This is a genomic window from Micromonospora sp. URMC 107, assembly GCF_051386315.1.
GTDB lineage: Bacteria > Actinomycetota > Actinomycetes > Mycobacteriales > Micromonosporaceae > Micromonospora.
Genome location: NZ_JBPQTK010000010.1, coordinates 1 through 57671, shown reverse-complemented (window position 1 = coordinate 57671; position 57671 = coordinate 1). Strand labels below are relative to the sequence as shown.

The window sequence follows — 57671 nt, the reverse complement described above, 5'->3', positions numbered from 1 at the left end:
GGTGTGTCATCGGCGCGTCGCCGGCCGTGGTGGTGGGTGCGCTCATCGCGCGGCCTCCAGGTTGTCGTGGTGTCCGAGGGCGGTCTCGATGTCGCGGGTGAACCGGCCGAGCGCGGCGGCGAGAGCCGCCACCTCCGCGGGGGTCCAGTCGGCGAGCGCGGTGTCGAGGATCCGGCCGTACCAGTCGTAGGTGTCGGTCAGGGCGGCCCGCCCGGCCGGGGTTACGGTCAGCAGGCTGGCCCGCTTGTCGGCGGGGTCGGCCCGCCGCTCGACCAGGCCGTGGCTGACGAGCGAGGCGACGGCGCGGCTGACGGTCGACGGGTCCAGCCCGCTGCGGGCAGCCAGCTCGCGGGCGTGACAGTCGGCGGGCAGCTTCTCGATCTGCATGAGCAGGCCGGCGAGGCCGACCGGCACGGCCGGCCGGACGTCGGCCCGGTGCCGTTTGATCAGCCGTACGCTCCTGATCAGCTCGGACAGCCTCGTACCGAGCTCGCGGCCGACAGTCTCCACGCCGCCCTCCCCTGCCGCAGATGGTTGCCGCACACAAGCATCTGCCGATCTTGCTCAATGTGCAAGTTTGCGCGATGAGAACTGAGTCACCGCCCCGTAGGCTGTCGCCCATGGAGGAGACCACCGGGCTGCGCGAGCGCAAGAAGGCGGCCACCCGCCTCGCCCTGCACGAGGCGGCCCTGCGCCTCGCCACCGAGTACGGGCTCGACCGGGTGACCGTGGAGGCCATCGCCGACGCCGCGAACGTCTCCCGCCGGACGTTCTCCAACTACTTCTCCAGCAAGGAGGAGGCCGTCTTCCACGGCGACGCCGTACGGCTGCGCCGGCTGCTGGAGCTGGTCCGCCGGCAGCCGACCGACGCGCCGCCGTGGGCCGCGCTGAGCGGGGCCGCCGAACGCCTCGCCGTCGAGGCGTACGGCAACGCGCCGCCCTCCTGGCTGGTCCGCCGCCGACAGCTACGCGGCCACCCGGGCCTCGTCGCGCACCAGATCGCGGCCTACACCACCATCGAGCGCGAACTCGCCGACGACATCGCCCAGCGGCTGACCGGCCCCGACCGGGCACTGCGGGCCCGCGTCCTGACGGCGACCTTCCTGGCCTCCCTGCGCGTCGCCATCCAGCACTGGATCGACCACCCCGACGGGCCGCTGCTCGACGTCCTCCTGACCGCGCTCGCCGAGGCCGGCTCCGCCGCGCCCGCGCCACCCGCGGCCCGCTGACGCCCGACGGCGTCGCCGAGGAGGAGGTCGACCGCCGCCACGCGACGCTGCCCGAGGGCGGCACGGTGCACATGCCCCTGGGCAACCACGGTTTCAGCCGCAGGTTCGGCTGGACCGACGACCGCTTCGGTGTCTCCTGGCAGCCAACCTCGCCTGGCGCGCTGGCCACGGACCGACGCGGCGACGCGGGGCGCAGGACCCCGGAACCCCGGCGTCGGCCGCCCACGTCCCCAGGCGACCTGTTGCTATGGTCCCACCATGCACCCGACAGGTCGCGTGTGGACGGCGGGCGGAATCGAGCTGGTGTCGCGCTTCCCCGTCGACGACCTGGAGCTCAGCGCCCTCCACGCCCGGGCCTTCGGTGGCGCTGTTGGGCAGGTGACGCCGTGGGGCGAGCGGCTGGAGCGGCACGCGCTGACGTGGGTCGGCGCCTTCGACGTCGGCCGCCTGGTGGGCTTCGTCCAGGTCTGCTGGGACGGCGGGGCGCACGCCTTCCTGCTCGACACGGCGGTGGACCCCGGGTGGCAGCACAGGGGGATCGGCGCGGGCCTGGTCCGGGCTGCGGCCGACGACGCTGCGGCTGCGGGCTGCGAGTGGCTGCACGTCGACTTCGAGGCGCACCTGGAGCCGTTCTACCTCGAGCGGTGCGGGTTCCGCCCCACGTCCGCGGGCCTGCTGCGACTGCCCGGCCGTCAGCGCGCCGAGGGGGCATAGCCAGCCGAGCGCCTGCGCGGCCACCGTCGGGCGGGGTCGCCGGTCGGCCGGCGGCCCCGCCCGCGAAGTCAGCAGGGGCTCCTGACACCAACGCCCGGGGCGACCGAATTCGCCGGGGCGGAACGGAGCCCGGAGGGACAGTCAGCCGACCACTTCCGCACGGCGCGGCCTTCTGCCAACCTGATATCCATCACTTTCGATGTCAGGAGTGCCCGTGTCGTTCTCTCGCCGTGCGACAGCCGCCCTCGCCGCGGTCGCCCTGCCCATGGTCACCGCGCTCACCGTCGGCCTCGCCGCCGCACCCGCCCACGCCGCCGCCTCCACCTACACCGCGCTCGGCGACTCGTACGCCTCGGGCACCGGCACCCGGGAGTACTACTCCGACAGCGGCTCGTGCCAACGCTCCCGGCACTCCTACCCGGTCCTGGGCGCCGCCCGGCTCGGCGCCACCCTCACCTTCCCGGCCTGCGCCGGCGCGACGGTCTCCGGCGTGCTGAACGGGCAACTGGGCAGCCTGAACGCCTCGACGACCTACGTCACGGTGACCGCCGGCGGCAACGACATCGGCTGGTCGTCGGTGATCGTGCAGTGCGCGCTGCCCTGGCCCGCCACCTGCTGGTCCCAGATCGACGACGCGGAGAACCAGATCCGCAACATCCTGCCGGGGCGGCTGGACCAGCTCTACTCCCGGATCCGGACCCTCGCCCCGAACGCCCGGGTCGCGGTGGTCGGCTACCCGAGGCTGTTCAACGGCGAGGAGTGCAACCTCATCGCCAGGATCTCCCCCGGCGAACAGGCCGAGCTGAACGCCGCCGCCGACCTGCTCGCGACGACCATCCGGAGCCGAGCGGTCGCCCACGGCTTCACCTTCGCCGACGCCCGGGGCCCGTTCACCGGCCATGCCGTCAGCGACGACGTCGAATGGCTCAACGGCACCTCGAACCCGCTCGGCGAGTCGTACCACCCCAACCGGGCCGGCCACGTCGGGTACGCCGGCATGGTGCAGGCCGCCTTCAGCGGCGCCACGGCCCGGCGGTCCTGACCGCGCGCGACCCCGTCGGACGCCTGAGCGTCGGCCCTGACGCCGCCTGGGCGGCGTCGGGGCCGACGCTCAGGACGACGCCTCGACCTGGCCGTCGTAGGCGATGCTGCGCCACAGGTCGAACTGGCGGTCGTTGCCGGCCAGGGGGTTGCCGGCCAGCGCGACGCCGGCGTGCGTGCGGGACGGACCGTCCCCCTGGTAGATCGAGGTCGACCGGCTGGACGGCATCAGCCACGGGGGCGACCAGGACCTGGCTCTCGACCTCGACGCCCGGGCCTTCCTCGACGGCCTGAGCACCGACGTGCCGATCCCGGCCGCCGAGGTCGCGGGCCCGACGCCGGCGCCGTGATCCGCCGTCGGCCCGCAAGCCCCGTGCCGACCGGGGTGGCTGTCGAGAGGCGCCCGGCTCAGCTGGTGGCGAGGAGCGCCAGGTAGCGCTCCGCGGCGTCGGGCGTCATGAACCAGTCCTGGAAGTCGTTCGGGTCGGAGAATCCGTTGGCGAAGCGACGGGCGATCGTCGGATTGGTGGACGCCGCACCCAGGATCTGTTGCACGTGCGGCGGCAGCGGCTGGAGCATCGCGTTGGTCCAGGCGGTGACCGCCTGCCCGGCGCCCGCCCAGAACCGTTCGAAGGTCTGGGTCATCCACTGCCCGTCGAAGGGCCGGTCACCCCGTTCCAGGATGGACCCGAGGTACGAGGAGGCGCACTTCGCCGCGGTGTTGCTGCCCTGGCCGGTGATCGGATCGTTGGCGACCACGACGTCCGCCATGCCCAGCACGAGGCCACCCGAGGGCAGCTCCGCCACCGGGCGGCGCACGGTCGGGGTGTACCGGCCCGACAGGGTGGCCCGCCCGTCCGTCAGCTCGACGTCGGCGCACCGCTCGTGGATCCAGGGCGTGTACTGCCGCACCAGCTCGAGGGTCAGCTTGAGATGCTCCGCCGGATCGAGCCGCTCCTTCCACAGGTCGAGCGGGCCGTCGGGCACCGCCTCCCAGAAGAGGATCTCGCATGGCCCGGACAGGGTCAGCCCCGGGATGACGAACAGCTCCCCCAGTCCCGGCACCGCGTTGAAACTGACGTGCGGCACCGGCCACAGCGGGTCCGGCGTCATGCCGTGCACGTAGGCGACGGCGAGCCCTCGCTGGGGCGCGGTGTACACCGACCGTTGCGGGTCCCGGTCGAAGACGCCCACCAGGTCGCCCTTGCCGGCCGCGACGATGGTCAGGTCGTAGCGGCCGAGCCGGGTCAGCCCGTCCAGGTCCGCGGTCGTCACGCCCTGGTAGTGGACGGTGCCGCCGCGCTGCTCGAACAGCTCCAGCCAGGCGGCCATCTTCAGCCGCTGGTCGGTGCTCTGCGCGTAGCGGTCCAAGGGGCAGGGGATGCGCAGCGCGCGTTGGCCGGGCGGGGCCGACAGGGACACGTGCAGCCCTTCGATGCGCGGCGACTGCTCCTGCCACAGGTTCAGCCCGTACTGGCGTTCGGTGTCCAGGGCCGCCGCGAACATGGCCTGGGTGCTCATCACCCAGCCACGCCGGATCTCATCAGGCGTACGGGCCGACATGATGGTGACGTCGTACCCTTCGGCGAGCAGGCTCAGGCCGAGCTGCAGCCCGGACTGGCCCGCTCCCACGATAAGAACTCTGCGCATGTGATGCCTCCAGGTATGTGAGCTACCGGACCGCCAGCGCGCCCGGGACCGGGCCGGTGGTGCGCGTCATGGTGTGTTCGACGACCGCCAACAGCGCCCTGGCGACCGACGAGGGTTCGCGCGCGTCGCAGGTGATCAGCGGGATCTCGGCGGAGAGCGTGAGGGCCTCTCGGACGTCCTCCAGACGGTGCGCCAGCGCGCCGTCGAACAGGTTGACGCAGACCACGAACGGCACGTCGCTGTCCTGCTCGAAGTAGTTCACCGCCGGGAACGACGCCTCCAGGTTCCGCGTGTCGGCCAGGACCAGCGCGCCGACCGCTCCCCGGCAGAGGTCGTCCCACATCGGCCAGAACCGTGGCTGGCCGGGCGTGCCGAACAGATAGAGCACCAGGTCCGGGCCGATCGTCAGCCGGCCGAAGTCCATTGCCACGGTGGTGGTCGTCTTGTCGATCCCCGGGTCCAGTCGGTCCACCGTCTCGCTCGCCGCCGTCATCCACGCCTCGGTGTTGATCGGGGGGATCTCCGAGATGGACTGGACGCAGGTCGTCTTGCCGACCCCGAACCCGCCGGCGATGACGATCTTCGCGGAGGTCACCAGGGGGCTGTCAGGCAAGCTGGCGAAGGCCATCGCGCAGTCTCTCCAGGAGGCGGTCGTCAAACGGGGAGGTGTAGGGGTCGGCGTGGATCCGCAGCCGGTCCGTGGCGGCGAGGTCGTCGATGACCACGCGGGTCACGCCCAACGACGTGCCGCACACCGCCGAGAGTTCGGCGACGGACCGCATGTTCCTGGCCTGCTCGTAGAGCGTGCGCGCCTCCGGCAGCAGACCGGAGGCGAAGACGGCGTCGTAGTACGGCACCGACACCAGGGTGTGCACCAGCAGGGGTTGCCGGGTGCGGGTGCGCCCGCCGGTCAAGACGTAGGGCCGCACCTTCCAGTACGTGGTGGGCACGTTCGCTCCCTTGGCTGCGGACACTAGCGGGGTGGCTGGCTGGCGGTGAGGCGGTGCAGCTCGTTGCGGATCTGCGGGGTGAGCACGTGCCCGACGGCCCCCACGAACTGCGCCATGTGGTAGGAGACGACCCGTAGGTCGCAGCCCGCGGCGGCGGCCACGGTCAGCCCCGCCGACTCGCCGACCCGCATGAACATCAGGTGCCCGCGCGGCAGCCGGACCGTCAGGTACTCCGACGCGCCGAGGTCGAGCAGGTCGGCGCTGCGGTCGGCCATGCTGAGCAGTCCCGCGGTCAACGCGGCGAGCTGGTCACCCAGGTCCCGGGAGATCCCGCGGGAGGCCGCGAGCTGCAGACCGTCGAGGGACACGATCAACGCATGGGTGACGCCGGGCACCTCGTCGGCGAACTGGCTCACCAGCCACGCGAAGTCCTGATGGCCTGGAAGGCCGGCCTGCGGCCCGCCGCCGCTGTTCGGGTAGGTCATGGCAGATGTCCTCGGGGTTGCGTGCTCGTGGGTGCCTGCGCGTCGGCGATTCCGGCCGCGAAGGCCGCCGTCTCGTCCGGCCAGCTGTCGCGGTCCGACGGGGACGCCCGTCGCGGTGGCGCTTCGGGCCCCGGCGGCCGGCTTCCGCCGCCGAGCTGCCCGTCCGCGCGCACGCTCGCGCGTACGCGTCGGGGAAGGCCCCCGGCGGCCGGCTGCCGTGCGGCAGGGCCACGGCTGTCGCCGGTCGGCTGGCCGTGCACGAGCGTCAGGCGCGACGCGGGCGACTGCGCGCCGCGGTCGGCCGGCGCCTGCGCCGCTGTCGGACGGGTGCCGTCCTGCGCCGGCGGCCGATCGGTCGGCGACCCCGGCCGCTGCGCGTCGAAGGGTGGGGAGGCGGCCGGTCCCGGTCGGGTCGCGGGCGTCATTTCGCACAGCAGCGCCCCGGGAACCAGCACGGTCGCGGTGGTGCCGCCCGAGGGCCGGTTGGTGAGGCTGACCCGTAGCTGGTGGGCGCGGGCGAGATACGAGACGACGACGAGGCCCAGGTGCGCCGCGGGGTTGGCCGCGGCCGGCGCGGAGGCGTTGCCGGCGAGCATGGCGTTGAGCGCCCCGAGCTGGTCGGGCTTGACGCCGACGCCGGCGTCCTCGAGGCGGAGCAGCACGCCGCCGGCCTCGGTGACGTACGCGGAGACGATCACCGAGGAGGTGGGCGGTGAGAAGCGGGTCGCGTTGTCCAGCAGTTCGGTGAGCACCCGGATCACGTCGTCGGCGGCGAACTCCACGATCCCGAGGCTCACCACGTGCCCGACCCGGATCCGGGGGTAGTGCTCGACTGCCGAGCTCGCGGCCCGGATCACGTCCACCAGCGCGACCTTCTGCGGGTCGGCGTCCTCGACGCGTCGACCCAACAGGACCTGCAGGTTCTCCGCGTGGCGGCGGATACGGGTGTTCGCGTGGTCGATGCGGTAGAGCCTCTCGAGCCGCTCCGGATCCTGCTCGTCGGCCTCCACGGCCTCCAGGTGACTGCCCATCTGGTAAGCGGAGGCGAGGATGCGCAGCGCGAACTGCTCGCAGATCGCCGGCCACAGGTTCTCCACCTGATCCGGTGTGGACGACGGTCGCCGCGGTGGCGGCGCCTCCTCCCGGGCGAGCGCCCACTGCGCGACCGTCGGGTCCAGCCAGCGAGCCATCCGCTGCCGCCAGGTCACCCGGGCAGGGCTGCTGGGATGCGGCGTTGTCATTACGTCGTGCTTCACGAACTTCCCGACCTATCGGTTTTCACGCGTTCTGACACGATGCAGCAGTCAACCATCGTCTTCGACCGATCGCAACGTTTGCGAGGGAAGTTGGGTACGTTTTCACATTCGGCGAGACGGGGCCGCCCCGCCGGCCGACCGACCATCATCGACTCGCTGTCTAGAGCGGCGGCGCGGCCATCAACGTCACACCGGGTCCGCCCGGCGTACCGGCCCGCGGTGAGCCGGTGCCGGTTCTCGTACCAGAAGCCCCGGTTGACGCAGTACCGGTAGGCCACGTCGTCGGGCAGCTCGGCCAGGGGCTGCTGCGCGTCGAGGTCGAAGATGTTGTCCCAGTAGACCTCGCCAGGTGGCGCAGCGGCACCCCCGCCGGGCCCGTGCGGCGGGCGGTCTCCAGGAGGGTGGGATAGACCGACCGCATCGCCTCGTACGACCAGGAGGTGCGCTCGCCGCCCGTGCGGGCCGTGCAGCGGTGGCAGGCGCAGCTGCCGTAGCCCGGATGGGCGACGCCGTCCGCTGACGGTGCTCGCCATCAACATGGGCCTGGGCGACGTCACGCTCGGCGCGGTGTTCGCGTTCAGGCACCGTCGGCGCCGCCGGAGCGGTCGACGTCCGCCGGCTGGTCGGACAGCCGCTGGTAGCGCTGCACCGCGAGCAGGACCGCCAGCTGACCGAGCGCGCTGACGGCGGCGGCGAACTGGTCGAGGTAGAACACCAGCAGGTTCACCACGCTCAGCGAGGTGACCAGGCCGGCCCGGGCGATCTCCACGGCTCGGCGAGCCACCCCCCGCAGCAGCAGCCCGGCGGCCACGACGAGCGCGGTTCCCACGCAGGCGTCCAGCAGCGCCCGGACGAGCAGGAGCAGGACCCCGCGGCGGTCCTGGATGTCGACGCGGGCGAACTCGTTGGCGGTGGCGAGCACCCCTCCGGTGGTTCCGTCACGCAGGTCGACGGCGACCGCGACGATCGTGGTGAGGTCGCTGAGGGTGACGAAGCCCAGTAGCCCGAGTGCCACGACCAGCCCGACGCGCAGCCGAGGCCGGGTCAACGACCGAGCCACCCGCGCCCGCACGGCGACCGCGATCCGGGAGATCCGTCCGGACCGCTGCTCGTGCGGCGGCAGCACCCCGGGCCCGGTCAACTCCAGCAGCGCCGCAGCCAGCGGCCGCAGCCGGTCGCCGTCCGGGCTCTCGGCGGCGGTGCCGAGCCATCGCCGCAGCTGCGCCCGGTCCCGTTCGCCGAGTCTCCCGTCGACGGCCTCGCCGAGCAGCTCCAGCGCGGCGTGCAGTTGCGCGCGGGTGCCCTCGACCCGCGTGCTCCGGGCGCGCACGTACAGCCACACGGCGATGAGGAAGGCCGCGTAGGCGATGGGCGCGGCGGCCGGGAAGAAGTAGTCGTTGTCGGCGGTGATGAACTTGCCGACCTCGTCGATGAAGAGCCCTGTGCCGATCCCGGCCAGCAGCGCCGCCCAGAACAGCGCGGCCCGGTTGACGACGAGCAGCGGGACGAGCGAGGCGACGAACAACGACAGGCCACCCCACAGGGCGTGCGAGATGTGCAACGTACCGCCGCCGACCTGCGGATAACCGGTCAGCGCCAGGAACGCGCGGGTACCGAGCACCGCGCCGCCGAACCCGATCAGCATCGCCAGCATGTAGCGCTCCGCGTCCAGTCGCGCCACCAGGCGCCGAGACGACCGACGGTGACGCCGCCGGTGGGACGGGATGCTCATGTGGACAGCAAACACCCGACCGCCGGGTGCCGGTGGCACCTCCGCCAAACGCGGGCGTCAGCCGCCGTGCCGTGTTGCGCGCCGCGGCGTTGGGCGCGGGCGCCCATGACCGTGGGCGGGGTGCTGATTCCCGCAACCGCGCGCCGCACCGACGATCCACAACCCGTCGCATACCCGGTCACCGACACCTGGGAGGGCCACCTCCGTCGCGGTTCGCTCGGCGGCATCGACTACGGCATGGCCGTGGACACGGCACTGCCCGCCTGCGGCGCCGGCACCATCCAGAAGCTGGCGGGGACCTCCCGCGCGGGAGGTCCCGCGGCGACCGCGGTGATCCAGGTGGCGTCCACGGTTCGACAGCGGTCCTTGCCGCCCTTCGCCCGATCGGATGACGGCGGCTCCGCCGGCCTCAGCGGCGGGCGCCGCCGGGCCGACCTCGGCCGGTTCCGGTGGCCCGGTGGCCGACGCGCGGAGCCCGTACCACCGCGGCGTTGCCCGCCCCGGGGCGGAAGTCCCGCGCCGCGCCGGCGACCAGCTCGTCGGGATCGCTGCCGAGCGCCTGCCGAATGTGCGGCGGAACCAGCTCCGACGTCGCCACCGCCATCCGCACCTGCACCGAGCGGTCGTCGACCAGGCGTCGCAGGTCCGCGTCGTCGAGCTCGACCGCGAGCACGAGCGCGGCGCGGACGTCCGCCACGGGATCCTGGGCGAGTGCGCTGCGCTGGGCGGCGGTGGTCCGCGGGTTGCGAGCGAGTCCCTTGCGTACGCGCGCCGTGCGATCGGCCATCAGGGCGGTGATCACGTCGGGGTCGTGGGTGTGGGTGGCGAGTCGTTCCCGTACCTCGGGTGAGACGTCGTCGACCAGCCGCGCGGCCAGCTCGGGCTCCAGTTCGCGCGTCTCGGCGAGGAGACCGCGAAGCTCCTTGTCGGGAGCCTGCGCCATGACCCGGCGAACCGACTCGTCGCAGGCCGGATTGCCGGCGACCGCCCAGCGGACCCACCGGTCGGCGTCCTTGACGAGCAGCAGGAGATTGCCGACCGAGGTCGAGGGGTTTCTCGCCACGGCCTCCCGGACGTGACGATCATGATCCCGGGCCAACGGCCGCAGCGCCTGCGCGGGCGCGTCGGTACGGGTCGCGACCGCCTTGCGGACCTCGGCCGACGGATCGGACGCCAGGTCGATGAGGGTCATCTGTGGCGTGGTGGGGTCCTGCGCGACGGCGAGCCGCGCGTCGACGCTGCCACCCGTCGCATCGTCCGCGGCGGCACCTGACGCACTGTGACGGTCGGGTCCGCCGACGTCCTGCTGTTTCCCCATGGGCGCCATCATGTCACGGGCCACGCCGTGGACCGGCCGGGCCGGGTCGGCCGCCCAGGGGTGATCGACACCACCACCTGGGCGGCCGAGGAACTCGACGGCGGTGCCGTGGCAGCCGGTACGACGGCCAGACGCCTCAGCTCCCGGTGCGGCTGGCCCGGCCCACGCCGATCCGCCGTTCGGCGCCGGTCAGTTCTTGGCCTTCGCGTAGTCGAAGAGGTCGGCGACGTCCTCGTCGAAGTACGGGCCGTACATGTTGCCGGAGAACTTGTACGAGGCCACCGAGTTCACGTACCCGAAGCCCTGGGAGTTGTTCCAGGCCCGCAGGAACGGCCCGCCGCTGGTGCCCTCGTTCAGCGGGCAGTCCACGAGCTTGACGCGCTGCGTTCCGGCGGCCTGCGTCGTGCTCTGGCAGTAGTGCTGCCACCTGCCGTCGAACGGCGCGGCGCCGGGATAGCCGAGCAGGGTGACGGCGACGCTGCGGGGGTAGTTGAAGCTGATGCCCTCCCCGCCGGTGACGTCCACCAGTCGTTTGCCGTTGCGCGGCCACACGGTGACGAAACCGTAGTCCCACCACAGGATGTCGTGGTTGACCCAGCCCTTGGTGGAGGTCATGCTCCGGGCGCTCCACAGCCCCCAACTCGACGGGCCGTCGGCGTAGTTCGGGGCGAAGACCCAGTTGGTGTACCAGTTGTCGGAGCCGTCGCCGGGGTGCAGGCAGTGCCCGGCGGTGGAGACCAGGTTCGCCTTGGCCGTGTTGACCGCGCTGGCGGAGCAGAAGTGGTCCCCTCCGTCGACGTCGGTGAAGAAGACCCGCCCGACTCCGGGCGAGGGATTGACGGACTGGATCCCCGCCCCGGCGGAGGCGTTCCGGGCCGAGACCGATGCACCGGGGGTCGCCGTGCCCGTGCCGCGCGGACCGATCGGCTCCGCGCCCGAGCGCGGTTCGCCGACCCGGCCCGGCCGGTCCTCGGCCTCCCCGGCCAACTCCTCCCCGCCCACCGGCGGATCCAGCGGCGTCGCGGATCGCATCCGCTCCGGCGTCCAGTACGCGTCGGCCAGGGCCTGCGCGGCCGCCGCGTCCCGGATCGGCCGGCCGTGGAACGTCGCCTCCGCCTCAGAAGGGATCCCGTTCGGCGTGGTCGTGCTCGCCTGTGCCGGCGTGCCGACCAGAGCGAGCCCGCAGAGCATGGCGGTGGCCGCCGAGATGATGCCGTAACGCCTTCGCACCCGATCCTCCTTAGGAGCCGGCCCGGGTGGCCATCCGCCACGGGGGCCCGGCACAGGTGACGCTAGGGCGCTGACCCGCCGCCGGGCAGTTGTCTGTCGGCATTGATCCACAGACATGTATCTGCTTGCGGCCGGACGTGCCCCTTCGGCAGGACCGGTCACCGCGTCACGGGCAGGGCGTCCGCGCGCAGACGTCGATGACCTTGCCGGTGAGCAGGAACACCGCCTTCTGTTTCTGGGCTCCGGCCTGGGCGCGCGGGAACTCGTGCGAGTCGTCGCCGTACTCCGGCCCGGCCGGGGCGAGGTTGGTCGGCGGTGGCGCGTACGCCGCGCCGCTGTTCCAGACCACGATCGCCGAGCCGGCGTACGGGTAGCTGCGGATCGGCGCGATGCCCCAGTACGGCCGCACGTCCGGTGACCAGCCGTCGGCGAGCGCGGGGGTGTGCAGGCGGGCGCCGATCGTGCGCGCCTGCACCTCCGCCGCGGCGGGGGAAACCTGCTGGTCGCCGAAGGCCACGTGCATCAGCACCCGGTGCGCCGGGGTCCCCGGCAACGGCCGGTCGGTCATGTGCTGGGCGTACCCGTTGGCCTCGGACCGGTCCCACAGCATCTGCAGCAGCGCGAGAATCAATTGCTGGTCGGCCTTGTCCGGGTAGTGGCCGTCCATGATCGTCTGGAACGGGGTGAAGGCCACGCTGCGTTGCAGCAGCGTGGAGTAGTTCATCCCCGGCACGCCGAGCACCGACCGGGTCCAGTCCTGTGCGATGGCGGTGAGCGCGCCGCCGTTGATGCCGCCCTGGCTGTTGCCGTCGTAGTGCAGCCCGCCGGCCACGTCGATCAGCGGCCGTGCGGCGGCGTCCCGGAACGCCGGGTGGGCGGCGAACCCGCCCGGGTGGATCATCGCCCGGCCCAGGAAGAGGAAGTTCAGGAAGCTCTGCTGCAACCGGTCCACCACCGAGGGAAAGGCACTGAGGCCGGTGAAGGCGCCGGCCACGTAGGGCACGTCGGCGGCGGCCATGCCGATCCAGCTGGTCGCGCAGAAGGTGAAGTCGTACGTGTGCGACATCGTCCTGACGTTGCCGGCGTTGATCTCGGTCGGCCTGCCGAGCAGGCCGTGGCCGTAGAGCGAGAGGTGCGCCGGCTTCGCGGCGGAGGCACTGCGCGGGATGTTGCAGACGAAGTCCGCCGCCACCGTCGCGCCGGACGGCGTGGGCAGCGCGTCCGGCGTCGGTGGCGTCCTGCCGCCGCCGGCCGGCCCGTAGTGCAGCCGGGAGCCGGGCCCGCCGTCGCCGGTCAGGTAGGACGGCACGTCGACGGTGCCCGTCACCTGCCGGGCGATCAGCGGCTCCTGCTCCGGCGGGTAGTCGGTCACCTTGTTGACGGTGAACGACGGTGCGGCGCGGCCGAGGGCGGCGAACGCGCCGTCCCGGACGGCCAGCATCCGCCCGGTCAGACCGTGCCGGCTGGCCACGGTGAAGTCCCAGGCGAGGTAGAGGCTGTGCCGCTGGACGCCGGCCCTGGTCAGGTCGGCGAGGATCCGCTTCATCTGCGGGACACGGCGGTCCCGATGGTCGAGGCCGGCACCGGTCACGTACGCCGTGAAGCCCTTCGGCGCCGGGATGAGCGCTCCGGTGCCGTCGCGCAGGCCGCGCAGGCCGACGACGTACCGGGTGCCCTCGGTCAGCGCCACCGCCGGCCGGATGATCAGCAGTTGCCGGTCCGGCTGGCCGGCCGCGTGCGCGTCCGGCTCGGCCCAGTACGGCGTGCGCCTGCCGGTCCGGGCGTCGAGCAGCACGATCGGCGCGTCCGGCGCCAGCGAGCGGCCGATGTCGGTGACCGGCGCGATCCCGGTCGCCGCGGCGTCGAGGCCGGGCACGCGGACCAGGATCGGCGAGCCGGGACTGAACCCGTCCTGCCGGTTCCATTCCGTCGGGTCGATCGGGTTCCCCCGCGCGTTGGCGGGCATCGCGGAGGCCGCGAGCCGCACCCGCTTGCCGGTCGGGCTGCTCCGATCCGGCACGGTGAAGTAGTCGTTCGGAAACGGCAGCAGGCACGCCGTCGGGTCGATCGGGTCGCAGGCCCGGTGCCCGGCCGGTGCGGGAGCCGCCGGCGGCGCCGCGGCTGCGGCCGCACCCAGGAGGACGGCGCCTGCGGTCACCAGCACGGACACGGCGAGACGGAGCCGTCGGGGTGTGGACACGCGCATCTCCTCCGGCACTGGACGGTCGTCCGGCGCAGGGGCCGACGACGGTGGTGGAGCGTGGCCTTCTTCCTACGCCCGTCGATGGATCCCGGCAAGGGGGCGGCCCGTCCTGATCCCGCGTCGGCAACGAGGTGCGGGAGCGCGCCGCCCCCACACCTGCGAGGTGACGCCTACAGCGCGAGCATCGCCGCGGCGACCTCGTCGGCGGCCGCCTCGGGGATCGCGGTCGCGGCCCGTTCGAGCACGAGCAGCCGCGCGCCAGGGATCTCGCGCGCGAGCGCCTCGCCGTTGCCGACCGGGAAGAACGGGTCGCGACGACCGTGCACCACGAGCGTCGGTGTCGCGAGTTCGGGCAGGCGCTCGCGCCAGCGCGGCTCACAGTCGAGCCTGGAGAACACCATGCCCAACTGGTTGGCCAGATGGACCGCGGGCTCCGTGCCCGGCGTACGGTCGAAGATGCGCTCGGCGGTCGCGCGCGCCGCGGCGGGGTCGTTGCCGAGGATCTCTGCGCCGGCGGTGGCGAACTCGGCCACGGCGGCGCGGTCCGACCAGTCGGGCGTCGGGAGCGCGAACCGCCGGGCCAGCGTCGCCGCGTCGTGGTCGGGCAGGTCGTCGTCGACCGGGCCCGGCGCGACGGGCCGCGTCCCGACGAGGGTGAGTGCCGAGAACGCCTCCGGGTGGTCGAGCGCGGCGACCTGGGCGACCATCCCGCCGACGCCGATGCCCGCCAGGTGCGCCGGCCGGTGGTCGAGGCCGCGGGCGAGCGCGGCGGCGTCGGCGGCGAGGTCGCGCAGCGTGTACGCCGGCGCCTCGGGGTCGACGGTCGTCGACGCGCCGGAGTCGCGCAGGTCGTAGCGCACGACGTGACGCCCGCCGCGCGCGAGCGCCGCGCAGAGCGCGTCGGGCCAGGAGAGCATGGTCGTGCCTCCCGCCAGCAGTACGAGGGGTGCCGCCGGATCGCCGAAGTGCTCGACCCCGAGCGTCACGCCGTCGGGCGTACGGAACGAGTGGGCCGTCGAGTGCATCGTCAACCTCCAGGACACTGCGTCGCTGCGGCACACGCTACGCGCGCAACGTCGTCCGCCGCCTCGACACCAGCGCCGACTCAGGGATCCAACAAAGATCAGGACCGCTGTCGGTCGAAGTCGGTGATCGTACTGCTGCTCGACACGAGCCTGCCGTACGTCGTCAGCCCGCAGGACCCTTCATGCATGCGCGCCCCGGACACCGAACTTACTGTGGGGTGGCGGTGAAGAGCCGCAGCCGGTCGGCCCGGGCCTGCGGCGGCGTCGAGGTGTCGTGTCCGCAGGGGTATTCGCGCCACTCCTTGGGTTCGGCGGCCGCGTGGAACAATCGCAGCCCTTCCGACACGTAGACGACCTCGTCGCCGCTGCCGTGCTGGAACAGCAGCCGCCGGGCGCCCGGTACCGCGACGTAGGATACTGGCTCGTAGCGGTGCATGAACTCCACGTAGGCGTCGGCTACCGGATCGTTCTGCGGCAGGCTGGCGGCGGCGACGCGCTGGAGGGTGCCCGAGCCGTAGGACGCGAGGGCCAGCGCGAAGAGGCGCGGCTCCACCGCACTGAGGATGGCACCCAGATGCGCGCCGCCGCTGTGCCCGAAGTAGCAGAGCCGGTCGGCCCGCTCGGTCAGCAGGTCGAGGCCGCGGAGCTGGGTCAGCACCGCGGTCCGCATGGCGTCGGCCGAGGCCCGCTGGTCGCCGTGCGGCGGCAGTCGGTAGGCCGTCAGCAGCGCGGTCATGCCACGCTCGGCCATGCTGGTGGCCTCGTCGACGAAGAAGTGCCGACCGTCGTCGGTACCGCCGTGGGCGAGGATCACTCCGGTGCCGTTCGGCCTGGCCGGGACGATGAGGGTGGCGCGGGCGCGGCCACCGGCGCCGTGGTCGTAGGTGAGTTCGCTGATGGTGAGGTCCCCGGTCACCACGTGGCGGTGGCGTTCGACCTCGAGTGGGGCGTCGCGGTCATAGTCGAACGCAGCCGTCTCCATGCACCCTCCTCGACCGGCGCGGCCTCCGTGGAGCCGTACGTTCGCACGGCAGCCGGGATCGGCCAATCGAAATTCGGGCGGCTGACCGTGCCGCGACGAAGAGGGCCGGTTCAACCCACCGCTCGCCATGAACCGCTCGAACGCTGCCGGCAGAGCAAGGCCGTGCCGCGCGAGACGTCGGTTGAGCGCGTCGAGACCACCGATGGACACCGGATCTGGTGGCATGTAGAACGACCCGGGCCCCGCCGCCTCGGGAGTCAGCCAGTCGAAAGTCCCGTTGAGCAGCCGTTCGGGCAGCGGCGGTAGCTTGCCGTACGTCTCGTCGTTGTAGACCTCACCCAGCCCATACGGCCCCCGCCCGGTCGCTGCCCATGCGCGCGAGAACCTCACCGCTCACCTCCATCGCGCGCTGCCAGGTCGTGAGCCATTCTGGGCAGTGTGCCAGTAGCGGCGGATCTCTGAGGAGGGCCGGGGTCCAAGGCGAAGCCCGACGTCTTCGAGGCAGCCTCGCAAAGAACCACGTCGGGCTGCCGACGACCTGAGCGGGCACTCGACGGGTCCGACCAGTCAGAACGGGGCGTCCACCGGGAGTCGACGCACCTGTGTCAGGTAGGGGTCCAGCTCTCCCACCTCGAACCGGCAGGTGCCGATGACGTGCCAGAACTGACCGCCCGGATCACCATCCAGCTTGTACCGCCCGTCCGGGCTGACCGCAGCCCAGCCGTCCGGCAGGCCGATCAGGGTGGCGCGCAGCTGAGCGTGCTCCGGGTCCACGACATCCCAGAGCCGGATGGTGCCGTCATCACCGGCGCTGGCGAGCATGCTGCTGTCCGGGCTGAACGCCACCGACCAGACCCGTCGGGTGTGCGCGGCCAGGGTGCCGTGCAGCCGACCGGTGCCCGGATCCCACAGCCGGATGATCAGGTCGTCCCCGGCAGTGGCGAGCAGCGCGCCGTTCGGGCTGAACGCGCAGGACCAGAGCCGGCCGGTGTGCTCGGTGAGCACCGCGCGCCGTTCGCCGGTGAGGACGTCCCACACCACGGCGGTGCCGTCGTTGCTCGCGCTGGCGAGCAGCGTCCCCTCGCTGTTGAAGCTCACCGCGTACACCCGGTCGGTGTGCTGCTCCAATGTGCGGCGACAGGTCGCGGTGGCCGCGTCCCAGAGCCGGACGAGGTGGTCGTCGCAGCCGGTGGCGATGACCTCGCCGTCCGGGCTGAACGCCACCGCCCGGACCCGGCCCCGGTGCGGGGTGAGGGTGGCGAAGTGCCGGCCGGTACGCCGGTACCACAGTCGGACCGTGTCATCGTCGTTGGCGGTGGCCAGCGCATCGCCATCCGGGCTGAACGCGGCCGCCCAGACATGGTCGGTGTCCACGTTCAGCTCGCGTTCGTCGACCCCGGTGTCGGTGTTCCACAGGTGCACGCCGCCGTCCCCGCTCGGTGCGGCGACCAGCGGCTCACCCGGACAGAACACGGCGGAGAGCAGCCGGTCGGCCGGGCTGGTGAACTGCCGGACCAGCCGCCCGGTGCGCGGCTCCCACAGCCGCACCACACCGTCGTTGCCGCAGGCGGCCAGCACCTCGCCGTCGTCGCGGAAGGACAGCGAGGTGACCCGCCGCCCGTGCCCACGCAGGGTGTGCTGAAGCTGCCCGGTCCGCGCGTCCCAGAGCCGGGTGGTGCCGTCGTTGCTGCTGGTCGCCACCTGGGCCTGGTCCGGCCGCCACACCACCGGCCAGACCGAGCCGCGGTGCCGGCTCAGCTCGTGCCGGAGCTGGCCGTCGGCGGTGGTCCAGAGCTGGATCGCGCCGTCGCTGGCGGCCGTGGCGAGCATGGTGCCGTCGGCGTTGAACCGGACGCTGTAGATCGCGCCACGTTGCCGGTCCAGCACCCGGACCGCGCGGCCGGTCTCCACCTCCCACAGCCGCAGCGCGCCATGCGTGTCGCCGGTTGCCATCAGCCCGCCGTCGGGGTGCACGTCGAGGGCGTAGACGTCGGCCTCGTGGCCGCGCGGCTGGCGCAGCAGCTCCCCGTCGGCGGCCCGGCGGATCCACACCCGGCCGTGCTGTCCGACGGCGACCAGCGACCGGCCGTCCGGGGTGTGCACCACCCGGTAGACCACCTCCGGCTCCCGCACCTCGAAGGCGAGGTCGCCCGAGGCGATGTCCCAGCCACGGACCGCGCCGGCGCCCGCCCGCAAGGACCGCACTGCCCGGGTCCTGCAGCTCCTGAACGTGATCGGTCAGAGGCTCAACGCGTGTCCACCGCGGACGGTCCGCGCTCCGGTGGGTCGGGTACCGGTGCGGCTGTCAGGGCTCAGACGACGTCGAAAATGTCGAGGACCGTCCGGCGCGGGCTGTGCGGTGGGATGAGCAACGACGACAGTGGGCCGAGGACGAGACCGACGACTCCCGCCACAGCCCCGATCACGAAAGGTGCGCTCTCGTTCCGGTCCACGGCGGCGACCGCCGTGGCTACGCCCCAGGCGGCGAGGTATCCGCATGGCGTGGTCAACAACGCCGGCCAGAGACGACCGCTGCCCGCGACCACCGTCATGATGAACACCACGCCGATGGCGCCGATGCCGGCGGTGACCGGATACAGGTCGTGCTGGACACCGCCGACGATCGCGGCACAGATCGCCGAAGCGGCCGGCACGGTGAGCACGAAGGTCACCAGGACGACCAGGAAGTTCCCGAGGCGGGTCCGCATGGTTCCAGGAGACTAGTGCCAGGGCGCACGGGTGCCGCCGCAGGGGCGGTCACGGTCTCAGGGGCGGAATCGCCTCGTTGGCTCTGGCCCACGAGTGGCTGTGACGGACCTCGACACACGCCCTGGTCGCGCTCCATCAGCTTTCGTGGTCCCCAGAATGGCAAAGGGCCGACCCGATTTCGGATCAGCCCTCACATCCGCATACCCGGGCAGAACGACATCACGCACCACGTCCGAATGCCCTCTCATGTCGGCCACTCCTCCCCCGGCGGGCCGTCGCCGTTACCGGGTCCGTGACGGCGAACGGTCAAGGACCCGCCCTGGCACCATGAAGGTCCGGGCGTCGTGCGCCGGATGACACGTCACCCACCGAGGGGTCACCCAGGGGCGGAACCCCGGCCGGGCAGGCAGCGGTGGCCCCCGAGCGTGGGTAAGTAGTGATGTCGGCAAAACTACTGACGACGCTCCGCACCGGCCGCCGGAAGAATCTCTGCCATCCCGGCCTGGCCCGGGCCTCATCCCACCTCGAAGGGAGGTGACCACATGCCGATTGAACGAGAAGACGACGAGTTCGAGCTCGACGATCTCGACCTCAGCGGCCTGACCGTGACGGTCATGCGCGACACCGTCGCGATCCCCGAGTCCGGGGCGTCCCGGATCAGCGCGTGCGCGGCGTCCTGCTCCTGCTCCTACGTACCAGAAGACCCGATATGGGGCACGAACAGTGCTGTCTGAGTGACGAGGCGACTGTCGCCGGGCCCGGCGACAGTCCCCCTTCCAACCCGGACTCCTTCCGACGACCCCAGCCGTTCCCCGACCGGTGAGGCGAGCAGATGTCGACCAGTTCCTGGCAACTCCGCCCCACGGTGCAGGCGACCCGGATCGACGGCGGGCTGCACCTACGGTCCTGGGACACCAGCCTCACCCTGGACGACGCGCCACAGCTGTGGCGGCTCTGGCAACTGCTCACCCGGCGCCTCGCGTCCGGCCGGGCCACAGACGACCTGCACGACCTGTCGCCACGCCCGCCCGTCGCCCTCGCCCTGCACCGGCTGGCCGACCTGCTCCGGGAACACGATCTGCTGGTCCGGGTGCCGGAGCACTGGGCCACCGCCGGGCGTGCCCATGCCCCCACCGACGCCTGCGGGCCGGATCCGGGGCCTCCCCCCGCCGCCGCCACCTGGCTGGCCTCGGTCGCCACCGACCCCGCCGCGTCCTGGACCGGCATCGGCCGGGAATCGGTGACCGTCACGGGAGCGGGGCCCGCTGCCACCGCCGCGATCGAGGCGTTGACCGCCGCCGGAGCCCGGGTCCGGCGGGCCGCGACCCGCACCGACCCACCGCGCGACGCGGGACGCGTCATCCTCGCCGCCGGCGACGGGCGTGCCGTGGTGACCGGGGCCAGCGCCACGGTCGGCTACGTCACCCCCGTCGGCCCGGGCACGCATCTGCGGGCCCAGGCCGGCCTGATCGCCGAGCGGCTCGGACTCGGCAGCGCGGCGACGGCCCCTGGCGACCCGGTTGCCGTGGTGGCCGGCGCCTGCGCCGCGCACCGGCTCCTCGGCGCGCTGGCCGAGCTGACCGACCCGGCCGCGCCGACGGCGCTCGTCGTGCGGAGCGACCCGCTGCGCGCCACCGCCCACCCGTGGCCGCCCGGCGTACGGTCACCGGCGGCCGACGCCCCCGACCGGCGGGACGACACCGTCCACGCGGGCCTACCCACCTCCCTCACGGACCCGGAACTCGGTGTGTTGCCGCCGGTGGAGCTCGACGACCTGCCACAACTGCCGGTGGGACTGGCCCGGTGCCGGGTCGGCGGTGTTCCCGGCCCGGCCGGTGGGACGCTCGTCACCGGGCACGGTCCGGACACCTCCACGGCGAGGTTGCACGCCACGCTGGCAGCGGTGGAGCTGATCAGCGTGTCCGCCGAAGGGGCCGCCGTGCTGGCCTGCGGGGTGGACCGCAGCCATGCCGAGGGAGTGCTGCTGCGCCGCCTCGCCCGCCGGTCGATGGCCTCGGCCGGCGACACGTCAGGCGGGGCTGCCCCCCCGTCGGCGTTCGACGCGCCGGCGGCCCGCCGCTGGTGGCGTACGCTGACCCGCCGCCTCGGCGTCCCGGCGACCGTTCACGTCCGCCGGCTCGCCCCCGGGGCGCAGCTGGCCGTCGTGCGCGGCCCGGGCACGACGGACCCCGACGGGTGGATGGAACTCGGCTGGGCGATCGAGGCCACGGCCCACGACGCGGTCGCCTTCGCCGCCCTCGCCGCGGTCGCCACGGTCCGCTGGCGTGCCCACCAGCCCGGTCCGCCGTACTCGCACGGCCCCTGCGGAGCGTCGCCACGGGTGAGCCGCTCGGCCGCGCCCGTGCCCGACGGGTCCGAACGGGAGGCCACCCTCCGGCGGTCACTGCGGACCCTCGTCGGCGCCCCTGCGGAGCCGATCGTGGTGGCGCCGCCGGCTCCGCTGGCCGCCGCCCTGCGTACGGTCGGGCTCGTCGTCCTGCGGGCCGGCGATGACCGGTGACCCGTGGTTGCCCGGGGACGATCGGGACCGTCCCCGGCAGCCGGATCCTGACCTGGCCGGCCAGCTCGCCGAGGCGCTGAGGGGGGCGGGGTCGCCGTACCCGGTGCTGGCCGAGGACGACGGGTGGGCCGGCTCCGGCCCGGCGGTGGTGGTGTCGACCCGGTGGAGTCCGGCGCTGCTGAGCCGGCTGGTCGACCGGGGCACCGGGGCGGGCGGCACCGTCCTGCCCGTCCGGTTCGACGGCGGTACGGCGCTGGTGGGTCCGCTGGTCGGCCCCGACAGTGCCACCTGCCTGCGCTGCCTGGAGGCCGCCAGGCTGGCGGCGCCGGGCGGCCGGACACCGCACGGCGATTCCGAGCTGCGGCTCGGCGGTCTGCCGGCGCCGGCCCTGCTGCCCGTGCTCGCCGCGGTGGTCCGGTCGGCGTTGGCCGAGCCGCAGTCCGCCGCCACGCGGCTCTGGGTCGTCCGGCCCGACGGGAGCGTGTCCGCCCATCCGGTGGCGCCGGTGGGGGTTCGCTGCGAAGGATGCCTCAGCCGGCAGCCGCCTGCTCCACCTGGGACGCCGCTCACCGGCAGCGGTCAGCCGCCGGCCGACCCGGTGCGGTTGCGCCGGCCGAATCCGGCGACCGACCTGGCGGGACTTCGCCGGGCGCTGCTGGAGCCACGGCTGGGCCACGTCGTTCAGCTGCACCGGCATGAGGGGTACGGGCTACCGGTCACCACGGCGGTGGTCGCCGGTCCGGCGGTCACCGTGGCGGGCTTCGGCCGGGCGGCGACCGCCGCCGAGGCTGACCGGTTGGCGCTCTTCGAAGCGGTGGAACGGCTGGCCGGGTACGCCCCCCACGGGCCCGCCGCCCGACACCGGGCGTCCTTCGCGGAGCTGGGGGCGGAGCGCGCCGTCGACCCCGCGGCCCTCGGTCTGCCCGACCTGCCCAGCGCTCACCACACCCCGTACGCCCCCGACGTGCCGACGTGGTGGGTGCCGGGGTGGTCACCCAGTCGGGCGACGTCCGTGGCGGTGCCGGAGCACGCGGCGTACTGGGGTGACCTCGGGCAGCGTCCGTCGGTGACCTTCCTGTCGGAGTCCTCCAACGGCTGCGGTCTCGGCAACAGTCTGGAGGAGGCGGCCCTGCACGGCCTGTTCGAGGTCATCGAACGGGACGCCTTCCTGATGGCCTGGTACGCCCGTACGCCGTTGGTGGAGGTCGCGCTCCCCGACGAACTCGACCTGGTCGGGCACCTCGCCGACGATCTGGACCTGCTCGACTACGACCTACGGTTGTTCGACGCGACCACCGACCTGGCCGTGCCGGCGGTCGTCGCGCTGGCGCAGCACCGGGTGCCCGGCGCGGCGGCGCCGACGGCGTTCTTCGCGGCCGGCGCCCACCTGGATCCCCTCTCGGCGATCCACTCCGCCGTGGTGGAGCTGGTCGTCAACCTCCACCAGGTGCGCGACGCGTGGCAGGGGGATGCGGCGCGGGCGGACCGCGACCGGCTGCTGCCGATGCTCGACGACGCCGCCTTGGTCCGCCAGATGGACGACCACATGATGCTGCACTGTCTGCCCGAGGCACGGCCGCGCTACGAGTTCCTGCTCGGGGCCGGGCGGACCCGGCCCTGGCGGGAGGTGTGGCCGGGACTGCCCCGTCCCGTCGAGGACCTCGCGGCCCTGTTCGGCGCGCTCTGCGCGGACCTGCACCACCGGGCCAACGTGGAACCGGTCGTCGTCGACCAGAGCATCCCCGAGCTGCGGCAGGCCCTCGGGTTGCACGCCGCCAAGGTCGTCGTTCCCGGCACCCTGCCGATGACGTTCGGTCACCTGAACCGGCGGACGCGGGGGCTGCCCCGGCTGCTGACTGTGCCGGCGGCGCTGGGCCGCCTGCCCGGGCGGCCCCGCTACGAGGACCTGGCGCTGCACCCGCACCCCTTCCCGTGACCGTCCCGTCCCGGGCCCGGCCGGGGGGTCGGGCCCGACGTGCGGGCCCGACCGCCAGGGGTCACCCGACGGGCCGGCCGACCGGGAGCAGGTAGGCGAGAACCTCGTCGACCCCGTCGAGGAGGAGCAGTTCGTGGGCGATGTCGTCGTAGAACCCACCGACCATGCCCAGCCCGAGTCCTGTCGCCGCCGCCGTGAGGGCCAGGTTCTGGGCCAGGTGACCGGCTTCGAGCAGGCCGAAGCGCAGCGCCCGGAGGCCGTAGGCGGCCCGCAGCACGGGCAGGTCGACGTAGACCCCGAGCAGCGCCGGCAGTGCCGACAGATCGATCCGTTCCTGGCTGGCCGGGGTGTCCGCCGACTGCGTCGCCGGTCCGGCCCTGAACCACATCGAGGCGGTGGCCAGCTCGGCGTCGGTGGGCACCGGGCCGATGGGCAGCAGGAGCCGGGACTCGGCGTCCACGTCGTACTGGTGGGCCGGGACGCCGGCCACGTCCCGGGCCAGCACGCGTAGCCGGACCGCGTACTTGGCGCCGGCGCTCGGGTAGGGCCGGCGGACGCCGGGCCTGCCGGCCCGATCACTCGCCCCGCTGGCGGTCCACAGCAGAGTGGCCAGCTGCGCGGCGTCCATCGGGCCGCAGAGCGCACCGCGTCCGCTGGCCCGCGCGGTGAGCGCGTCGCCGAGCGCGGCCGTCACGGGCGCGGCCGGGGGAAGAGCCAGGGGCGGGCCGGACCGTCGCCGGTCGCCGTGCCGCGTCCGGTCCGACGTCCGCGGCCGCTGCCACTCGATCCGGCCCGGGGCGTAACCGCTGGCCGCCAGGTAACGCCGGTCGGGGCTGGCGGTGCCGTCGGCGAAGAAGTCGGTGGGGCCGTCCGGCGCCAGCAGGGCGGCGGCGAGGAAGTGGTAGAGGGAGCGCTCCTCGTCGGGCAGGATGCCCAACCGGTTGAGCAGCATGTGCAGTTGGGACGCCCACACCCCGGCCCACTGGTCGCCGCCGCCGGCAGAGCTCTCCAGCTGGGCGCGGGCGGCGCGCACCTGGGCGGCCCACCGGTCCCGGATCCGTGAGCCGTCCGCTGCGGAGGCGGTGATCTCGTGCCAGCGCCGTACCACCGAGCGGGCCTGCGTGGTGGCTGCGGCGAGCGCCGGCCCCTGTACGTTGCCCGGGGTCAGCGTCGTGCTCTCCGGGTGCCACCGCCAGGCGGTCGCGCTGCGGCGCAGCCATCGGGCCGCGGCGAGCATGTCCAGGTCGAGGGCGATCAGGGTGGCGAGGACCAGGTCGGTGGCGGCCACCATCCGCTGGCCGGGTCCCGGGGTACGCGCGATCACCTCGGCGGCGATCAGGCTGGAGGTGCCGAACAGCGTCTCCGCCACCGGCAGCGCGGCCGGGCCGCCATACCGCTCGGTCTCCGGCTCGTAGTCGACCTGCCGGGCCTGTGCGTGCCCCGGCCAGCCCGGACGGCTGGCGGTGCTGAGGTCGAGCAGCGGATGGTCGGCGGCCCGGGCCGCCGCCACCAACTGCTCCTGCCACCGGCGGTGCTCGTGCGCCTCGGCGCCCCGGGCCCGCACCCTCAGGTGTGGACCGTCGTCGAAGTAGCGGATGAAGAACCAGTCGGTGATCGTCCCGTCCCGACGCAGCCCCTCCATGAGCGGTGTGAGTGTGCCGGTGATGAAGTCGTCGACGTGTTCCGCACCCCAGTGCAAATAGCAGTGCAGGCTGTGGAAGGAGTCCCGCCCGGGGTGGACGGAGGCGGCGGTCACGGGCATGGGAACTCCTCCGGACAGGTCAGGTCTTGACGATCTCTGCGCCCTGAGGGACGGAGATTCCCTCCACGCCGCGCGGCCGCTTGGTTGTCGCGGATCATCCGTGTCGAGAGTTTGCGCTGCCGGTCTCTCCGGGTGACGGGGCTGGCGGGCACGACCGGCCGGCCGCAGCCGCAGGGCGGGCGCGGTGGCGCCGGCGGCGGGCACGGACGCCACCACCCTCACCGGGTCACCTCCGACGCGCGCAGGTGCCCGCGCATCGCGTCCTGCCAGGTCACTCCGGTGAGCTGCTGAACGGCCTCGCTGAGCAGGTAGGCGGCGAGGTAGCGCTCGGAGGGGGTGATGTCGCAGATCGCCAGGAGCAGGTACAGCACGTTGGTGCCGAACCGGTACGGGCCGAAGTCGTTGCCGACCGCCGCCATGGACAGGAAGTCCATCCGGTTGAGCCCGCGGTGGTAGGGGCTGAACTCGGTCCGCTGGGTGACATCCCACTGCCGCTCGGTGGCGGGGTCGCCCAGGGCGCGGGCCCGGCGGGCGTACTGATCGCCGGGCACCACGGGTATGTCACCTCGGTCATGGGCCGCCCGGGTGATCCGCCACGCGACCTCCTCCCAGCTTCGCCAGGCTTCGGCGACCGGGGTGTGGCTGGTCCGGTCCGGCGCCACCAGCCGCCCGACCTCCTCGACGATCCGGTCGCTCTGCCGCTGCCAGGTCGCGTGGAAGCCGGCCCGGATCCGCCCGTCGGTATCCCGCAGGTGCAGAAAGTCCTCCAGGTGAGACAGGAAGGAGTTGTAGCCGGCGCCGTAGCCGGCCGGGTACGCGGCCGCGTGCACGGCCATGGCGGTGAGGGCGAGCCGGACCCGCCGGGCGGAGGTGTTGCCGCGCGCCACCAGGTCGGCGGCGGTGGTGGCGACCGGGTCGAGGCCGGCGCGCAGCAGTTCCGCGCGGCAGGCCACGGCGGCGTCGGATCCGAGCAGCTCACGGACGTGCCCGTCGGCAGGCGGGCCGACCAGGACGGTGTTGTCTGCCATGATCGGCTCGTAGGGGCCGGGCACGAGTTCGGCCCGGCCCGCGGCGACACAGCGGCGCAGCAGCTCGGCGTCGTCGACGTCGCCCCGGGAGGGGTGGGCGGCCAGGTACGCGCGCAGCGCGGCGGCGAGATCGTCGGCGGCCACGCGTACGGCGGGCTCCGGTCCGGCCACCCGGATCCGCAGGTGCGGCCCGTGCAGCCAGTGCCGTTCGACGTGCAGCCCCAGCCGCGGACCAGTCAGCCTGGCGACGGCGGGAAGGACCGCGTGGTGCAGCAGCGGGACCTTCTCCGGCTCGTGGTAGTAGCAGACGACGTCGGCCGCGGCCGTCGACCGGTGGTCACTCATCGGTGCCTGCGCGGTACAGCTCGATCACGACCTCCGTCGCCGGCTGCCCGGGACGGGGGGCGGGCAGTGCCTCCTCCAGGACGACACCGTCCGGATAGCGGGCCAGGGTCCGGGACAGGCAACGCAGGTGCAGCGGGCTTGCGAGGTCGACGTACTGGGAACGGGGCTGCTCCAGGTAGGACATGAACCCCGTCAACCCCTTCGCGCCCTCGACGGCGGCGGCGCCGACGAACACCTGCTCGGGCAGGCCGAGCAGGTGTCGCCAGCGCACGGCGGTACGTCCCACCTCGGCGGGCCGGGCGTCCAGCTCGGCCCGCCAGGCGGCGACGATGTCCGCGGAGAGCCGCCAGTCCGCCCGGGAGATGATCACCTCCCGGTACCGCAGCCGGGGCCGGCACCAGACCGGGCCGACCGGGGTGCGGCGGATCCGGCGGGCCGCCATGGCCCCGCCCAGTCCGACCGATCCCGTACCCAGGTCGGTGAGCATGCTGGTCAGGCGCTCCGGCAGCATCAGCGGCACCAGGAACCCGAGATAGAGCACGTCCAACGGTTCACCGGTGGCGGTGACCACCAGGCGGACCTGGTCGGTGGCGACGTCGTGGACCAGGTGCAGGTCGTCCGGGACCAGGGTTCCGTGGCGGCGGTCGTCGGCGATCTCGTCTCCGACGAGCAGCGGATGCAGGTTGCCATTGAACCCGTTGACTGGGCGGAGCTGGGCCACCCGGGCGCCGAGGTGGCGCCGGAGCTGGGCGGCGACGGCCGTTTCGGCCTCCGGGGGGAGCTGCCGCAGGAAGCGGCTGGTGAACCGGCCCCAGCCGCCGTACACGTGGTTGACACAGAACGACGCGCCGTCGTGGCAGGACTGTCCGAAGACCGCGTACGAGCCGGGTCGGCTGGTGAGCCAACGGGGCAGCCGGGGGGCGACGGCGTCGGGCAGCCCGTCGGGGACGGCCAGGTTCCCTTCGTCGGTCGTGACGGCGGCCACCAGGTCGGCCCGGAGCCGGGCCAGTTCGCGCAGCTCGTCACCGGGGGCGAGGTCGAGCGTCGGGTCCAGGGCGCCGTCGGCGCCGACCAGGCGCGTCGCCTGCCAGATCGCACCGTACTCCTCGGCGAAGTCCGTCGGCGACTCGCAGCGGCCGCCCACGCCGTAGCGGGCGACGAAGCGGTCCCGGGCCAGGCGGCGGATCACCGCGTGCTGGTCGAAAAGTGCGAAGAGCGGGGCCAGCGCGGCGAGGGTGCCCCGGTGGTCCCGGCCGTGGGCCCGGCCCAGGCCCACCGGGCGGACGAGGGTCACGTCCTCGGTGACGGGTTGCGGACGACCCGTGCGGTCCGCGCCGAGCAGGGCGAAGGCCGCGTCCCAGCGGGAGCGTAGTCCGGCCAGGGCCGCCGGCCGTTCGGTCGCGTCGAGAACGGCGAACGCGGTGGTCCTGGCATCGATCTCCCGCAGCAACACGGCCACGTCGGCCAGGCCGATCCCGGCCAGCCAGTCGGCGACCGCGGCGAGGCCGTCGACGGCCTGCGGATCCACCGGGTACGCGGGGCGGAGCACGCCCTGTTCGACGAGCGCGTGCAGGTACGCCCGGGCCGCCGCGGACGCCTGCGACGCCGGAAGGGGCAGCCGGGTGGCCAGTTCCGTCGCGAGCTGGTGCGGCGTCGCCACCCCGCCGGGCTCCAGCAGATTCAGCAGGTGCCGCAGCGCCCGGGTCAGCGGCAGCGTCAGCGCCTCCTCCCGTTGCACCCCGGGTGGCGCGTCGGGGGCCTGTGTCTGCCGACGCAGCCGGATCGCCGCCCCGTCCACCCGCAGGCCGGGTGCCAGCGTGTGGGGCAGATCGCCGCGACGGTCGGGGTGCCGGAGCACAGCGTGAACGAGGGCGGACAGAGTGGCCCGGTCGGCGTTGGCGACCGCCACCACCTCCGGGGAGCCGGTCGAGTCCGGCATCGGCCGGTCCCAGCGGCCCCAGCCCACCCGGGTGAACCAGGACAGCGGTACGGTCTTGGTGGCCGCACGCAGCGCGTACCGGAGCACGGTGGCCTCCGACTTGCGGGCCCGGTCGTCGGGTGCCGGGCCCTGCTCGGCCGCCCGGCGCAGCGCCCGCAGCAGGTCCACGCTGGTCAGCGCGACGGCCCGGGACAGCTCCTCGGCGCGGCACAGCTCGGCCAGGGCAACCCGGTCGGCGGCGAGCGCCGGCGCGAGAAGGGCGTCGAGTTCCGCGGTGTGCCGGTCGATGTCGTCGCGGAGGCCGAGCCAGGACGCCAGGCCGGGCAGGTGGTCCGTCCAGCCGGCCAGCCGGGTACGCGACGCCACCGACGGGCTGCGCCCGTTGTGCACGTCGCGGCGCAGGGCCAGCAGCGCCCGACGCTGGTCGGAATCGGCCCGGACGACCTGCTCGTGCAGCACGTCGGCGAGCGCCGCGGCGATTCGCTCGGCGCGTGCGGTCAGCGCGAGCAGGCGGGCGGCGACGCCCCGGAACTCCTTGGTCACGGCCGACGGTTCCGGGAGGGTGACACCGGCGACCCGCACCATCGCGTACGGCGCCACGGTAACCTCGGGCGCTCGGGTGGCGGGCCCGACCCGGCGTACGCCCAGCGCCGGCGTCCCGCCGACCGTGGTTCCGATCATCCTCTCTCCTCTCCCCCGTGACCGCTTCCTGGTGGAGGACGGTGACAGCGTGACTGCCGACACTCGCAGCCGTGTCCGTGGGAGGCGTCCGCACAACTACCGGTCCGGTTACGTACTCGGTGGCAGGCGCCGGCTGCGTAGCCGGTTGCGTACTTCTCCGGATGGTGCCGGGCGTCGGGAGGGAGGTGCGCGGGCGTCGACACGGTCTCCTCCGACGATGAGTTCAGCCTGGCTGACCTCGACGTGTCCGAGCTGACCGTCGTCGACGTGCACGACTCGGCGGCCCTGCCGGAGTCCTGCGGACTGCCGCCTGGGATTGCGGCTTCACCGGCCTCGACCAGCTCCGGACGGCGGCGGGCACGCTCGTCGCCCGGCTGAAAATCAACAGCCCGCCGTCTTTCTACCCCAGCGCCAGATCGACGGCAATCCTTCCTCCGCCGGGAAACTACACCTGGACCGATCGACTCAAGATCTGGCCGGATCGAAGAGTGCGGTGGGCTGTTGACTATGAAGCGTCCGCCTTGTGTACTCGACATCCCCAAAGAGGATCTTCCCCCTAAGGATCCGTAATGCCAGGTAAACGGCCTTCTCTGATCACACTGGGGTTGCGGTTCCGCACCCACAGCCAGCGGCCGTTCCGGGGCACCGTCCGATGACGCCCACCCCGGCCGACCGGCTCCTACCAGCTCGACCGAAGTCCGGTCGGATGACCGGTCACCCGCTGCCCCGGACGGAATTCGCCGCACTCCGTCGTCAGCTCGACGACCTGCACGCGGGAACCGGCGCAGCCGTAGCCCTCGCCGGAGAGCCGGGAATCGGCAAGACCACGTTGATCTCCGCCCTCGCGGCGCAGGGCAGGGCGCACACCCTCACGGTGGTGGCCGCCACCGCCCGGACGGGCACCGGTCCGCCCGTCGTGGTGGGAGCGGATCCCACCCTTGTCCTGCTCGACGACGTGCACCTGCTCGACTCGGCGCACCGGGACCAGCTGCAGCAGCTGATCGAACTGACCACCACCGCGCCGGTGCTGCTGGTCCTCGCCTACCGGGACCGACAGCTGTCCCGTGGAGCGGCGGCGGTGCTGTCCCGGGCGGCCGCGCGCGGTCAGCTCACCCAGCACCGACTAGGTCCACTGGACCTCGGCCAGACCCGCGAACTGCTCGGTGACCGGCCGGACCTGACCCGGCTGCACGCCGAGGGTGACGGCAACCCGCTCTATCTGCAACTGCTGGCTGCCGCGGACGCGGAGGCCATGACCGACGCCCACCTGATCCTGCTCGGCGAGCTGGCCGAACTCGCCGACCGCGAACTGCGGGTCGCCCAGGCGGCCGCCGTGCTGCGTACCCCCGGTTCGGCGGAGCTGCTCGCCGCGGTGGCCGGACTGGACGTCACGGAGACACTGTCCGCTCTCGACACCCTCACCGAGCTGGACCTGATGCGCCCGGTGCAGTTGCTGCCGCGCTTCGCGTTCCGGCACGACGTCGTCCGTCGTTTCGTCTACGCGCAGATCGGCCCCAGCCAACGCCTCGCCGCCCACCGGCGCGTGGAGGCCGAACTGCTGGCTCGCGGCGCTCCGGTCACCCAGCGCGCCCACCACATCGCCCGGGCCCTCGACACGGGCCGTCCTGAGCAGTTGCCCGTTCTGATCGACGCGGCGCGGAGCACCATGCACGACGCACCGGCCGATGCGCTGGAGTGGTTGGAGGCCGCGCTGCAACTGCTGCCCGAGGGCGACGACCGCTGGTACGAGGCGCAGGTGCTGGCCCTTCGGGCCCAGTTGCTGCGCGGCGGTCGATGCGACGTGCAGCAACTGGTGCACACCCTCCTACCCCGGGTGATCCGCATGCCTGGCCGGGACTTCTCCTCGACCATGGCAGTCGCCGTCCGGGTACGCCGGATCCAGGGCCGGCACGCCGAGGCGTCGGCCCTGATCCGGGAGGGGCTGGCCGCGCTGCACGGCACCCATCCCTCCACTCCCTGCACGGCCGTGGCCATGCACACGGAACTGGCGGCACTCGCCCTCGACCGGCTCGATCAGGAAGCCGCCCGCCTGAACGCCCGCGAGGCCGCCGCCATCGCCCGGCAGCACGGAGACCGGCTCGGGGAGGCGGCCGCCGTCGCCCAGACGGCGATGGCGCACCTGCTCGCCGCGGACAGCGACGCCGCGGACCGGGCCGCCGACATCGCGGCCGATCTGGTGGACACCACGCCGGACAGCAGCGTCGTCACCAACCTGCCGGCCCTCTACCTGGTGGGCTCGACGGAGGAGGCCCTGCACCGGTTCACCGAGGCGCATCGGCACCTGTCCCGGGGTGCCGAGGAGGCCCGCCGAACCGGGCAATGGTTCATCCTTCCCGCCATCCTGACCTCGCTGGGGGCGGTGGAGTTGCAACGTGGACTCCTCGACCGGGCCGGGCGCACCCTGGAGGAAGCTGCGGAACTGCTCGAACCGGAAGGCACGTCGACAGCCTGGGCCACGGTCGCCGCGCTTCTCGCGCTCGTACGGTACTGGCAGGACTTCGACCGAGAGGCTGCCGCGGTGATCGCCCTGGGTGACCAGGCCCTCGCACTGATCCGGGACCAGGGGCCGGCCGAGGGTGTGATCGTGCGCTGCCTCCTGGCGGACCTGCTGATCAAGGTGGCGGAGCCGGAACGCGGGCGTCGGCTGATGCTCGACGCTCTCGGCGGCCCGGAGATGCCACGGATCGCCCCGCCGAACCGGTCCCGGTGGTACGAGGCGCTGTCCATGGCCGCGCTCCGGATGGGTGACAAGCGTGACGCGAGCCGGTGGGTCGACCTGGCCGAGGCCTCGGTGCGCAACCTCTCTGTCAGCCGTCAGGGCTTCCTGATGCGCGCCCGCATGCGGCTGTACGCCGCACGCGGGGAGACCGGCCCGGCGCTGGCCGCCGCAGAGCAGGCAGTCGAATGCTTCGCCGGTCGGGGACTGGATCTGGACCTGTGCCGGACGATGGCGGCGGCGGGAACCGTACTGGTCGACGCCGGCCGCACCGACGATGCCCGCGCCTGGCTCGGACGGGCCGCCGCGCTCGCCGAACGGTGCGGTTCGGCCCGTCTGGTCGATCGGGTTCGCCGGCAGCAGAGCCGGCTGGTCCCGGACGCGTCAACCAGCGGTAGCGACCCGCTGGCCGTGCTGACCGAGCGTGAACGGCAGATCGCCGATCTGGTGAGCCGCGGTATGACCAGCGTGGAGGTCGCACACGGGCTCTTCCTGAGTGTCCGTACGGTCGACACCCATCTGGGCCGGATCTACCGCAAGCTCGGCGTGTCGAACCGGGCGAGCCTGGCCCGGACGGTGCTCCGGTCGCACACGACGACGTCGGCCGGGAGACCTCGGTGAGGTGAGCGGACCCGTCGGTCCCGCCGCACGAGGACTCCGATGTGGCCCCGTTACCGAATGTTACCGCCGTCACCAGAGAAGATCTTCATCTCCCCAGGTCAACCGGTCGGGACCGCCGGATTCGAACCGACGACCCCTTGACCCCCAGGACGCTTCGCCACACGTCCACGCACGTCACGCACCCTATCCCCAAGATCAGGCCGTGCAGTCGACGGCATGCCGGCCACCATCGTGCACACCGTGTGGTCCCCTCCTGGTCCCCGGATGCTGACGCCTGGCGACTGCAGCGGGCATTCGCCGGGCACCAGGGAGACGATGGCGGGGGCTACCCTGTACCGCATTGTGAAAGGGGTGGGCCGGTGGGTCATCGGCTGCGGCACAGCGCGATGCTGCTGCTCGGCGCGGTGCTGCTGGGCACGGTCGGCCTGAGCGTCGGCTCCTGGTACGGCGGCCGCGGGGTCACGCCGCCTAGTGATGACCGGGCGCGGAGCGTGGCGGCGGAGCTGCTCCCCGATGCGGTGCCGTACGACTCGGATCGGATCGTGCATGGCTCCCGGTGGGGCGTCAATTTCGCCGCCGACGACCTCGGATCGGGTCAGGTGGACTTCTGGTACGACGAGCGTGCCGACTGCGCGCTCTCCGAGCAGCTACGACGCAACGCAGCAACGCAGGGATGGCAGGGCCTCCGCCGCACGCCGAGCTACCCGTGCGACGACTGGCGGGCCGAGCGGGACGGGCTGACGGTCAGCCTCGCCCACTCGGCGAGCGGGTCGAGGCTGACCGTCGCACCGGCCGTGCCCGACAGGTTTCTTGCCGTCACGATCACGGGCGCCCTCCTCGGCGCCGCCGCCGGCACGGCGCTGTTCTGGCTGCTGGCACGGCGCCGTCCACCCGTACCCCTGCTGGTCGGCACCCTGGTGACGGTCGGCCTGCTCCCAGGCGTCGCCCTAACCTGGAGGGTCCTGGACATGAACAGGCTCGCCGAACCGGTGTGGCCCATCTGGCCGGCGCTCGCTCCCCTGCTGGCGCCGCTGTGGCTCGTCCTCCTGCCAGTGGGCGTATACGCCCTCCCGAGGCGACAGAACCGGACCGACCCCGCCACCGGCTCCCCTGGCATGAGTGCTGAAGCGGGAGCCGAGGCGCTGGAGTCTTCTCGCAACGGCACTCGGACCGTGGTGGTGGTAACCGTCGCGTGCGTCCTGACCCCCATAGTGATGACTGCCGCCCTACTCCTCTTGTTCGCTCGAGCGCAGCCCGACCCTGCGGCTTCCAAGCCCGTTGTCCCGTGGCAGATCGAGGCAACTGCAAGTGCCACTTCCAACCCGTCTTCGACCGCCTCGGAGTCAGGAACTACCCCAAGTGCCAACAGAGGTGGCTAGTTGGCTGCGGGCATCTGTCGAGAAGCGTGGCCGGCCAGCCCGGCCGGAGGTCGCCAGCAGGCCGGGGCCGGGCCGCCTTGACGAAACGAAGGAAGCGACTCGGCAGGTAACAGGGCTGGCCACACGGCTTGACCGCCGGTCAAGATGCGCTACCGGCCCGGCGCACTTGACCGCCGTGGTCCCCAGATAGCCAGAAGGGCCGACCCGATGTATCGGATCAGCCCTCTGACCTGCTGTTACACCTTGTCGGGACGGCCGGATTCGAACCGACGACCCCTTGACCCCCAGTCAAGTGCGCTACCAAGCTGCGCCACGTCCCGATGCTCCCGCGCGGTGCTCCCCGCGACAGCCGGTACAGCTTAGCGCAGGATCTTCGCGCCGTCCGCACTGCCCCCTCCCGTGCCGGAACGCGTCGTCCGGCACACCTCCCCTATGGCTCCTAGGAGGATGGATAGGTTTGTGGGCGGCGAAAAGCCGGGTGGGAGCGTGCTCCCACCCGGCATTTTCAGGTGCGGCGGTCAGCCGTGCGCCTTGCCCCGGCCGCCGGGGCCGAGCTTCTTGCGGGGGCGTACGGAGATCTCGATCGGGCTGCCCTCGAAGCCGAACTCCTCGCGCAGCTTGCGCTCGACGAACCGCTGGTAGCCGGCGTCCAGCGGAGCGGTGGTGAACAGCACGAAGCGCGGCGGCGCCACGCCCGCCTGGGTGGCGAAGAGGATCTTCGGCGCCCGCCCGCCACGCACCGGGTGCGGGGTCGCCTGCACCAGCGCGGTCAGCCACGAGTTGAGCTGTGCGGTCGGCACCCGGGTCTCCCAGCTGGCCAGGGCCTTGCGCAGCGCCGGCGCCAGCTTGTCGACCGCCCGGCCGGTCTGCGCCGACAGGTTGAGCCGGATCGCCCACGGGATGCGGCGCAGCTCGCGATCGATCTCCTTGTCCAGGTAGTACCGGCGGTCGGCGTCGACCAGGTCCCACTTGTTGAACGCGATCACCAGCGCCCGGCCGGACTCGGTGACCATGGACAGGATCCGCTGGTCCTGCTCGCTGATCGGCTCGCTGGAGTCCAGCAGCACCACGGCGACCTCGGCGGCCTCGATCGCCCCGGCGGTCCGCAGGCTGGCGTAGTACTCGGTGCCGCTGGCCTTGCCGACCCGCTTGCGCAGGCCCGCCGTGTCGACCAGCTGCCAGGTCTCCCCGCCGATCTCGACCAGGCTGTCGACCGGGTCGACGGTCGTGCCGGCGACCGAGTCGACGACCGCCCGCTCCTCGCCCGAGAAGCGGTTGAGCAGGCTGGACTTGCCGACGTTCGGCCGGCCGACGAGGGCCACCCGGCGCGGGCCGCGCGGCCGGTTCTCGACGATCTTCGGGGCCTCCGGCAGCGCGGCCATGATGGCGTCGAGCAGGTCGCCGGAACCGCGCCCGTGCAGCGCCGACACCGGGTACGGCTCACCCAGGCCCAGCGACCACAGCGAGGTCGCCTCCATCTCGATGGCGGTGTTGTCGGCCTTGTTCGCGACCAGGATCACCGGCTTGGCGCTGCGGCGCAGCATCCGTACGGCCGCCTCGTCCACGTCCGTCGAGCCGACCATCGCGTCGACCACGAACAGCACCACGTCGGCGGTCGCTACCGCCGTCTCGGCCTGCGCCGCGATCGCGGCGGCCCGGTCCTTGGCGTCGGGCTCCCACCCGCCGGTGTCCACCACGGTGAACTGCCGGCCGGCCCACTGCGCGTCGTACGGGACGCGGTCCCGGGTGACCCCGGGGACGTCCTCGACGACCGCCTGGCGGCGACCGATGATCCGGTTGACCAGGGTCGACTTGCCCACGTTGGGGCGGCCCACCACGGCCACGACCGGCTGCGGGCCGGTCGGCTCCTCGGTATCGACGTCCGGTTCCCGCAGCTCGATCCACCCGTCGGTCTCGGTCATGCCACTCCCCGATCGGTCAGCAGGTCGCGCAGGCGCCCGACGACCTCGTCGATGCCCAGCTCGGTGGTGTCCAGCACCACGGCGTCGGCGGCCTGGGTCAGCGGGTCGGCCTTGCGGGTCGAGTCGAGCCGGTCGCGCCGGGCCAGGTCGGCCGCGGTCGCCGCGACGTCGGTGGCGTCCTCGGCGCTGCGCCGGGCGGCCCGGGCCGCCTCGGAGGCGGTGAGGTAGACCTTCAGGTCGGCGTCCGGGGCCACCACGGACCCGATGTCGCGGCCCTCGACCACGATCCGGCCGGCATTGGCGATCATCTCGCGCTGCCGGGTGACCAGCAGGGCGCGCACCGCCGGCACGGCGGCCACGGCAGAGACCGCCCCGGTCACCTCCGGCCCGCGGATCTCGGCGTCGACGTTCACGCCGTCGGCGGTCACGCCGTAGCCCTCGGGGTCGGTGCCGATGCGCAGGTCCACCTCGCCGGCGACCTTGGCCACCGACTCGGCGTCGGTCAGGTCGACCCCCGAGCGCAGCACCGCCCAGGTGATGGCGCGGTACATGGCGCCGGTGTCGAGATAGCGGGCACCGAGACCGACGGCGAGCCGCCGGGAGACGGTGGACTTACCCGAACCGGACGGTCCGTCCACAGCGACCACGCATCGCCCGGCCCGTTCGTTTTCCTCCACCGTCGTCCTCCTCAGCCCGTACCTCACGAAACACCGGATGTGCCGCGAGCGGTTGTCCAAACGTTCTCAATGATGCCCGGCGTCGCGCCGCCCGGTGGGCGCCGCCCGCGCCGGGCCGCCAGGGAGCCTACCGGCAGCCGTACCCCGAACTCGGGGGTCAGTCACCCACGGCCTTGAACAGGGCGGCGACCTCCGCGTTGGTCAGCCGCCGCGTCCGCCCGGCGCGCAGGTCGCCCAGCCGGATCGGCCCGATCGCGGTACGCACCAGCCGGCTCACCGGGTGGCCCGCCTCGCCGAGCAGCCGGCGGACGATGTGCTTGCGCCCCTCGTGCAGGCTCAGCTCCACCTGGGCGGTCCGTCCCAGCGTGTCCACCACCCGGAAGGAGTCGACCTTCGCCGGCCCGTCCTCGAGCTCCACGCCGGCCATCAGCCGCTTGCCGAGGTTGCGCGGGATCGGCCCGGACACCTCGCAGAGGTACGTCTTCTGCACCCCGTACGACGGGTGCATCAGCTTGTGCGCGAGGGTGCCGTCGTTGGTGAGCAGCAGCAGGCCCTCGCTGTCGGCGTCGAGCCGCCCCACGTGGTAGACCCGCTGCTCCACCCGGTTGCCGAGGAAGTCGGCGAGCGCGGTGCGCCCCTTCTCGTCAGCCATGGTGGAGACGACCCCGCGGGGCTTGTTCATGGCCAGGTAGACCAGTCGGGTGTCGGCGACGAGGCGCTCGCCGTCGACGTGGATCACGGCGGTGGCGGGGTCGACCTTGTCGCCGAGCTGGGCGACCCGGCCGTCGACGGTGACCCGGCGGCGGAAGATCAGGTCCTCGCAGGCGCGCCGGGAGCCCACACCGGCGGCGGCCAGCACCTTCTGCAGGCGCTCGGCCCCCTCGAAGGCGGGCGCGTCGGGGCGGGGCGTGCGGTCATCGCGTGGCATCGGCAAGCTCTTCTACGTCGTCGGGAAGGAACGGGGCCAGCGGCGGGAGGTCGTCGACGCTGTTCAGCCCGAGCTTCTCCAGGAACATCGTGGTGGTCCGGTAGAGGAACGCCCCGCTGTCCGGTTCGGTGCCGCACTCCTCGACCAACCCGCGGGACACCAGGGTACGGATCACCCCGTCGCAGTTGACACCCCGGATGGCGGAGATCCGCCCCCGGGTGACGGGCTGCTTGTAGGCGATCACGGCCAGTGTCTCCAGCGCGGCCTGGGTCAGTCGCACGGACTGCCCGTCCAGTACGAACCGTTCCACGTAGGTGGCGTATTCCGGCCGGGTGTAGAGACGCCAGCCACCCGCCGCCCGGCGTAGCTCGAAGCCGTGCCCGGCGGCCGTGTAGCCCGCGGCGATCCCGTCCAGCACCGGCCCGATCCGCTCGGCGGGCTGCTCCAGCACCTGGGCGAGGGTCAGCTCGCTGACCGGCTCGTCCACCACCAGCAGGATCGCCTCCAGCGCCCCGCGCAGCTCGGCGTCGTCGAGTTCCGGGGCCGGCTCGGGCGCGGGCGCCGCCCGCCGGCGGGCCCTGGGCGCCTTCTCCGGCGCCCTGCCGCCCGGGCCCTCCCCCGCCGGCGCGGGCACCACGTCCTCCGCCAGCGCGGGGACCACGTCCTCCGCCAGCGCGGGGACCACGTCCTCCGCCAGCGCGGGCCCCGCGGGGATCCCCGCGGGCCCCGGCACCCGCGGCGGCTCCGGGAGCGCCGGTGGCCCCGGGGGCTCCGAAGGCTCCGGCGGGTTCAGCGGCTCCGCGGGCACCGGTGGCTCCGGAGCCGCCGCGGGCGGGGACTCGCCGGGATCCTCGGCGTCGGGCGTGGCGGAGGGGACCGTGGGGCGCTGCCAGGGAGGCACCCAGGCGGCCGCCTGGTCGGCCAGGGAGTCCCGGCGCTCGTCGCTGTTCATCCCTCTGCTCCTCCCTCGTTCCGGTCCGCTCGCCCGGCGGGCTCGGCGGGCTCGGGCGGGGCGCCCGCGTACTCGTCGATGTGCAGGTCGGGGCCGCCGTCGGCGGGACCGGTCCAGCGTACGGTCAGCTCCTCCAGGGCCTGCTCCTGGACGAAGGCGACCAGGCCCTCCCGGTAGAGCTCCAGCAGGGCCAGGAACCGGGCCACCACCTCCAGGGTGGCCTCGCAGTCGGCGCAGAGCAGCGAGAAGGTGGCCGTGCCGGCCCGGCGCAGCCGCTCGGTGAGGATGGCCGCGTGCTCCCGGACGCTGACCCGCACCATGTGCACGTGGGCGATGGATACCTCGGGCACCGGCTTCGGCGTCATCGCCCTGATCGCCAGCCTCAGCAGCCGCTCCGGGCCGATGCCGAGCACCAGGTCGGGCAGCGCCTCGGCGTACCGGGGCTCCAGGGTGACCGCGCGGGGGTAGCGCCGCCCGCCGACCTCCTCCAGCGCCGCGATGTGCGCCGCCGCCTCCTTGTACGCCTTGTACTGCAACAGCCGGGCGAAGAGCAGGTCCCGCGCCTCCAGCAGCGCGAGGTCCTCCTCGTCCTCGACCTCGGCGGCGGGCAGCAGCCGGGCCGCCTTGAGGTCCAGCAGGGTCGCGGCGATGAGCAGGAACTCGCTGGCCTCGTCCAGGTCCCACTGGTCGCCCATCGCGCGGATGTAGGCGATGAACTCGTCGGTGACGCGGTGCAGTGCGACCTCGGTCACGTCGAGCTTGTGCTTGCCGATCAGCTGGAGCAGCAGGTCGAACGGGCCGGTGAAGTTCGCCAGCCGGACGGTGAACCCGCCGCTCTCCGCCGCCGCCTCGGGCACCCCGGCCGGGTCCGTCGGCACCTCGGCGACGGCCTCGGCGGCCCGCACGGGCGGCTGCTCCGGCGTCGTCGGAGGGTCGAGGGGTGGCGCGGTCACCGGGAGACCGTAGTCCACGCCCCGGACGGCGCGGCGCGAAGGTGCATCCCGGCCTACCGCTCGGCCTGGGCGGCGATCACCTCGCGGGCCAGCTGGCGGTAGTTGCGGGCACCCGACGAGGCCGGGTCGAGCGTGGTGATCGGGGCGCCGGCGACGGTGGACTCGGGGAACTTGACGGTCTTGGTGATCACCGTCTGGTAGACCTTGTCGCCGAACGCCTCCACCACCCGCTGGAGCACCTGCCGGCAGTGGGTGGTGCGGCTGTCGTACATGGTGGCGAGGATGCCCTCGAGCTCCAGGTCGAAGTTGAGCCGCTCGCGCACCTTGTCGATGGTGTCCAGCAGCAGGGCCACGCCGCGCAGGCTGAAGAACTCGCACTCCAGGGGGATGAGCACGCCGTGCGCCACGGTCAGCGCGTTGATCGCCAGCAGGCCCAGCGAGGGCTGGCAGTCGATCAGGATGTAGTCGTACTCCTTGCGCACCGACCGGAGCACCCGGGCCAGGGCCATCTCCCGGGCGACCTCGTTGACCAGCTGGATCTCGGCCGCGGAGAGGTCGATGTTGGCCGGCAGCAGGTGCAGCCCCGCCACGTCGGTCTTGATCAGGACGTCCTCGGCGGTGACGTCGTCCTGCATGAGCAGGTTGTAGACCGACAGGTCGAGGTTGTGCGGGTTGACCCCCAGCCCGACCGAGAGGGCGCCCTGCGGGTCGAAGTCGACAAGCAGCACCTTGCGTCCGTACTCGGCCAGCGCGGCGCCCAGGTTGATGGTCGTGGTGGTCTTGCCCACGCCACCCTTCTGGTTGGCCATCGCGATGATCCGGGCCGGGCCGTGCCGGTCGGTCGGCATCGGCTCGGGAATCGGCTTGCGCATCGTGTATGCCGCCGGATCCGCCGGACCGAGATCCGCCCCGAGCGTGGCCTGCTGCTCGCGGAGCTCCGACGTCCAGGTCTCGGCACGGTCACCGTTGCCAGCCATGTGCTCGTTGCCCCCTCCCGACGACCACCCGGCGTCGGAGCCGTCCGACGTCCTTCGCGGCGCCGCTGCGCACCCCGGTCTGCATCACCATCGCCCCAGGAGGTCCGCGCCGATGCCGACTGTACGCCACCGCCCGGCGGCCCGGTCGCACCCGCTCGGCGTGTCGCCGCCCCGCCCACCAGGCCAGCCGCCGGCGGCGTCCCCCACGGACCGCCCCGGGCGCCGTCGCGCCGCGCGAACCGGCCGGCGGCCACCGGAGTCCGGCCGCCCCCGGCGGGGCGGGCGGTGGTCGGCCCCGCGCCCGGGCCGGGGGCCGGACAGGTCACCCCCGCGCCCGGGGATGGGCGGTCGCGTACACCTCGCGCAGCCGCTCGACGGTGACCAGGGTGTAGACCTGGGTGGTGGTCACCGAGGCGTGGCCGAGCAGTTCCTGCACCACCCGCACGTCCGCGCCGCCGTCGAGCAGGTGGGTCGCGTAGGAGTGGCGCAGGGTGTGCGGGGAGACCGCCTCCGGCCCGTCCACCGGCAGCCCGGCCCGCTGGGCGGCACGACGCAGGATCGTCCAGGCGCCCTGCCGGGTCAGCGCGCCGCCGCGGGCGTTGAGGAAGACCGCCGGGGTGCCCCGACCGGCGGCGGCCAGCCCGGGCCGGGCCCGGACCAGCCAGGCCCGCACCGCCTCGACGGCGTACCCGCCGATCGGGACCAGCCGGGTGCGGCCGCCCTTGCCGCGCAGCAGCACGGTGCCCTCGTCGACGTCCAGGTCGTCCACGGCGGCGCCGACCGCCTCGGAGATCCGCGCGCCGGTGCCGTACAGGAACTCCAGCAGCGCCCGGTCGCGCAGCGCGAGCGGCGCCTGGTCGCCGGCGGTGGTCACCGCCCCGGCGGTCTCCAGCAGCCGCACCACGGCGTCGACCGGCAACGCGCGGGGCAGCCGGCGCGGCGGCGTGGGCGGGCGGACGTCGCGGCTGGGGTCGGCGCCGGCCAGCCCCTCGCGCAGCGCGAACCGGTGCAGGCCGCGCACGGCGCTGGCCGCCCGCGCGGCGGAGGAGACCGCCAGCGGCGGGTGCGCGTCGTCGCCGGCGCGCAGCCGGGCCAGGTGCGCCTCGACCTGCCCCGGGCCGACGGCGGCCAGGTCCGGCACGCCGGCCGCCGCCAGGGTGGCCAGGTAGCGCTCCAGGTCCCGGCGGTACGACGAGAGCGTGTTCGCCGAGAGCCCCCGCTCGACGGTGAGGTGGTCGAGGTAGCCGCGGACGGCACGGCGCAGGGCCGGCGCGGGCTGCACGCCCGCGCCGGCCCCGTCCGGTGTGCCGGTCAGCCCGCCACCCCTCAGGCCAGCGCGTCGGCCAGCGCGAGGTTCGCCATGCCGTGCGCCTCGGCGACCGGGCCGTAGGTGACCTGGCCGTCGTGGGTGTTCAGGCCCAGCGCCAGCGCCGGGTCGCGACGCAGCGCCTCGCGCCAGCCGTGGTTGGCCAGCTCCAGCGCGTACGGCAGGGTGACGTTGGTCAGCGCGTAGGTGCTGGTGTGCGGCACCGCGCCCGGCATGTTCGCCACGCAGTAGAAGATCGAGTCGTGCACCTGGTAGGTCGGCTCGGCGTGCGTGGTGGGACGCGAGTCCTCGAAGCAGCCGCCCTGGTCGATGGAGATGTCGACCAGCACGCTGCCCGGCTTCATCCGGGAGACCAGCTCGTTGGAGATCAGGGTCGGGGCCTTCGCGCCGGGCACGAGCACCGCGCCGATGACCAGGTCCGCGTCCAGCACGGCCCGCTCGATCTCGTACGCGTTGGAGGCCACCGTCTGCAGGTGGCCGCGGTAGATCGCGTCGGCCTGCCGCAGCCGGGCGACGTTCTTGTCCAGCAGCAGCACCTCGGCCTGCAGGCCGAGCGCGATCGCGGCGGCGTTCATGCCGGAGACGCCGGCGCCGATGACCACCGTCTTCGCGGCGTACACGCCGGAGACGCCGCCCATCAGGATGCCGCGCCCGCCGCCCTGCCGCTGGAGGTGGTAGGCGCCCACCTGCGGGGCGAGCCGGCCGGCCACCTCGGACATCGGGGCGAGCAGCGGCAGCGACCGGTCGGGCAGCTCGACGGTCTCGTACGCGATGCCGGTGACCTTGCGGTCGACGAGCGCGTCGGTGCACGCCTTCGAGGCGGCCAGGTGCAGGTAGGTGAAGAGCACCTGCCCCTCGCGCATCCGGTGGTACTCCTCGGCGATCGGCTCCTTGACCTTGAGCACCAGTTCGGCGGTTTCCCACACCTCGTCGGCGGTGGCCAGGATCTTGGCCCCGGCGGCGGCGAACTCGTCGTCGCCGATGCTGGAGCCGACCCCGGCGCCGGACTCGACGAAGACCTGGTGGCCGCTGCGGACGAACTCGTTGACGCCCGCCGGCGTGATCGCCACGCGGTACTCGTGGTTCTTGACCTCGCGTGGGATTCCGACCTTCACGATGCAGACACCTCTCTTCGGGGCTGCGCTCCCCCGACTGCGCGGTGCCACGGCGGCCCCTTTGCCGCCGCGGTCCACCGGTCCCGCCGGCGGCAGTCTAGGCGCGTGGCCGCCCCCGATGAGGCAGCACAGTGACATCCGGTGCCCGTACGCCCTGACGATGTGTCAGGCATGAACGGCGCCGGCGGTGGGACGTCACCTCAGCCGTCAGGACAGTGTTCATCCATTATCGTCCCACTCTTCGGGTACCGCTGCGGACAGGAGACCAGTGGATCACTAGGGTGTCGCCTCATGACCACACCTCCTTACCAGCCCGGCTACCCGTCGGGCGTCTCCGACAAGAGCAAGGTCGTCGCGGGCATCCTCGGCATCCTGCTCGGCGTCTTCGGCGCCGGTCGGTTCTACATGGGCCACACCAAGATCGGCGTTCTCCAGCTCGTCGTGGGCGTCTGCACCGGCGGCATCGGCGGCCTCTGGGGCACCATCGACGGCATCCTGATCCTGGTCAACGGTGGCGTCGACGGACAGGGTCGCCCGCTGCGCGACTGACCGGTCCGCAACGAGGAAAGGGGCCGTGCGGCGTACCGCACGGCCCCTCATCACGTAGACCCGCACCCGTCGCCGGGCCACCGGCGGCGACGCGACCGCCGTCAGCGCGGCAGCGGCGCGTCCGGTCGGCGCAGCGCGGACCAGCCGGTGTCGCGGGCCCGGACGGCGGCGAGCAGCCCGGCCACGCAGGAGGCGTTGGTGATCTCGCCCGCGAGGACCATGCCGACCGCCTCGTCGAGGTCGATGCGGACGACCTGGAGGTCGGCCTCCTCCTCGCGTCGCTCGTGCCGCTGCTCCGCAGGCACGTCGGTCAGGTCCCGGGCCAGGAAGACCCGGACCAGCTCGTTGGTGAAGCCCGGCGAGCTGTGCAGGTCCACCAGCACGTCGACCCGCCCGGCGGCCAGGTCCACCTCCTCGGCCAGCTCCCGGACCGCGGCGGCGGCCAGGTCCTCGCCGGAGACGTCGGTCAGCCCGGCGGGCAGCTCCCACAGGTGCCGCCCGACCGCGTGCCGGTACTGGCGGATCAGCACCACCTGGCCGGCCGCGTCGAGCGCCACCACGGCGACCGCGCCGACGTGCCGGACGACGTCGCGCACGCCCGTCCCGCCGCCCGGCATGGTCACCTCCTCGCTGACCACGTCGAAGATCCGGCCCTGGTAGCGCTCGGTGCGGGAGCGCACCTCGTAGCGGTGCTCGACGGCGCTCACGACGCCGCCCCGCTTCGCGTCCCAGCGGCGTGAGCCGCCACGCTGCTGTGCCCGATGGTTCGCTCGCTCCGCCCGCTCACGACGCCGACGCCGCCTTCGCGGCGGCGCCACCGTTGCGGGCGGCCTTCTTCGCGGCGGCGCTCTCGGCCGCGTCCAGGTCGACCGGAAGCTGGTCGGCCTCCGAGTAGGCCACCGCCGCCTTCACGAAGGAGGCGAAGAGCGGGTGCGGCCGGGTCGGCCGGCTCTTCAGCTCCGGGTGCGCCTGGGTGGCGACGAAGAACGGGTGCAGGCCCCGGTCCAGCTCGATGAACTCGACCAGCCGCCCGTCCGGCGAGGTGCCGGAGATGTGCAGGCCGGCCTTGGTCAGCGCGTCGCGGTAGGCGTTGTTCACCTCGTACCGGTGCCGGTGCCGCTCGCTGACCTCGGTGCTGCCGTACGCCTCGGCGACCAGCGAGCCCTCGGCGATCGCCGCCGGGTAGGCCCCCAGCCGCATGGTGCCGCCCAGGTCGCCCCGGCCGGCGACGATGTCCTCCTGGTCGGCCATCGTGGCGATGACCGGGTGCGCGGCTTCCTCGTCGAACTCCAGCGAGTTGGCGCCCTCCAGGCCGGCCAGGTGCCGGGCCACCTCGATGGTCATGCACTGCAGGCCGAGGCAGAGGCCGAGCAGCGGGATGCCGTTCTCGCGGGCGTACCGGGCCGTGCCGATCTTGCCCTCGATGCCGCGCACGCCGAAGCCGCCCGGGATGACGATGCCGTCCACGCCGGCCAGGGCGGCCGCCGCGCCGGTCGGGGTGACGCACTCGTCGCTGGGCACCCAGCGCAGCTGCACCCGGGCCCGGTGGCCGAAGCCGGCGGCGCGGATCGCCTCGCTCACCGACAGGTACGCGTCGGGCAGGTCGACGTACTTGCCGACCACGGCGACGGTGACGGTGTGCCGGGGCTGGTGCACCCGCTCCAGCAGGTCGTCCCAGCTGGTCCAGTCGACGTCTCGGAAGGAGAGGCCGAGCCGGCGCACCACGTACGCGTCGAGGCCCTCGCGGTGCAGCACCTTCGGGATGTCGTAGATGCTCGGCGCGTCCGGGGCGGCGGTGACGGCCTCGCGGTCGACGTCGCAGTAGAGCGACAGCTTCTGCTTGACCTTGTCGGGGATCTCCCGGTCGCAGCGCAGCACCAGCGCGTCGGGCTGGATGCCGATGCTGCGCAGCTGGGCCACCGAGTGCTGGGTCGGCTTCGTCTTCAGCTCGCCCGACGGCGCCAGGTACGGCACCAGCGAGACGTGCAGGTAGAAGCAGTTGTCCCGGCCCAGGTCGTGGCGGACCTGGCGGATCGCCTCCAGGAACGGCAGCGACTCGATGTCGCCGACGGTGCCGCCGACCTCGGTGATCACCACGTCCGGCACCTGGCCGTCGTCGTCGGGGTCGGCCATCGCCAGGATCCGCGACTTGATCTCGTTGGTGATGTGCGGGATGACCTGGACCGTGTCGCCCAGGTACTCGCCGCGCCGCTCCTTGGCGATCACCTCCGAGTAGATCTGGCCGGTCGTGACGTTCGCCTTGCCGGAGAGCGCCCGGTCCAGGAACCGCTCGTAGTGTCCGACGTCGAGGTCGGTCTCGGCGCCGTCCTCGGTGACGAAGACCTCGCCGTGCTGGAACGGGTTCATCGTCCCCGGGTCGACGTTGAGGTAGGGGTCGAGCTTCTGCATGACCACGCGCAGGCCGCGCGCGGTGAGCAGGTTGCCGAGGCTGGAGGCGGTGAGGCCCTTACCCAGCGAGGAGGCGACTCCCCCGGTGACGAAAATGTGCCTGGTCGTCCGTGCTGAAGGGGCCAAGGCCTGCTCCCGTGTCGTCCGTCGCGGTCGTGCAGACCGCCGTGCCGATCAGCCAAGTGATCACGCGATCCACGGGATTCCACGGTAACACCTCTGCCGGCCCGCCCGCCGGGCGCACCCGCAGCGGGCGGCGGCGCGTCGGTCCCCGGCTCAGGAGGCGGTGACCTCGGTCGATGGCCGACCCGCCGGCGCGCGCTGCCCGGCGTCCGTGCCGGCCGTCGGCCCGTCCGCCCCGGTCGCCGGGCCGGGGACGCGCGGGGCCGGGGGCGCCGGCGCCACGGCCGGTCCCGCGCCCGGATTCGGGGTACGGGCGGCGTCCGCCCCCGCGCCGCTCGGCGCCGGCCGGTCCGGGTCCTCGCCGTCCGGTCCCCCGCCGCTGTCGCCGCCCGACCCGTCGCCCGTGCCGCCGGGCCCGTCGTCGCGCTGGCGGCCCGCGTCGGGCAGCGTGCGGTCGGTGGAGTGGTCGAGCACCCGCAGCGCGGCCAGCGCCGCCATCGGCACCACCAGGGCGGCGGCCGCGCCGGCCACGTCCAGGGCGTCGCCGCCCAGCACCCCGCCGATCACCGCGGCGACGGCGGTGCCGGCCATGGCCGCCCGCATCGCCGGGTAGATGCCGAACAACCGCTTCAGCCCGCCCCACGGCTGGAGCAGGGCGAACCAGACCAGCAGGGCGCCGGCCAGGGCCAGCACGGTCAGCGGGCTGTTGACCAGGGTCTCGAAGTTCGCCGTGCTGGACCGGTGCACGGTGAGCCCGCCGGTGCCGTCGCCGACGGCGGCCAGGAACCGGCCGAGGCTGCCCCGCTCGGCGGGGGGCCGACGCAGGTCGAGCACCGCGAAGCCGATGGTCAGCGCGAGCCCGGCCATGGTGGCCCAGGCCAGCCGGCTGATCGTCAGCCAGCCGCCGGCGCTGATCGCCGCGGCGACGCTCAGCCCGGCGGTCAGCGCGATCGCGCCGATCGGATCGGATCCCAGGTACGGGCTGCCGACGATCAGCACGGCGGCGCCACCGACGGCCACCATCACCGGCGGCCGCCAGGAGCGGCGGACCCGCTGGGCCAGCCACCCCGCGCTCAGCAGGGCGCCGGCCAGGAACACCCCGAGCCCGACGGTGCCCAGCCCGGCGTACCGGCCGCCCTCCAGGGCCGAGTAGCCGACCACCCCGTTGAGCTGGAGGCGGGCGCCGGTGAGCACGTCCATCCCCACGGTCAGCGCGGTCAGGCCGGCCACCGCGCCGAGCGGGCCGAGGGTGCCCGCGTACCCCGGCGCGAGCCGCACCACGGCGGTCCCGGCGACCAGCAGCAGCACGGTCACCCCGGCGAAGTACACGCCGGCGTGGTCCCCGCGCCACCAGGGCACGGCGTCGGCGAGCAGGGCCGCCGGGACGGCGAGGGCCACCGCGATCAGCAGCAGTTCCACGACCGCCACCACCCGCCGCGACACCGGCTCCGGGCCGTACGGGCCGGCGTGCCGGCGGGCCCGGCGCAGCAGCGGCAGCACCGCCACCGCCAGCAGCACCTGGGCGCCGGCCAGCAGCGTGAAGAACCAGTCGGCCACCCGGTGCTGGGCGGCCGCCTCCCGGTCGGCGTCCGCGGGCTCGGCGATCGCGGCGGCGAGGTCCGCCGGCCGACCGCCGACCGACTCGGCCGGCCGGCCGAGGAAGGGCCGCTCGGGCATCGGCCGGCCCAGCGCGGTGAGCGCGGTCGGCGCGAGGTCGACCAGTTGCAGGTAGCCCTCGCGGCCGGTGCTGGCCGAGGTGAGCCACCCGCGTTCCCAGCCCGGCCCGTCGGCGACGGCGACGTGCAGCCGGGACGGGGCCTCGGTGTCGGACACCCCGGCGACGAGCACCAGCGAGCGGGGCGGCCGGGCGGCCAGCACCCGGGCCAGGCGGGCGTCCGCCTCGCGCGCGAGCGCGGCCCGGGCCGCCGGGTCCTCGCCGGCGACCGTGCCGAGGTCGACGATGCTCAGCACGCAGGAGCCGAGCAGGCCCGCCGGGTCCGCCGGCAGCGCCGGGGCGTACCGGTCGACGCGGCCGAACGGCCGGGCGGCGGCCACGGCCGCGCCGGGTCCGACCGCCACCGAACAGCGCACCGACTCCGACAGCGCGCCGGGCACCGTGCCCCAGGGCAGCCGCTCCTGGTTGTGCAGGACGACGCTCTCCTGGTCGGGCAGGTTCGCGCCGATGCCGTCGGGCTGCTCCACCGTCACCTGGGCCGGCGGGCAGCCGCCGGCCTGCCGGCTGCCGTTCCAGGCGGCGTAGCTGCCGGCGCCGAGGGTCAGCCAGCCGTCCACGGGGCAGGTCGGCCGGTGCGCGGAACGGACCGACAGGGAGCCGATCGAGCCGCCCTGGGCCATCCGCCACAGCGTCGGCGTGGTCTGCGGGTCAACGTCCTCCCAGCGCAGCCCGGCCACCCCGACCAGCACCACGAAGTCGGCGGTGCGCCCCGGCGCCGCCCGGTCGGGGCGGGCCGTCAGCGCGGTGATGCCCAGCGCCACCACGACGAGGGTCAGCAGGATCGGGGCGATTCTGCGCCGCATCACCGGCGTCCCGTCGACGGGGCGTCCGCGTCGGGAGCCGCCGGCCCGGCGCCGTCCGGGGCCAGCTCGGCGTAGAGCGCCGCCAGCTGGGCGAGGGTGTCGGCCTCGGTGGGCCAGGTGGCGGCCCGGGCGGCGCCGCGCCGCCCCAGCTCGGCCCGCGCGGCCTCGTCGTCGAGCAGGGCGCGCACGGCCGCGTCGACGGCGTCCACGTCCCCCGGCGGCACCAGCGCCGCGGCGTCGCCGACCAGCTCCGGCAGCCCGCCGACCGCGGTCGCCACCAGCGGTACGCCGGCCCGCATCGCCTCCTGCGCGAAGAGCTGACGGGCCTCCCAGTCGCTGGTCACCACCGCCAGGTCGGCCCCGGCGAGCAGGTCGCCCACGTCCGTACGGTGCCCGAGCAGGGTCACCGGGGCCCGGGCGGCGGAGATCCGGGCGGCCAGCGGCAGGTAGGCCGGGCCGCTGCCGGCGATCACCACGACCGGCGCCGGGGTCCGCGTACGCCACCGGGCGGCCGCGTCGACCAGCACGTCGTACCGCTTCTGCGGGTGCAGCCGGCCGACGGAGAGGATCAGCGGCCGGTCCTGGCCGACGCCGAACTCGGCGCGGACGGCGGCCCGGCGGCGGCGCGGCGCGGGCAGTGCCGGCGCGGCGACCGGGGCGAGCCGGGCGTCCGTCGCGCCCAGCGCGGCGGCCCGCTCGACCAGGTCGGCGGAGGCCCCGAGCGCCACCCGGGCGCCCCGGGCGACGACCCGCTCGACGAGGCGGGACACGCCGCCCCGCAGGCCGCCCGCGAGCACCGCGTTGTGCCAGGTGACCACGAGCGGGGCGGCCGGGCGGGCGAGCACGGCGACGAGCCCGGCCCGCAGGCCGTGGGCGTGCAGCACGTCGACCGGTTCGGCGGCGAGCGCCCGGCGCAGCGCGGTCACCGCCCGGGCGTCGGCCGGGGTCGGGCTGGCCGGGATCTCCACCGGCAGGAAGCGGGCGCCGGCGCCCGTGAAGTCGAACTGCTCCTGCGTCGCGGCGGGCCCGCAGACCAGCACGGAGGCGCCCGCGTCGGTCAGGCCCCGGGCCAGCGAGCGGACGTGCTGCCCGACGCCGCCGGTGCTGGAGGCGAGCAGCAGGGCCACCGTGCCGCGCCAACCGGGTGCCGGTGCCGTCACCGCGACCACCCCCGCCCGTCGGTCGCCGTCGGCCGGTCACCCGTCCTGCACCCGCTCACCGGGACACCGTCTCCTTCCCGCCACCCCGATCCGGGGGGATGTCTCCCTCGCCCGTCCCCTGGGCGGGGGCCGCCGGCCCACGCCGGCCCGTCCGGCCCAGCCGCCGGAGCACCCCGGCGAGCAGCGGCGTCACGTCCCGCCGGTCGACCAGCCAGACGACGGCAAGGAACACGACGCCGACCAGGGCTCCGGACAGCATGCCCTGCACGAGTGCGCCCGGTGTCGTCGGGGTGCCGCCGGCGGCCGTGTCGAGCCAGCGGGCGACGGCCGTTCCGGCGAGCGCGGCCAGGGTGCCGGCGAGCAGTCCGGCGGCGCCGGCCCGGGCCGCGCCGGCGAGCGCGGGGCGCCCGGTCGCGCGCCGCACCGCGACGAGCAGCAGGCCGCCGAGCAGCACCATCCCGACCGAGTTGGCCAGGGCGACCGCGAGCACCCGGTCCGCCACCGGCAGCAGGGCCGCCAGCGGCACCGCCGCCACCGGCACCGCCAGCCAGCCGGCGGTGATCGCGACGGTGGCGGGGCGGGTGTCCCCCCGGGCGTAGAGGGCGCGGGAGAGCACCGCGAAGAGGCCGTAGCCGAGCAGCCCGGGGGCGAAGCCGACGATGCCGGCGGCGGTGGAGCCCGGGTCGTCCGGGTAGAAGAACGCGGCGACCGGCGCGGCCGTGCCGATGAGGGCCGCCGCGCCGAGGCAGCTGAACAGCAGCACCCCGCGCACCGTCGAGGAGAGCGTGCGGCGGTAGTCCTCGTCCCGTCCCGCGGTGGCGGCGGCCGCCAGCGTCGGGTACGCCGCCACCGCCAGCGGCACCGCCAGCACCGCCCAGGGCAGCAGGTACATGGTCTGGGCCAGGTTGAACACCTGCGGCGAACCGGTCGGCCCACCGGAGACCCGCCTGAGCAGCACCAGGAGCGCGAGCTGCTGCGCGGTGACCGTCACCGCCCCGGCCATCGCCAACCCGCCGACCCGTGCCCGGGCGTCGGGCGGGAACGCGTAGCCGAAGCGAGGCCGCAGGCCCAACCGGCGCAGCGGGATCAGCAGCGACAGCGACAGCACCACCACGCCCAGCGTGGTGCCGGCGGAGAGGATCAGCTCGCCGCCGGGGCTCACCTGCGCGACGCCCACGCCTCGTCCCTCGGCGCCGCCGAAGGCGAGGTACACCACGATCACGGTGAGGCTGGACAGCAGCGGCGCGATCACCGGCCAGGCGAACCGGCGGTGCGCCTGGAGCACCCCGGTGAGCACGATGCCGACGCCGTAGAGCGGCAACTGCGGGGCGAAGACCCGCAGTTGCCGCGCGCCGGCCGCCAGTTCCGCCTCCGAGCGTCCCTCGCTCATCAGCGACACGACCGGGCCGGCCGCCACCGCCACCAGGACGGCCAGCGGCACCAGCAGGGTGACCGTCCAGGTGAGCAGGGCCCCGGTGGTGGCGGCCACCGCGCGCCGGTCGCCGGCCGCGACCGGCCCGGCCAGCAGCGGTACGACCAGGCTCGCCAGCGCGCCGCCGGCCACGATCTCGAAGATGATGTTCGGGACCGTGTTGGCGATCACGTACATGCCGCCGAGGTCGCTCTTCTGCACGACCCAGGTGAAGACGGCGGTACGGCCGAAGCCGGCGAGCCGGCTGACCACGGTGAGGACGGCGATGAGCGCGGCCGCTGCGGCGACACGGCCGGCGCCGGCGAGGGGTGCCGGGGTCGTCACGTCAGTCGGCGCGCCGGCCCAGTGCGTCGAGCTCGCGCAGCCCCGGGGTGCGCTGGATGACCTGGGTGAAGCTGACCTTCTCGCTGGCCGCGGTGAGGCCGGCGAGCACGGCGAGCAGGCCGGCCCGCCCGACCGGCCCGGTACGCGCGGCCAGCGCCACACCGAGCAGCGCGCCGAGCGCGTTCGCGCCGCTGTCGCCGAGCATCACGTCCTCGCCGAGGTCGGCGGGGAGCAGCCCGGCGGCGGCGCCGACGGCGCCGGCGGCGATCCCGCCGTGCGGGCCGCCGGCCAGCGGCGCGCCGAGCAGGAGGCCGGACTTCAGCGCCCGGCCGGGACGCAGGTCGAGCAGGTTGAGCAGGTTCGCCGTGCCGGCGATGACCCCGGCGCCGAGCAGCACGTCGACGCCCCGGCCCAGCGGGCCCTGCCGCTGGCGGCGCCGGTGCGCGGCGACCCGGGGGTCGGCGGCGAGCAGCGCGGCGGCACCGAGGCCCGCGGCCCCCACCCCGACGACCTTGACCATCCCGGCGGTGACGCGGCCCTCGCGCAGCGCGGCCAAATGCCCGGCGAAGCCCTTGGCCGCCTTCTGCTCCGGCCGGGCCCCGACCACGTCGTCGTAGAGCCCGACGGCCCCGGCGCCCACCCCGGCGACCAGGGCGGCGGCGCCCGACGGGCCGCTGGAGGCGCCGAACGCGCCCACCCCGGCCGCGCCGGCCGCGAGCGCGGGGCCGGCGGCCAGGCTCACCGTGCGACCGCGGAAGTTGGTCCGGTCGAGCGCGGGACCGGCCGGTGAGGTGCGCACCTCGCGCAGCGCGTACCGGACGGCGGCGGCGCCCGCGCCGGCGATCAGCAGTCGACCGAGCAGACTCACGCGTCTCCCTCCCGCCGTACGTCGGCGAAGCTGGATCCGGACACCGGGGTACGTCGTCGCATCACTGGGGCAGTCTAGGCAGCAGGGTGGCGTTGTCGGCGACGCCGTACTGCCCGGCCTTCTTCTCGGTGACCTGCTGCACCAGCGCGAGGGCGGTGACCAGCTGGCCCTGGACGGTGTTGGCGTTGTCGACGGTGGAGATGGTCTGCACCAGCACGGGGTCGCTCCGCACGGCGGCCACCAGGTTCCCGCCGGCCGAGCCGTTGCCGCCCACGACGATCGTCCCGGTGCGGTCGAACTGCTCGGCGACCTTGAGCACCGACTCGTCCTTCTTCGCCGAGTCCTTGTCCACGTACGGCTGCCCGCTGACCACGACGACGGCCTCCGCCGACGCGGTGACCCGGTCCTCCGTGGTCAGGTAGTTGGCGTTGGTGTACGCGGCCAGCACCGCCCGCCGGTCGGCCTCGCTGACCGGGGTCGCGCCGGGCGCCCGGTCGAGCAGCACGCTGGCCAGCAGCGCGGTCGACGTCTCCACCCCGTGCCCGTTGCCGGGCAGCCCGGCGGTCGGCGCGCTGGTGGGGCGCGCGGCGGTGACGGCCAGCTCCAGCAGGTTGTTGTTGTTGTCCGGGTTGATGAACTTGTCCTGCAGGTCGATGCGACCGGTCACCTGGGCCCCGGCGAGCTGGAGCATCTTGACCACGCCCTCGGTGTGGTCGCGCCCCGTGGGCAGGCTGACCACCAGCACCCGCTTGTTGGTCAGCGTGCCGGGCAGGACGACCTCGGCGATCTGGGCCGCGAACTCCTCCTCGAGCTCCAGCTCCTTCTCCATGTTCTGGACCGCCTGGCGCATCAGCTGGTTGTCCTTGCGCAGCCCGTTGACGTTCTCCTTGAGCGAGTCGGCCACCGGGCCGTTCAGGGCGGCGGTGCCGACCACCAGGCCGATCGCCAGCGCGAGGAAGACCGCGGTCAGGGACACCACGTGGTACCGGAAGTTGATCACACCTGCAGCCTCTTGATCGGTGGGACGCTAGAAAAGCTGTTCAAGCTGGAACACGAAATTGTTCCACCACTCGGAGACCACGCCCAAATACGCCTTGCCGACCGTGGAGACCGCCACCGCCGACGCCATCGCCGCGATCGCGGAGAGCACCAGCAGCAGCAGCGACGACCCGGAGATGCTCTGCCGGTAGAGCCGGCTCACACCCTTGGCGTCGACCAGCTTCCCGCCGACCTTGAGCCGGGTCAGGAACGTGGAGGCCATCCCGCCGCGGCCCTTGTCGAGGAACTCGACGAGCGTGGCGTGGGTGCCGACCGCGACCAGCAGCGAGGCGCCCTTCTCGTCGGCCAGCAGCATGGCCAGGTCCTCGCTGGTCGCCGCCGCCGGGAAGGTCACCGCCGGGACGCCGAGGCCGTTGACCCGGGCCAGGCCCGGCGCCCGGCCGTCCGGGTAGGCGTGCACGATCACCTCGGCGCCGCAGCGCAACACGTCGTCGGTGACCGAGTCCATGTCGCCGATGATCACGTCGGGCGTGTAGCCGGCCTCCACCAGCGCGTCCGCGCCGCCGTCCACGCCGATCAGGACCGGCTTGAACTCGCGGATGTAGGGACGCAGCACGTCCAGGTCGGCCTTGTAGTCGTAGCCGCGCACCACGATCAGGCAGTGCCGCCCCTGCATCTCGGTCTGGATCTCGGGCACGCCGACGCCGTCGAGGAGCAGGTCGCGCTCCTGGCGGAGGTAGTCCATCGTGTTGGCGGCGAACGCCTCCAACTGGACCGAGAGCCCCTCCCGGGCGTCGGCCATCGACTTGGCCACCGTCTCGGCGTCCTGAAGGCTGCCGTGTGCCACCGGCTCGTCGCCGACGAAGACGGTGTTGCCCTCGATCCGCACGGTGTCGCCCTCGCGGATCCGCTCGAAGACCCCCTCCCCCAGGTCGTCCAGGAGCGGGATGCCGGCGGCCACCAGCACCTCCGGGCCCAGGTTGGGGTAGCGGCCGGAGACCGAGGGCTTCGCGTTGAGCACGGCACCGACACCGACGGCGACGAGCGAATCGGCGGCCACCCGGTCGAGGTCGACGTGGTCGATGACCGCGATGTCGCCGGGGCGGAGCCGGCCGACCAGGCGTTTTGTCCGGCGGTCGAGGCGCGCGGTGCCGAGGATCCTGCCCGGTTCCGCGCTCCGGGTCCGGCGCAACGTGGGTAGACGCATCGTGACCATCCTGGCATGTGAGGCAGGCAATTCTGTCGCGACATGCCTGGGCAGGGGCCGCCTACCCAGGGAAGCACACTAACGCGCAGGCCGGTGTGCCTGTGCTCACAATCGCCGACCTCACGGGCGCCTCTCCCGGGCCGCCACGGCGAGAAGCTCCTCGGCGTGCGCGATACCCAGGTCGGAGTCCGGCAGACCCGCGAGCATCCGGGCCAGCTCCCGCGCGCGCTCGGTGTCCTCCACCACCCGGACCCCGCTCGTGGTGACCGCCCCGCCCGTGTCCTTCGCCACCACCAGGTGCCGGTCGGCGAACGCCGCCACCTGCGGCAGGTGGGTGACGACCAGCACCTGGTGGCTGCGGGCCAGCCGGGCCAGGCGCCGGCCGATCTCCACCGCGGCCTGGCCGCCGACCCCGGCGTCGACCTCGTCGAAGACCAGCGTGGGCGGCCCGCCCGAACCGGCGAAGACCACCTCGATGGCGAGCATCACCCGGGACAGCTCACCGCCGGAGGCGCCGCGCTGCAACGGCAGCGAGGGCGCGCCCGGGTGGGCCAGCAGGCGCAGCTCGACCTCGTCGCCGCCGTCGGGGCCGACGCCGACCTCGGTGCCGTTGACCGGCAGGGTCGGCTCGGCGCGGCCGGCCGCGCGGGGCAGCACCGCCACCTCGATCCGGGCGTGCGGCATGGCCAGCCCGGCCAGCTCGACGGTGACCTGCTCGGCGAAGCGGCTCGCCGCCTCCTGCCGCGACGTCGACACCCGGCCGGCCAGCTCGGCCACCTCACCGGCCAGCCGGGAGGCCTCCCGGTCCAGCTCGTCCAGGAGGTCGTCGGAGGTGTCCAGGTCGGACAGCCGGCTGCGGGCCCGCTCGGCCCAGGCGATCACCCCGTCGACGTCGTCGGCGTACTTGCGGGTGAGCGCGCGCAGCGCCGCCCGCCGCTCGTAGACGGTCTGCAACCGGGCCGGGTCGGCGTCCAGCGCGGCGAGGTAGGCCGACAGCTCGGCGGAGACGTCCGTGACGAGCGTCGCCGCCTCCTCCAGCCGCCCCGCCAGCTCACCCAGCGCCGGGTCGGTGCCTGCCTGCGCCTCCAGGGTGCGGCGGGCGGTGCCGAGCAGCGCCGCCGCGTCCGGGGTCTCGTCGGTCGCCTCCACGCCGCCGGCCACGCACTGGTGGGCCACCTGCGCCGCGGTGCGCAGCCCCTCGGCGTGCTCCAGCCGCTGCGCCTCCGCCTTCAGCTCGTCGTCCTCGCCGGGCTGCGGGTCTACCCGGGTAATCTCGTCCAGGCCGAGGCGCAGCAGGTCCGCCTCCTGGTTGCGCTCGCGGGCGTTGCGCCGCCGGTCGGTCAGGTCGTCGACCACCGCGCGCCAGCGGGCGTACGCCTCGCGCAGCGCGTCGAGCAGCTTCTCGTGCTCCGGGCCGGCGAAGCGGTCCAGCGCGGCCCGCTGCTCGGCCGGCCGCAGCAGCCGCAGCTGGTCGGACTGGCCGTGCACCGCCACCGCCTGCTCGCCCACCTCGCCGAGCATCGACACCGGCATGCTCCGCCCGCCCAGGTGTGCCCGGGAGCGGCCCTCCACGGTGACGGTGCGGCTCAGCAGCACCGAGCCGTCCTCGTCGGGCTCGCCGCCCGCGTCGGTGATCCGCGCGTGCACGGTGGCGGCGACGCGGCCCTCGAGCCTCAGCCGGCCCTCGACCACCGCCCGGCCCGGCTGGGCGCGGACCCGCCCGGCGTCGGCACGCCCCCCGAAGAGCAGGCCGAGGCCGGTGACCACCATGGTCTTGCCCGCACCGGTCTCGCCGGTGATGACGTTCATGCCGCCGGTCAGCGGCAGCGTGGTGTCCTCGATGACGCCCAGTCCGGTGATGCGCAGCTCTTCCAGCACAGCAACCGACAGTAGACGCGGCCCCCGACAGTTGACCAGCCGGCGTGGCCGCGTCGGTGCGTCCGCCCGCCGACAGCGCCGCCGGGGCGGCCCGGGCGCGGCCGGTGGGCGCCGGCCCGCCCCGCGGTCACCGGCGGTTGCCGCGCCAGCCGTGCACGGGCAGGTCGAACTTCGCCACCAGCCGGTCGGTGAACGGGCGGTCCCGCAGCCGCACGACGCGCACCGGCAGCGCGCCGCGCCGCACGGTGACCCGCGCCCCGGGCGGCAGGTCGTAGACCCGCCGGCCGTCGCAGGACATCACCGCGAGGGTGGTGAACGGGTCGACGGTGATGGCGAACGTGGAGGTGGGCGCGGTGACCAGCGGGCGGCTGAACAGCGCGTGCGCGCTGATCGGCACCAGCAGCAGGGCCTCCACCTCCGGCCAGACCACCGGCCCGCCGCCGGAGAAGGCGTACGCCGTCGAGCCGGTGGGGGTGGCGCAGACCACCCCGTCGCAGCCGTACCGGGACAGCGGGCGGCCGTCCACGTCGACGAGCAGCTCCAACATCTGGGCGCGCTCGCCCTTCTCGACGCTGATCTCGTTGAGCGCCCAGGACTCGATGGTCGGGCCGCCGTCGAACTCGGCGGTCACGTCGAGGGTGAGCCGCTCGTCGACGGTGTAGTTGCGCTCGACCACGTCGCGTACCGCGCTGTCCAGGTCGTCGATCTCGGCCTCGGCGAGGAAGCCGACCTTGCCGAGGTTGATGCCGAGCAGCGGCACCTTCGCCGGCCGGGCCAGTTCCGCCGCGCGCAGGAAGGTGCCGTCCCCACCGAGCGCGAAGACGATCTCCGCGCCCTCGGCCGCCTCCAGGCCCGTCACCGGGACCACCTCGGGCAGGTCGAGGTCGTCGGCCTCCTCGGCCACGACCCGCACCTCGAAGCCGGCCGAGGTCAGGTCGGCGGCGACGGCGCGGGCGTGCTCGGTGCTGCGCCGGCGGCCGGTGTGCGTCACCAGCAGGGCCGTGCGGCTCACCGGGACGGCCGTCCCGTCGCGCCCGCACGAATCCCGCGCGGCACGCCCGCGACCGCGGGGCTCGCCAGCTCACTCACCCGGCCACCTCCTCCGTCGCCGCGTCCGGCTGGTCGCCGGACGGCGCCGGGCCACCCGGCCCGGCGGTCACCACCGCGCGCACCCGCTCCGGGTCGGCCGGCGGTGCGCCCCGGCGTAACCATACGAAGAACTCGACGTTGCCGCTCGGCCCCGGCAGCGGGCTCGCGGCCACGTCGGCGAGGCCGAGGTCGAGCCGGGCCGCCGCGGCGGCCACGTCGAGCACGGCCTCCGCCCGCAGCAGCGGGTCGCGGACCACCCCGCCGGTCCCGACCCGCTCCTTGCCGACCTCGAACTGCGGCTTCACCATCAGCGCGAGGTCGCCGTCGGGCCGGGTGCAGCCGGCCAGCGCCGGCAGCACCAGCCGCAGCGAGATGAACGACAGGTCGGCGACCGTGAGGTCGACCGGCCCGTCGATGACCTCCGGCGTCAGCGTACGGACGTTGGTGCGCTCGAAGACCCGCACCCGGGGGTCGTTGCGCAGCGGCCAGGCGAGCTGCCCGTAGCCGACGTCGACCGCGACCACCTCCGCCGCGTCGGCGCGCAGCAGCACGTCCGTGAAGCCGCCCGTGGAGGCGCCGGCGTCCAGGCACCGGCGGCCGGCCACCGTCAGTCCGCCCGGGGCGAAGGCGGCCAGCGCGCCGGCCAGCTTGTGCCCGCCCCGGGAGACGTACTCCGAGCTGGGGTCCTCGCCGGTGACCAGGAGCGGATCGGCGGGGTCGACCATCGCGGCGGGCTTGCGGGCCGGCACGCCGCGCAGCTGGACCCGGCCG

At 74.0% G+C, this 57671-nt stretch carries 47 protein-coding genes and 1 tRNA gene (1 of these 48 running past the window's edge); 9 read left to right on the top strand and 39 right to left on the bottom strand.

Features of this window, described 5'->3' with window-relative positions; genetic code table 11:
- Positions 1 to 46, bottom strand: the beginning of a protein-coding gene (locus ACSNN9_RS04010; RefSeq protein ID WP_436671260.1) for an MDR family MFS transporter. It extends 1595 nt beyond the left edge of the window; 46 of the gene's 1641 nt are visible here — the first part of the coding sequence; the start codon lies at positions 44 to 46; its stop codon lies beyond the left edge, outside the window.
- Positions 43 to 510 carry a MarR family winged helix-turn-helix transcriptional regulator gene (locus ACSNN9_RS04005; RefSeq protein WP_436671259.1) on the bottom strand — a complete coding sequence of 156 codons (468 nt, stop codon included), beginning with the start codon at positions 508 to 510 and terminating at the stop codon, positions 43 to 45. Before ACSNN9_RS04005 ends, ACSNN9_RS04010 begins: the two co-directional genes overlap by 4 nt.
- Before the next feature lie 110 nt (positions 511 to 620).
- Between ACSNN9_RS04005 and ACSNN9_RS04000 the strand changes: the two genes are divergently transcribed.
- From ACSNN9_RS04000 to ACSNN9_RS03990, 3 genes are all read left to right on the top strand, one after another.
- The gene (locus tag ACSNN9_RS04000; RefSeq protein WP_436671258.1) at positions 621 to 1229 is read left to right on the top strand and encodes a TetR/AcrR family transcriptional regulator; all 609 of its coding nucleotides are present in this window, start codon (positions 621 to 623) and stop codon (positions 1227 to 1229) included.
- Positions 1230 to 1487: 258 nt separating this feature from the next.
- A complete protein-coding gene (locus tag ACSNN9_RS03995; RefSeq protein WP_436671257.1) occupies positions 1488 to 1943 on the top strand; it encodes a GNAT family N-acetyltransferase in 456 nt (151 codons plus the stop codon).
- A gap of 214 nt (positions 1944 to 2157) precedes the next feature.
- A complete protein-coding gene (locus ACSNN9_RS03990) occupies positions 2158 to 2985 on the top strand; it encodes an SGNH/GDSL hydrolase family protein (protein WP_436671256.1) in 828 nt (275 codons plus the stop codon).
- Between the two features lie 69 nt (positions 2986 to 3054).
- Here ACSNN9_RS03990 and ACSNN9_RS03985 read toward each other — a convergent pair whose 3' ends face one another.
- The 14 genes from ACSNN9_RS03985 to ACSNN9_RS03920 all read right to left on the bottom strand — a co-directional run bounded on the left by ACSNN9_RS03985 (position 3055) and on the right by ACSNN9_RS03920 (position 18487).
- Positions 3055 to 3213, bottom strand: coding sequence for a hypothetical protein (locus ACSNN9_RS03985; RefSeq protein WP_436671255.1), 159 nt, complete (start codon positions 3211 to 3213; stop codon positions 3055 to 3057).
- Between the two features lie 179 nt (positions 3214 to 3392).
- Complete coding sequence (locus ACSNN9_RS03980) at positions 3393 to 4634, bottom strand: styrene monooxygenase/indole monooxygenase family protein (RefSeq protein WP_436671254.1); 1242 nt, start codon at positions 4632 to 4634, stop codon at positions 3393 to 3395.
- A gap of 22 nt (positions 4635 to 4656) precedes the next feature.
- Positions 4657 to 5262, bottom strand: a complete 606-nt coding sequence (locus ACSNN9_RS03975) for a GTP-binding protein (protein ID WP_436671253.1) — start codon at positions 5260 to 5262, stop codon at positions 4657 to 4659.
- Complete coding sequence (locus ACSNN9_RS03970) at positions 5240 to 5584, bottom strand: DUF742 domain-containing protein (RefSeq protein WP_357871150.1); 345 nt, start codon at positions 5582 to 5584, stop codon at positions 5240 to 5242. The genes ACSNN9_RS03975 and ACSNN9_RS03970 overlap by 23 nt, the downstream gene beginning before the upstream one ends.
- 23 nt (positions 5585 to 5607) lie before the next feature.
- Positions 5608 to 6069, bottom strand: coding sequence for a roadblock/LC7 domain-containing protein (locus tag ACSNN9_RS03965; protein WP_436671252.1), 462 nt, complete (start codon positions 6067 to 6069; stop codon positions 5608 to 5610).
- Positions 6066 to 7310, bottom strand: a complete 1245-nt coding sequence (locus tag ACSNN9_RS03960; protein WP_436671251.1) for an ATP-binding protein — start codon at positions 7308 to 7310, stop codon at positions 6066 to 6068. The genes ACSNN9_RS03965 and ACSNN9_RS03960 overlap by 4 nt, the downstream gene beginning before the upstream one ends.
- A 592-nt stretch (positions 7311 to 7902) precedes the next feature.
- On the bottom strand, positions 7903 to 9006 hold the full coding sequence (locus ACSNN9_RS03955; protein ID WP_436671250.1) for a hypothetical protein: 1104 nt from the start codon (positions 9004 to 9006) through the stop codon (positions 7903 to 7905).
- A gap of 460 nt (positions 9007 to 9466) precedes the next feature.
- Positions 9467 to 10249, bottom strand: coding sequence for a hypothetical protein (locus ACSNN9_RS03950; RefSeq protein ID WP_436671249.1), 783 nt, complete (start codon positions 10247 to 10249; stop codon positions 9467 to 9469).
- Between the two features lie 315 nt (positions 10250 to 10564).
- On the bottom strand, positions 10565 to 11605 hold the full coding sequence (locus ACSNN9_RS03945) for a trypsin-like serine peptidase (RefSeq protein WP_436671248.1): 1041 nt from the start codon (positions 11603 to 11605) through the stop codon (positions 10565 to 10567).
- A 166-nt stretch (positions 11606 to 11771) separates the two neighbouring features.
- Complete coding sequence (locus ACSNN9_RS03940) at positions 11772 to 13811, bottom strand: hypothetical protein (RefSeq protein ID WP_436671247.1); 2040 nt, start codon at positions 13809 to 13811, stop codon at positions 11772 to 11774.
- Positions 13812 to 13978: 167 nt separating this feature from the next.
- Positions 13979 to 14833: an alpha/beta fold hydrolase gene (locus ACSNN9_RS03935; RefSeq protein WP_436671246.1), complete on the bottom strand. Its 855-nt coding sequence runs from the start codon at positions 14831 to 14833 to the stop codon at positions 13979 to 13981.
- A gap of 208 nt (positions 14834 to 15041) precedes the next feature.
- Complete coding sequence (locus ACSNN9_RS03930) at positions 15042 to 16205, bottom strand: alpha/beta hydrolase family protein (RefSeq protein WP_436671245.1); 1164 nt, start codon at positions 16203 to 16205, stop codon at positions 15042 to 15044.
- Between the two features lie 177 nt (positions 16206 to 16382).
- Positions 16383 to 18020, bottom strand: a complete 1638-nt coding sequence (locus ACSNN9_RS03925; protein WP_436671244.1) for a WD40 repeat domain-containing protein — start codon at positions 18018 to 18020, stop codon at positions 16383 to 16385.
- Positions 18021 to 18127: 107 nt separating this feature from the next.
- On the bottom strand, positions 18128 to 18487 hold the full coding sequence (locus ACSNN9_RS03920) for a hypothetical protein (RefSeq protein WP_436671243.1): 360 nt from the start codon (positions 18485 to 18487) through the stop codon (positions 18128 to 18130).
- Between the two features lie 579 nt (positions 18488 to 19066).
- On the opposite strand from ACSNN9_RS03920, the gene ACSNN9_RS03915 reads away from it, so the two are divergent.
- The 3 genes from ACSNN9_RS03915 to ACSNN9_RS03905 all read left to right on the top strand — a co-directional run bounded on the left by ACSNN9_RS03915 (position 19067) and on the right by ACSNN9_RS03905 (position 22981).
- Positions 19067 to 19258, top strand: coding sequence for a thiazolylpeptide-type bacteriocin (locus ACSNN9_RS03915; RefSeq protein WP_436671242.1), 192 nt, complete (start codon positions 19067 to 19069; stop codon positions 19256 to 19258).
- A gap of 98 nt (positions 19259 to 19356) precedes the next feature.
- Positions 19357 to 21045 (top strand): hypothetical protein, encoded by a 1689-nt coding sequence (locus ACSNN9_RS03910; RefSeq protein WP_436671241.1) that lies wholly within the window; start codon positions 19357 to 19359, stop codon positions 21043 to 21045.
- Complete coding sequence (locus ACSNN9_RS03905; protein WP_436671240.1) at positions 21035 to 22981, top strand: TOMM precursor leader peptide-binding protein; 1947 nt, start codon at positions 21035 to 21037, stop codon at positions 22979 to 22981. The genes ACSNN9_RS03910 and ACSNN9_RS03905 overlap by 11 nt, the downstream gene beginning before the upstream one ends.
- A 61-nt stretch (positions 22982 to 23042) precedes the next feature.
- Here ACSNN9_RS03905 and ACSNN9_RS03900 read toward each other — a convergent pair whose 3' ends face one another.
- The 3 genes from ACSNN9_RS03900 to ACSNN9_RS03890 all read right to left on the bottom strand — a co-directional run bounded on the left by ACSNN9_RS03900 (position 23043) and on the right by ACSNN9_RS03890 (position 28736).
- Positions 23043 to 24743: a thiopeptide-type bacteriocin biosynthesis protein gene (locus ACSNN9_RS03900; RefSeq protein WP_436671239.1), complete on the bottom strand. Its 1701-nt coding sequence runs from the start codon at positions 24741 to 24743 to the stop codon at positions 23043 to 23045.
- A gap of 218 nt (positions 24744 to 24961) precedes the next feature.
- On the bottom strand, positions 24962 to 26116 hold the full coding sequence (locus ACSNN9_RS03895; protein WP_436671238.1) for a hypothetical protein: 1155 nt from the start codon (positions 26114 to 26116) through the stop codon (positions 24962 to 24964).
- Positions 26109 to 28736, bottom strand: coding sequence for a lantibiotic dehydratase (locus tag ACSNN9_RS03890; protein WP_436671237.1), 2628 nt, complete (start codon positions 28734 to 28736; stop codon positions 26109 to 26111). Before ACSNN9_RS03890 ends, ACSNN9_RS03895 begins: the two co-directional genes overlap by 8 nt.
- A 706-nt stretch (positions 28737 to 29442) precedes the next feature.
- Here ACSNN9_RS03890 and ACSNN9_RS03885 point away from each other — a divergent pair.
- The gene (locus tag ACSNN9_RS03885) at positions 29443 to 32094 is read left to right on the top strand and encodes a LuxR C-terminal-related transcriptional regulator (protein WP_436671236.1); all 2652 of its coding nucleotides are present in this window, start codon (positions 29443 to 29445) and stop codon (positions 32092 to 32094) included.
- Between the two features lie 359 nt (positions 32095 to 32453).
- The gene (locus tag ACSNN9_RS03880) at positions 32454 to 33473 is read left to right on the top strand and encodes a hypothetical protein (protein ID WP_436671235.1); all 1020 of its coding nucleotides are present in this window, start codon (positions 32454 to 32456) and stop codon (positions 33471 to 33473) included.
- A 246-nt stretch (positions 33474 to 33719) separates the two neighbouring features.
- Here the strand turns inward: ACSNN9_RS03880 and ACSNN9_RS03875 are convergent.
- The 9 genes from ACSNN9_RS03875 to ald form a co-directional block, all read right to left on the bottom strand.
- Positions 33720 to 33793 (bottom strand) — tRNA-Pro (locus tag ACSNN9_RS03875).
- Between the two features lie 198 nt (positions 33794 to 33991).
- The gene (gene der / locus ACSNN9_RS03870) at positions 33992 to 35395 is read right to left on the bottom strand and encodes a ribosome biogenesis GTPase Der (RefSeq protein ID WP_436671234.1); all 1404 of its coding nucleotides are present in this window, start codon (positions 35393 to 35395) and stop codon (positions 33992 to 33994) included.
- Positions 35392 to 36072 carry a (d)CMP kinase gene (gene cmk / locus ACSNN9_RS03865; RefSeq protein WP_436671233.1) on the bottom strand — a complete coding sequence of 227 codons (681 nt, stop codon included), beginning with the start codon at positions 36070 to 36072 and terminating at the stop codon, positions 35392 to 35394. The genes der and cmk overlap by 4 nt, the downstream gene beginning before the upstream one ends.
- A gap of 157 nt (positions 36073 to 36229) precedes the next feature.
- Positions 36230 to 37000, bottom strand: coding sequence for a pseudouridine synthase (locus tag ACSNN9_RS03860; protein ID WP_121397673.1), 771 nt, complete (start codon positions 36998 to 37000; stop codon positions 36230 to 36232).
- Positions 36987 to 37952 carry an SMC-Scp complex subunit ScpB gene (scpB, locus tag ACSNN9_RS03855; protein ID WP_436671232.1) on the bottom strand — a complete coding sequence of 322 codons (966 nt, stop codon included), beginning with the start codon at positions 37950 to 37952 and terminating at the stop codon, positions 36987 to 36989. Before scpB ends, ACSNN9_RS03860 begins: the two co-directional genes overlap by 14 nt.
- Positions 37949 to 38905 (bottom strand): segregation and condensation protein A, encoded by a 957-nt coding sequence (locus tag ACSNN9_RS03850; RefSeq protein WP_436671231.1) that lies wholly within the window; start codon positions 38903 to 38905, stop codon positions 37949 to 37951. Before ACSNN9_RS03850 ends, scpB begins: the two co-directional genes overlap by 4 nt.
- A 53-nt stretch (positions 38906 to 38958) precedes the next feature.
- A complete protein-coding gene (locus tag ACSNN9_RS03845) occupies positions 38959 to 39882 on the bottom strand; it encodes a ParA family protein (protein WP_121397670.1) in 924 nt (307 codons plus the stop codon).
- A 322-nt stretch (positions 39883 to 40204) separates the two neighbouring features.
- The gene (locus ACSNN9_RS03840) at positions 40205 to 41197 is read right to left on the bottom strand and encodes a site-specific tyrosine recombinase XerD (RefSeq protein ID WP_436671281.1); all 993 of its coding nucleotides are present in this window, start codon (positions 41195 to 41197) and stop codon (positions 40205 to 40207) included.
- Positions 41198 to 41208: 11 nt separating this feature from the next.
- Positions 41209 to 42324 carry an alanine dehydrogenase gene (gene ald / locus ACSNN9_RS03835; protein WP_436671230.1) on the bottom strand — a complete coding sequence of 372 codons (1116 nt, stop codon included), beginning with the start codon at positions 42322 to 42324 and terminating at the stop codon, positions 41209 to 41211.
- A 291-nt stretch (positions 42325 to 42615) separates the two neighbouring features.
- Between ald and ACSNN9_RS03830 the strand changes: the two genes are divergently transcribed.
- The gene (locus tag ACSNN9_RS03830) at positions 42616 to 42873 is read left to right on the top strand and encodes a TM2 domain-containing protein (protein WP_436671229.1); all 258 of its coding nucleotides are present in this window, start codon (positions 42616 to 42618) and stop codon (positions 42871 to 42873) included.
- 101 nt (positions 42874 to 42974) lie between these two features.
- On the opposite strand, the gene ACSNN9_RS03825 is transcribed toward ACSNN9_RS03830, so the two are convergent.
- The 11 genes from ACSNN9_RS03825 to ACSNN9_RS03775 all read right to left on the bottom strand — a co-directional run.
- Entirely contained in the window at positions 42975 to 43580 is a 606-nt protein-coding gene (locus ACSNN9_RS03825) for an NUDIX domain-containing protein (RefSeq protein ID WP_436671228.1), read from the bottom strand.
- Between the two features lie 76 nt (positions 43581 to 43656).
- Entirely contained in the window at positions 43657 to 45408 is a 1752-nt protein-coding gene (locus ACSNN9_RS03820; protein WP_436671227.1) for a CTP synthase, read from the bottom strand.
- Positions 45409 to 45558: 150 nt separating this feature from the next.
- The gene (locus tag ACSNN9_RS03815) at positions 45559 to 47943 is read right to left on the bottom strand and encodes a hypothetical protein (protein ID WP_436671226.1); all 2385 of its coding nucleotides are present in this window, start codon (positions 47941 to 47943) and stop codon (positions 45559 to 45561) included.
- Positions 47943 to 49103, bottom strand: coding sequence for a glycosyltransferase family 4 protein (locus tag ACSNN9_RS03810; RefSeq protein WP_436671225.1), 1161 nt, complete (start codon positions 49101 to 49103; stop codon positions 47943 to 47945). Before ACSNN9_RS03810 ends, ACSNN9_RS03815 begins: the two co-directional genes overlap by 1 nt.
- Before the next feature lie 55 nt (positions 49104 to 49158).
- A complete protein-coding gene (gene murJ, locus ACSNN9_RS03805) occupies positions 49159 to 50859 on the bottom strand; it encodes a murein biosynthesis integral membrane protein MurJ (protein ID WP_436671224.1) in 1701 nt (566 codons plus the stop codon).
- Position 50860: 1 nt separating this feature from the next.
- Positions 50861 to 51727, bottom strand: coding sequence for a hypothetical protein (locus ACSNN9_RS03800; RefSeq protein WP_436671223.1), 867 nt, complete (start codon positions 51725 to 51727; stop codon positions 50861 to 50863).
- A 61-nt stretch (positions 51728 to 51788) separates the two neighbouring features.
- Entirely contained in the window at positions 51789 to 52727 is a 939-nt protein-coding gene (locus tag ACSNN9_RS03795; RefSeq protein ID WP_436671222.1) for a copper transporter, read from the bottom strand.
- 27 nt (positions 52728 to 52754) lie between these two features.
- The gene (steA, locus tag ACSNN9_RS03790) at positions 52755 to 53933 is read right to left on the bottom strand and encodes a putative cytokinetic ring protein SteA (protein ID WP_357883192.1); all 1179 of its coding nucleotides are present in this window, start codon (positions 53931 to 53933) and stop codon (positions 52755 to 52757) included.
- A 120-nt stretch (positions 53934 to 54053) separates the two neighbouring features.
- Positions 54054 to 55811, bottom strand: a complete 1758-nt coding sequence (recN, locus tag ACSNN9_RS03785; RefSeq protein WP_436671221.1) for a DNA repair protein RecN — start codon at positions 55809 to 55811, stop codon at positions 54054 to 54056.
- A 127-nt stretch (positions 55812 to 55938) separates the two neighbouring features.
- Complete coding sequence (locus tag ACSNN9_RS03780; protein ID WP_357883498.1) at positions 55939 to 56823, bottom strand: NAD kinase; 885 nt, start codon at positions 56821 to 56823, stop codon at positions 55939 to 55941.
- A gap of 73 nt (positions 56824 to 56896) precedes the next feature.
- Positions 56897 to 57671: TlyA family RNA methyltransferase (locus tag ACSNN9_RS03775; protein WP_436671220.1), on the bottom strand; the 775-nt coding region annotated here is incomplete at its 5' end.

Bases quoted from the DNA above. Each gene is read 5' to 3' on its own strand.
- ACSNN9_RS03885 (WP_436671236.1), top strand. From the start codon at position 29,443: ATGACCGGTCACCCGCTGCCCCGGACGGAATTCGCCGCACTCCGTCGT.
- ACSNN9_RS03940 (WP_436671247.1), bottom strand. From the start codon at position 13,811: ATGCGCGTGTCCACACCCCGACGGCTCCGTCTCGCCGTGTCCGTGCTG.
- ACSNN9_RS03890 (WP_436671237.1), bottom strand. From the start codon at position 28,736: ATGATCGGAACCACGGTCGGCGGGACGCCGGCGCTGGGCGTACGCCGG.
- ACSNN9_RS03915 (WP_436671242.1), top strand. From the start codon at position 19,067: ATGCCGATTGAACGAGAAGACGACGAGTTCGAGCTCGACGATCTCGAC.
- ACSNN9_RS03995 (WP_436671257.1), top strand. From the start codon at position 1,488: ATGCACCCGACAGGTCGCGTGTGGACGGCGGGCGGAATCGAGCTGGTG.
- ACSNN9_RS03905 (WP_436671240.1), top strand. From the start codon at position 21,035: ATGACCGGTGACCCGTGGTTGCCCGGGGACGATCGGGACCGTCCCCGG.
- ACSNN9_RS04000 (WP_436671258.1), top strand. From the start codon at position 621: ATGGAGGAGACCACCGGGCTGCGCGAGCGCAAGAAGGCGGCCACCCGC.
- ACSNN9_RS03910 (WP_436671241.1), top strand. From the start codon at position 19,357: ATGTCGACCAGTTCCTGGCAACTCCGCCCCACGGTGCAGGCGACCCGG.
- ACSNN9_RS03960 (WP_436671251.1), bottom strand. From the start codon at position 7,310: ATGACAACGCCGCATCCCAGCAGCCCTGCCCGGGTGACCTGGCGGCAG.
- der (WP_436671234.1), bottom strand. From the start codon at position 35,395: ATGACCGAGACCGACGGGTGGATCGAGCTGCGGGAACCGGACGTCGAT.
- ACSNN9_RS03815 (WP_436671226.1), bottom strand. From the start codon at position 47,943: ATGCGGCGCAGAATCGCCCCGATCCTGCTGACCCTCGTCGTGGTGGCG.
- ACSNN9_RS03975 (WP_436671253.1), bottom strand. From the start codon at position 5,262: ATGGCCTTCGCCAGCTTGCCTGACAGCCCCCTGGTGACCTCCGCGAAG.
- ACSNN9_RS03845 (WP_121397670.1), bottom strand. From the start codon at position 39,882: ATGGCTGGCAACGGTGACCGTGCCGAGACCTGGACGTCGGAGCTCCGC.
- ACSNN9_RS03985 (WP_436671255.1), bottom strand. From the start codon at position 3,213: ATGCCGTCCAGCCGGTCGACCTCGATCTACCAGGGGGACGGTCCGTCC.
- ACSNN9_RS03830 (WP_436671229.1), top strand. From the start codon at position 42,616: ATGACCACACCTCCTTACCAGCCCGGCTACCCGTCGGGCGTCTCCGAC.
- ACSNN9_RS03965 (WP_436671252.1), bottom strand. From the start codon at position 6,069: ATGACCTACCCGAACAGCGGCGGCGGGCCGCAGGCCGGCCTTCCAGGC.
- ACSNN9_RS03980 (WP_436671254.1), bottom strand. From the start codon at position 4,634: ATGCGCAGAGTTCTTATCGTGGGAGCGGGCCAGTCCGGGCTGCAGCTC.
- ACSNN9_RS03950 (WP_436671249.1), bottom strand. From the start codon at position 10,249: ATGACCCTCATCGACCTGGCGTCCGATCCGTCGGCCGAGGTCCGCAAG.
- steA (WP_357883192.1), bottom strand. From the start codon at position 53,933: ATGCGTCTACCCACGTTGCGCCGGACCCGGAGCGCGGAACCGGGCAGG.
- ACSNN9_RS03895 (WP_436671238.1), bottom strand. From the start codon at position 26,116: ATGAGTGACCACCGGTCGACGGCCGCGGCCGACGTCGTCTGCTACTAC.
- ACSNN9_RS03900 (WP_436671239.1), bottom strand. From the start codon at position 24,743: ATGCCCGTGACCGCCGCCTCCGTCCACCCCGGGCGGGACTCCTTCCAC.
- ACSNN9_RS03860 (WP_121397673.1), bottom strand. From the start codon at position 37,000: ATGCCACGCGATGACCGCACGCCCCGCCCCGACGCGCCCGCCTTCGAG.
- ACSNN9_RS03935 (WP_436671246.1), bottom strand. From the start codon at position 14,833: ATGCACTCGACGGCCCACTCGTTCCGTACGCCCGACGGCGTGACGCTC.
- scpB (WP_436671232.1), bottom strand. From the start codon at position 37,952: ATGAACAGCGACGAGCGCCGGGACTCCCTGGCCGACCAGGCGGCCGCC.